Origin of the sequence: Streptomyces similanensis (assembly GCF_039543625.1) — a bacterium.
Lineage (GTDB): Bacteria > Actinomycetota > Actinomycetes > Streptomycetales > Streptomycetaceae > Streptomyces > Streptomyces similanensis.
In genome coordinates this window covers 56892-108058 of record NZ_BAABKC010000132.1, presented here as the reverse complement: position 1 = coordinate 108058, position 51167 = coordinate 56892, and the positions used below count along the sequence as shown (strand labels likewise).

Below are 51167 nucleotides of genomic sequence, written 5' to 3'. Positions count from 1 at the left end.
CCGACGACCACCCCGCCCGCCCCGCTGCGGACCCGAACCGCCCGCGCCCCCCGCACCCCGGGCGCCGCCCCGGGCGCCAACCCGCCCACCGTCACCGACGGCTGACGGAACAAGCAGAACAAGAACACCGAGAACGCCGAGAACGCCGAGAACGCCGAGAACGCCGACAACAAGGAGATCCGCCATGGCCAACACCGAGACCTGTCTGAAGGAAGCCCTCGCCTCCATCGAGGGCGCGACCGGAGTCGCCCTCGTCGACTACACCAGCGGCATGGCGCTGGGCACGATGGGCGGCAGCAAGACCTTCGACCTGAACGTCGCCGCCGCCGGCAACACCGATGTCGTACGGGCCAAGATGCGCACCATGGAGCACCTCGGCCTCAAGGCGGAGATCGAGGACATCCTGATCACCCTGTCCGACCAGTACCACCTGATCCGGCTGATCAGCGGGCGCGGCGGCAACGGCCTCTTCCTCTACCTGGTGCTGGACGCCAAACGGTCCAACCTGGCGATGGCCCGCCACCAGTTGCGGCGGATCGAACAGGACCTGGAGGTCTGACCCGACGCACCGCCACGGCGCGCCGGAAGGCGGCTAGACGAGTGCCGCGGTGCGGCGGCGTGCTCCGCCCGGGGCCGCGTCGCCGGCCGCCGGGCCCGTGTCGCGGTAGCCCTTGACCGCCGGGCCCGCGGGCCGTCCGCCGCGCTTGCCGAGCCAGTCCACCCGTACCCACAGCAGCGCGTCCGCGGTCTGTTCCAGCCGCCCCAGCCAGGCGGCCTTCAGCCGCAGTCCGCACCCGGCGCCGGCCAGCAGCAGTCCGCCGGCCGCGGGCAGCGCGAGGGAGCTGCCCAGCGCCGCGAGGAAGGCGAGCAGCAGCCACCAGCGGTGCCCGCGCCGCCAGCCGCGCAGGCTCACCGCCCGGTCCTGGAGCACGTCGTGCCGGCCGGCGCGGACGGCGTCCCGGGCGAGGCTCCGGTAGCGACGGCGCCCGGCAAGGGCCACGACGGCGGCGGTCACCAGGAACAGCGCCGCACCGGCCAGCACCCCGATCCGGCGCCCGGTCAGCCCCGGCACGAGCACGCCGATCCCCGCCGCGCACACCCCCAGCCACCACATCGGGGCCGCCCCGGCCCGTACGACGACGGCCACCCGGGCCAGTCCCCGACCTCCGCGATCCGCGCGACCTGTGCGACCTGTGCGACCTGTGCGACCTGCGTGTGCCACGTGCAGCCTCCCTCGTGCCCGGCACCCTTCTTCTCCGGGTCTCCTCCGGGTCTCCTCCGGGCGGGCAGGCTAGCGAGCGTTCCTGAGACGCGTCTGAGAACCGCGCCCGCCCGGCGAAGGGCCGCGCACCCGGTCCGCCGCCGGGCGCCGGAGGGTCAGTCCACGAACAGCCCCCGCGCCGCCGCGGCCGTGTCGAACTCCTCCAGGCGCGCCTGCGCGTCCGGCAGGTCGTCGCACATGGCCTCCAGCAGCACCCGGCCCAGCAGCATCGGCGCGCAGGCGGTGTCGAAGGCGAGCCCGGTGCCGACGGCCGCCGGCAGCAGCAGGTCGGAGTGCCGGGCGACCGGCGCGAAGGCGGAGTCCGCGACCGTGACGACGCGCAGCCCGGCCGCGCGGGCGTAGGCGAGGGTGTCCACGACCTCGCGCGGATGCCGGGGCAGTGCGAAGCACAGCAGCGCCGACGCGCCCGCCCGTACGGCGCCGTCGATGCGGTCCTCGATCATCGTGCCGCCCTCGTGGAGCAGCCGTACGTCGGGATGGACCTTGGCGGCGAAGTAGGCGAAGCCGTACGCCTGGGAGGCGGCGGCGCGCAGGCCCAGCACCGGCAGCGGCCGGGAGGCCGCGAGGAGGCGGCCCGCCTGCCGCACCGGCCGCGGGTCGGCGAGCGCCTGCGCCAGGTGCCGCAGGTTCTCGATCTCGGCCTCGACGGCCTGCTGGTACTCGTTGTACGACTCGGGCCGGTCGGCCGGTTCGGCGGGCGCGACCTCGCGCAGGTGGCGGCGGAGCGCCGGGTAGCCGTCGAAGCCGAGGGCGACGGCGAAGCGGGTCACCGACGGCTGGCTGACCCCGGCCAGCTCGGCCAGCTCCACGCTGGACAGGAAGGGCACGTCGGCGGCGCGGCGCACCATGCTGTGCGCGATGCGGCGCTGGGTCGGCGTGAGCCGGTGCCCTTCGAAGAGCTCCTGCAACCGTGCGGCAGGGCTGTCGGTCACGCTCATGCCGTGCCTCCCCCTCAGAAGTCGTCGACGACCCGGGAGAGTACTCCCCGACCAGTTCCTATTCAGACACCAAGAACTCTGCATGACGTCATACAGGGCGGGCAAGGCCGGGCAACGGATCCGCCAAGTGCCGCCGTCGGTGCGCGGTGTGCGCCGGCGCGCGTGCTAATCGTGGAGGGACGCGGTGCGCACCACCCCGGCGGACGGCGTCACGGCCCCGACCGAGGGGCCCCGGACGGCCACCGCCGTCGGCGCGCCCGACCCCGCAGCCAAGGCGCCCCGACGGCGGTGGCACCGTCCCCTGCGGTCCGCCCCCGGCCGATTGGGGGGATTTCCCCAGTGCGGCGGGCGGGCGGGGGTCCCTAGCCTGGGGCGCATGACCGGAATGGACGCGCGGGACACCGACCTCAAGAAGGAGCTCGACGCCACGTTGCGGGCGCGCGGGGAGCTGGGCGACGAGTACGAGTCCGCGCTGGTGGACTCGTTCCTGGAGAAGGTCGACCAGCGCATCGACGGCGCCGTGGAGCGCCGGGTGCGCCGGCAGCTGGCCGAGCAGCGGCTGACGGCGGCGCGCGGCGCCCGGTCGCCGCAGCCCACGGACTCCTGGGGGGAGCGCTTCGGCTTCGGCATCGTCTCGCTGGTGCTGGCGGTGCCGCTGTCCGCGATCGGCGCCGGCGCGGCCCATCTGCCCGGTCTCATCGTGACCTGGGCGGGCATCGTCGGCGTCAACGCGTTCCAGGCGGTCCGCGCCGACCCCGGCCTGTTCGGCCGTCGCCGCCGCGCCGACGCGAAGGACGGCGCCTGGGAGGACTGACCGCGCGCGGGCCCGCCACCTGTCCGGTGCCGGGCCCGCGCGGGGAAGAAGCGTGCGCGGGGACCGCCGCACCCCCATCGCTGGGGGGCGGGACGACGGCGGTCCCCGCGAGGGACGCGGGCCGGGTCAGGCCGGGCCTGCGCATCCAGGCGTCCATGGAGGTCCGGGAGCCGCTCCGGAGGTTCCTTGGCGCCGTCTCGCTCGCCGGCCGGGAAGGGGAGCCGCTCCCTTCCCGCCGACACCCACGACTCTGCCGGACGCGTGTTAAGCGGGTGCTGCGCGCACGTGACGTGCTCGTACCAGTTCCGCGACCGCTCCTCGACCGCAGGTCACCGAGAGTTCCGGCGGGCCGTGACGGGCCGGGGCGGGGCGGGGCGGGGCGGGCCGGGGGAACCCGCCGGGCCACGACACCGCTCCCCGGGACGGGACGCCGGGCCCCGGGGACGGGACCTACTGCTTGCCGCCCTTGGCCAGGAAGGCGAGCAGGTCCTGCCGGCTGACCACTCCGGTGGGCTTGCCCTCCACCAGGACGATCGCCGCGTCGGCGGTGCCGAGCACCGTCATCAGGTCGCCGACCGGCTCGCCGGAGCCGACCTGCGGCAGCGGCGCGGACATGTGCTTCTCCAGCGGGTCCTCCAGCGAGGCCCGCTTGGTGAACAGCGCGTCCAGCAGCTCCCGCTCGACGACGGAGCCGACGACCTCGGCCGCCATCACGTCCGGGTGGCCGGCGCCCGGCTTGACGATCGGCATCTGCGAGACGCCGTACTCGCGCAGCACCTCGATGGCCTGGCCGACGGTCTCGTCGGGGTGCATGTGGACCAGGGAGGGGATGCCGCCCTCCTTGTCGTTCAGCACGTCGCCGACGCGGGCGCTGGGGCCCTCGTCCTCCAGGAAGCCGTAGTCGGCCATCCACTCGTCGTTGAAGATCTTGCTGAGGTAGCCGCGTCCGCTGTCCGGCAGCAGCACCACCACGACCTCGTCGGGGCCGAGCCGCTCGGCCACCTCCAGCGCCGCCACGACCGCCATGCCGCAGGAGCCGCCGACCAGCAGGCCCTCCTCCTTGGCCAGGCGGCGGGTCATCTGGAAGGAGTCCTTGTCGGAGACGGCGACGATCTCGTCGGCGACGGTCCGGTCGTAGGCGGTGGGCCAGAAGTCCTCGCCGACGCCCTCGACGAGGTACGGCCGCCCGGAGCCGCCGGAGTACACCGAGCCCTCGGGGTCGGCGCCGACGACCTTGACCTTGCCGCCGCTGGCGTCCTTCAGGTAGCGGCCGGTGCCGGAGATGGTGCCGCCGGTGCCGACGCCCGCCACGAAGTGGGTGATCTTCCCGTCGGTCTGCTCCCACAGCTCGGGGCCGGTGGAGTGATAGTGCGACAGGGGGTTGTTCGGGTTGGAGTACTGGTCGGGCTTCCACGCGCCCGGCGTCTCACGGACCAGCCGGTCGGAGACGTTGTAGTACGAGTCCGGGTGCTCCGGGTCGACGGCCGTGGGACACACGACCACTTCGGCCCCGTAGGCGCGCAGCACGTTGATCTTGTCGGTGGAGACCTTGTCCGGGCACACGAAGATGCACTTGTAGCCCTTCTGCTGGGCCACGATGGCGAGGCCGACGCCCGTGTTGCCGCTGGTGGGCTCGACGATCGTGCCGCCGGGCTTCAGCTCCCCGCTCTTCTCCGCCGCCTCGATCATCCGCAGGGCGATGCGGTCCTTCACGGAGCCGCCGGGGTTGAAGTACTCGACCTTGGCCAGGACGGTCGCCTTGATGCCCTTGCTGACGTTGTTGAGCCGTACCAGCGGGGTGTTGCCGACGAGGCTGATCATCGAGTCGTGGAATCGCACCGTTGTCTCCGGTCGCTGCAAAAGATGTGGTCGTGGTGGTTCCGTCAGCCTACGGCCCCGGCCGGGACTCGGACGGGTGTTCACTCGCTGTCGCGATTGGACGACGGTCGGTACGGGGCAAGGAGTGGGTGTACGGCTTCGCGGGAGGTGGCAGCCAGTCATGACGAGCATGTCGAGGGCGAGGGTGGCCCGGCGGATCGCGGCCGGCGCCGCGTACGGGGGCGGGGGGATCGGGCTGGCCGGCGCGGCGGCCGTCGGACTGCTGCTGGCCGAGGTGCGGCTGGCCCGGCGCCATGTGGGCAACGGCGCCGACCACCGCGTACCGCAGGCCGACGGGCTGTACGGCCCCGCCTACGCCGTCCCCGGCGAGCCGCCGCTGCGGCTGGTCCTGCTCGGCGACTCCACGGCGGCCGGGCAGGGCGTGCACCGGGCCGGGCAGACGCCGGGCGCGCTGCTGGCGTCGGGCCTGGCGGCGGTGGCGGAGCGGCCGGTGCGGCTGCGCAACGTCGCGGTGACCGGCGCCCGCTCCGACGACCTGGACCGCCAGGTCTCCCTGGTGCTGGCCGATCCGGCGCAGCCGCCGGACATCTGCGTGATCATGGTCGGCGCCAACGACGTGACCCACCGGATGCCGCCGACCCGCTCGGTGCGCCACCTCTCGGCGGCGGTACGGCGGCTGCGCACCGCGGGCGCGGAGGTGGTCGTGGGGACCTGCCCCGACCTCGGGACCATCGAGCCGGTGCAGCAGCCGCTGCGCTGGCTGGCCCGGCGCACCTCGCGGCAGCTGGCGGCGGCGCAGACGATCGGGGTGGTGGGGCAGGGGGGCCGCACGGTGTCGCTGGGCGATCTGCTGGGGCCCGAGTTCGAGGCGAACCCGCGGGAGCTGTTCGGCCCGGACAACTACCACCCCTCCGCCGAGGGGTACGCCACGGCGGCGATGGCGGTGCTGCCGACGGTGTGCGCGGCGCTCGGGCTGTGGCCGGCGGAGGAGGAGCGGCCGGACGTGTCGCGGCGCGAGGGGTTCCTGCCGGTGGCGCGGGCGGCGGCGGAGGCGGCGTCGGAGGCCGGTACGGAGGTCGCCGCCGCCCTGCCCACCGGGCCGCGGGGGCCGTGGGCGCTGCTGAAGCGGCGGCGCAGGCGGCGGGTGTCGGCGACGGAGCCCGCACCGGTGCGGACGGTGACGTGATCGAGGGCGCCTTGCCCCCTCGGTCGCCGCCAGGGGGCTCCGCCCCCCGGACCCCCCGGTCGGCCTGAACGGCCTCGTCCTCAAACGCCGGACGGGCTGTGGAGGTGTGCGCCTCACTCGGCAAAGCCCCATGAGCCGCCGAAAAAGCAAGCGCTTAGAAAACTGCGGTCAGGGTCACACCGCCACCCCCGTGACCCGGACCATACGTACGGGTAACTTCCAGACCAGCCCTGCCCGTCACCGCACCCCCGTGGAGCCCTGATGCCCGAAGCCGTCATCGTCTCGACCGCCCGCTCCCCCATCGGCCGCGCCGTCAAGGGCTCCCTGAAGGACCTGCGCCCCGACGACCTCACCGCCACCATCGTGCAGGCGGCGCTCGCCAAGGTCCCCGAGCTGGACCCGAAGGACATCGACGACCTGATGCTCGGCTGCGGTCTGCCCGGCGGCGAGCAGGGCCACAACCTCGGCCGGATCGTCGCCGTGCAGATGGGCATGGACCACCTGCCCGGCTGCACGGTCACCCGTTACTGTTCCTCCTCGCTCCAGACCTCCCGGATGGCCCTGCACGCCATCAAGGCCGGCGAGGGCGACGTGTTCATCTCGGCCGGCGTCGAGACGGTCTCCCGCTTCGCCAAGGGCAGCTCCGACGGCCTGCCGGGCACGCACAACCCGCTGTTCGCCGAGGCCGAGGCCCGCACCGAGGCCGTCGCCCAGCAGGAGGGCACCACCTGGCACGACCCGCGCGAGGACGGCCTGATCCCCGACGCCTACATCGCGATGGGCCAGACCGCCGAGAACCTGGCCCGCTGGAAGGGCGTCAGCCGCCAGGAGATGGACGAGTTCGGCGTCCGCTCGCAGAACCTGGCCGAGGAAGCCCTCAAGAACGGCTTCTGGGAGCGCGAGATCACCCCCGTGACCCTGCCGGACGGCACGGTCGTCTCGAAGGACGACGGTCCCCGCGCCGGCGTCACCCTGGAGGGCGTCTCCGGCCTCAAGCCGGTCTTCCGCCCCGACGGCCTGGTCACCGCCGCCAACTGCTGCCCGCTCAACGACGGCGCCGCCGCGCTCGTCATCATGTCCGACACCAAGGCGCGCGAGCTGGGCCTGACCCCGCTGGCCCGGATCGTCTCCACCGGCGTCTCCGGCCTGTCCCCGGAGATCATGGGCCTCGGCCCGGTCGAGGCCAGCAAGCAGGCGCTGAAGCGGGCCGGCCTGGGCATCGGCGACATCGACCTGGTCGAGATCAACGAGGCGTTCGCCGCCCAGGTGATCCCCTCCTACCGCGACCTCGGCATCGACCTGGACAAGCTGAACGTCAACGGCGGCGCCATCGCGGTCGGCCACCCCTTCGGCATGACCGGCGCCCGGATCACCGGCACGCTGATCAACTCGCTCCAGTTCCACGACAAGCAGTTCGGCCTGGAGACCATGTGCGTCGGCGGCGGCCAGGGCATGGCCATGGTCATCGAGCGCCTGAGCTGACCCCACGCGGCGTGCGCGCCTGAGCCGACCCCGCGCGGCGGCGACATGAGGGACCGTCAGTGGCCGCCGGGGCACCCAGCGTGAACGAACGGCCCGGAATGCAGGAAACCCCTGGATTCCGGGCCGTTCTGTGATCCAATCTCCCCCAGAGTGTGACCTACTTCGCTTCAGGGGGAGATCTTCCCAGGTCAACAGCGTCACGCCAGGCGGCTCAAGCGTCCCACAAGCCCCATTCCTGTCCGTTTCGTGACGTTACGCACTGACAGCTGGATAGTCCGCCCTTCAAGCTGATGTAGGAAGTCGGGGGTCCACCTTGAACCCGGGAGTACGTCAGTGAGCGCCATGCCCATCGCCCTGCTGCTCACCACGGCCGCCACCGGCGCCGTGGGCGTCGCCGTCCTGCGCACCCTTTTCGCGCTGCGCCGGCAGGTCGCGGCGTTGCAGAACCAGCTCGCCGAGAACCACGCCGCGACGGCGCGGGCCCTGCTGCCCGCCGCCCGCGGCCAGGCGGACGCCGAGCACATACGCACCGCCGTGGTCCAGGCGCTCGCGGAGGAGCGGGAGCGTGAGCTCGCCGAGGCGCGGGCCTTCTGGGCCGCGCAGGAGGCGCGGGACGCCGCCGACGCGCCGTCCCTGCTCGGACTGCCCGACAGCGAGCTGTTCCTGCCCCGGCAGGCCGACTTCGTGGGGTTCGAGCACCTGGAGCCGGTGACCGAGACCGGCGCCGACGCCGACGAGGCGTCCGGCGCGAGCGCCGGTGAGTCCGCCGAGCTGGCCGCGGCCCGCCGCCGCCACCCCTCGCACCCCGACTTCACCCCGCACGCCTCCCCGGTCGTCGGCGATCACGAGCGCACCGTCGCCACCCTGGAGAAGCTGGCCGAGGACGCGGTGGAGCTGGCCGACGTCCGGCCCGGCCCGCTGGGCACCCTGGACGTCTACGTCTTCGCCGACGGCACGACCCTCTGCATGACGCCGGGCCACCGCGAGACCGCGGACCGGCTCGCCGCCGCGCTGCACGCCGGCGAGTGTCCCGTCCTGCTGGGCGGCTCGGGCATCTCCGGCGCCTACACCCTGACCTTCGCCTGCGGCGAGGAGAACGTGTACATCCTGGCGGACCGGGTCATCGCCTCCCTCTGACCCGCCCCGGCGCGCGGCCGCCGTCCGGCCCGCCGCCGCCCCATCCCGCGCCCGCCGCCCGCGCCCGCCGCGCCCGTCACGCGCCTACGCCGTCCGCCCCCGCGCGCCCGTCACACCCCGGCTCGTTTCTGGGCCTCCGTCACCAGGCGGACCGCCTCCTCGACCTCGGCCTCGTCCTTCAGCACGAGGGCCAGGTCGTGTCCGGCCACGGTGATCTGGTCGGCGACGGCGAACATGCCCGCGTCCGGCATCTCCCGCGGCTCCCGCTCCGGCGCCTCGGCGAGCTGGGCCCGCCGGGCGAACTCCCTGGCCAGCGCCAGCGCCTCCGCGGCCGCGCTGCGTTGCAGCCGGCTCTGCGGGGCCGCCCGCAGGCGGTCGGCGAAGTGATCCACTGCCCGGCTCAGCGATGTCGTGTCAACCACGTCGCGAGACTACGCGCCGCACCCGGACTGTTGCCAATGAGCGAACCCTCGGGCACGGTGACGTGAAGGACCGGCTTCGTCGAACGCGTCCGGAGGCGCCGATGTCCCAAGTCTTCTCCCAGGAGACCCACCGCAACCTGCTCGCCCGCATCCCCCAGTGCACCGGTCGTGAGGTCACCGACTGGCTGCGCACCGTCGAAGAGGGCCCGGCGCTCTGTTTCGAGGAGAAACTCAGCTGGCTCCGCCACGAACACAACCTCGCGTACGGCCACGCCAAGGCGATCATCCACGAGTACGACCTGAGGAGGGCCGCCCGCAAGCTGCTCTAGGCCGCGGACGTCGCTCCGGGCCCCGCACGCCGCTCCAGGCCGCGGACGTCGCTCCGGGCGGCGCGGGAACGGCGAAGGGCCCCGGCCGGAGCCGGGGCCCTTCCGCGAAGAACGCGGACGTCGGTCGTGCGCGGACGTCAGTCGTTCTGGTTGAGGATCGCGATGATCCGCAGGAACTCCATGTAGATCCACACCAGCGTCAGCGTCAGGCCGAAGGCGGCGAGCCAGGCCTCCTCGCGCGGCGCGCCGTAGTTCACGCCGTCCTCGACCTGCTTGAAGTCCAGGGCCAGGAAGCAGGCGCCCAGGATGACGCCGATGATGCCGAAGAGGATGCCGAGGCCGCCGCTGCGGAAGCCGAGGCCGTCCCCGCCGCCGAACGCGGCGAACAGCAGGTTCACCATCATCAGCAGCACGAAGCCGAGCGCGGCCGCCATCACGAAGCCGTAGAAGCGGCGGTTGACCCGGATCCAGCCCGCCTTGTAGGCGACGAGCACGGCGGCGAAGACCGCCATCGTGCCGAGCACGGCCTGCATGGCGGCGCCGCTGGCGATGCGGTTGTCGACCACGCTGGAGACGACGCCGAGGAACACGCCCTCGAACGCCGCGTAGGTCAGGATCAGCGCGGGCGAGGCCTTGCGCTTGAAGGACTGGACGAAGCCCAGCACCATCGCGATCAGCGCGGCGCCGATCCCGATGCCGTAGGAGCGGCCGATGTGCGCGTCGTCGACGGGCAGCAGCGCCCAGGCGAGCGCGGCGGTGACCACCAGCACGCCGAGCGTGGAGGCGGTGCGCACGACGACGTCGTCCATCGTCATGCGGCCGGCGGCGGCCGGGGCCTGCGGCGGCGCGCCGTACTGAAGGTCCTGCTGGGCGTAAGGGTTCTGCGCGTAGGGGTTGCCGCTCGGCTGGGCGTACGGACCGCCCTGCGCGTACGGGTTGCCCTGCGTGCCGACTGCGGGGCCCCCGGCCTGCGGCGCGGTGTTGAAGCCGGCGTAGCCGTTGTCGCGGCTGAACCCCCGTCGCGAGAAGACCGGGTTTCTGCTCCTCATCTCACTCCTCCATGGCCGCACGTCGCGGCCTTGGCTCAAGAGTAATGGAACGGCAAAGGATCGACCCTAGTACCTGGGAAGGATCTTTCCCCCGCCTTGCTGCGGAACACGCTACGCGGACGGGCGATTCCCGGCACGGTCCACGGGCGATCATGACCGACCCGGTACACGTCCGGAACCTGCCGGAGACAGGACGGCGGGGGCGGCGTCCGGAGGACGGCGGGGAGGGGGCCGCGGGGGAAGCGACGGCGGCGTCGGCCCGGGGTGGTCACCGGCACGACACCGCTTGGTGGAAGTCCCCGGAACCGGACTCGAACCGGTACGCCCGCGAGGGGCAGCGAGGTTTAAGCTCGCCGTGTCTGCATTCCACCATCCGGGGCCAGGCCGTGGGTTCCGCGCCGGGGTCCCGAGCCTATCGGGACGCACCATCCCGACCGTGGGCAGGTGACCTCATGTTGTCTTATTTTATTGGCGCTTGAGGGACCATCAGAAGACGAAAACCGCCGTTGGCACTTGCCTACAGCCTGACCGGCGGCAAGGGGCCGTGTACGCGGAATGACGGAATTTCACCGTACGAACAGGCTGCCTCCACCCCGTCCCGACGTTCCCCCTTCCGGGGACGGGCCCCGGCGGCCCTCAGGGGCGGCCGTCATACCTGGGGATGACGGGGGCCCTCCCCCCTCCGTCCCGAGTCGCCCCGACAACCGGAACAGCGGCTGACGCCACGGGCCTGAACCGCGGAGACGATGGAACCCGTCCCCGAGAACATCGTCGTCCCGTCAGGAGCACCCACCCGTGACCACCTCCTCCATCGCCGGCCGGTCCACCGCCGTGGCCGCGCGCGCCACGGATCTGTCGAAGATCTACGGACAGGGCGAGACCCAGGTGGTCGCGCTCGACCGGGTCTCCGTCGACTTCGCGCAGGCCGAGTTCACCGCGATCATGGGCCCCTCCGGCTCCGGCAAGTCCACGCTGATGCACTGCGTGGCCGGTCTCGACACCTTCTCCTCCGGCTCGGTGCGCATCGGCGACACCGAGCTGGGCTCGCTGAAGGACAAGCAGCTCACCAAGTTGCGCCGGGACAAGATCGGGTTCATCTTCCAGGCGTTCAACCTGCTGCCGACGCTGACGGCGCTGGAGAACATCACGCTCCCCATGGACATCGCCGGCCGCAAGCCCGACAAGCAGTGGCTGGACTCGGTGATCGAGATGATCGGCCTGTCCGGGCGGCTGGGACACCGGCCCTCGCAGCTCTCCGGCGGCCAGCAGCAGCGCGTCGCGGTCGCCCGCGCGCTGGCCTCCCGGCCGGAGATCATCTTCGGTGACGAGCCCACCGGCAACCTGGACTCCCGCTCCGGCGCCGAGGTGCTCGGCTTCCTGCGCAACTCGGTGCGGGAGCTGGGCCAGACCGTGGTGATGGTGACCCACGACCCGGTGGCGGCGGCCTACGCGGACCGGGTGGTCTTCCTCGCCGACGGCCGGATCGTGGACGAGGTGTACGGGCCGACGGCGGACGCGGTGCTGGACCGCATGAAGCAGTTCGACACCAAGGGCCGCACCAGCTGACGGACGGCGCCCGGACCGCCGCGGCGGCGCTCCCGCCCCGCCGGCCGCCGGCCGCCACGCCCAGCCCCCGTCGCCCTCGACGCCCCAGTCGCCCTCACCTGAACTGAGACACCCATGTTCCGCACCGCCTTGCGCAACGTCTTCGCGCACAAGGCCCGGCTCCTGATGACCGTGCTCGCCGTGATGCTCGGCGTGGCCTTCGTGTCGGGGACCCTGGTCTTCACCAACACCATCTCCGACGCCTTCCAGAAGAGCTCCGCCAAGGGCTTCGGCCACGTCGACGTGGCCGTCGAGGCCAAGTACCAGCAGAGCGAGGGCGACCGGGTCGGCACGACGCCCGAGCTGACCCAGGCGCTGCTGGAGCGCGGCGCCCGCGTCCCCGGCGCGCAGTCCGCCATCGGCGTCGTCCGCGGCTTCACCGCCCTGGCCGGCAAGGACGGCAAGCTGATCGGCAACGGCTTCCAGTCCGAGGGCGGCAACTACTGGGGTGCGAAGGATCCCCGGTACCCGCTGGTCTCCGGCGCCGCCCCGCACGGCGCGCACCAGGTCCTCATCGACTCCGACACCGCCCGCCGGGCCGGTTACAAGGTCGGCGACACCGTGCGCCTGTCCGTCGACGGCCCCGTCCTGACCCCCACCGTCAGCGGGATCTTCACCACCGACGACGGCAACGTCGCCGCCGGCGGCAGCCTCGCCCTGTTCGACACGGCCACCGCCCAGAAGCTGTTCGGCAAGCCGGGCACGTACGACGAGATCGACGTCGCGGCGAAGGCCGGCACCAGCCAGTCGGAGCTGAAGGCGCAGCTGGACCGGGCGCTGCCCAAGGGGAAGACCGAGACCACCACGGGACAGCAGCTCGCCGACGACCAGGCGCGGACGATCGCCTCGTCGATGAGCGGCATGAAGCAGGGCCTGCTGGTCTTCGCCGGGATCGCCCTGTTCGTCGGCACGTTCATCATCGCCAACACCTTCACCATGCTGGTCGCCCAGCGCACCAAGGAACTCGCGCTGCTGCGCGCGGTCGGCGCCTCGCGCCGGCAGGTCACCCGGTCGGTGCTGATCGAGGCGTTCGTGGTGGGCGCGGTGGCCGCCGTGACCGGTCTGCTGGCCGGCATCGGGATCGGCGCCGGACTGCGCTCCCTGCTCGGGTCGTTCGGCGCCACCGTCCCGGACGGGCCGCTGGTGATCACGCCCGGCACGGTCGTCGCCGCCCTCGCGGTCGGCGTCCTGGTGACCATGCTGGCCGCCTGGCTGCCGGGCCGGCGCGCCGCGAAGATCCCGCCGGTGGCGGCGATGAGCAGCCTGCACGCGCAGGCGACCGCCAAGTCGCTGGTGCTGCGCAACACCCTGGGCGCGCTGTTCGCGGCGGCCGGCGTCGCGGTGGTCCTCGCGGCCACCACGATGGACACCGACTCCGCCCAGGCCCCGATGGGACTCGGCGCCGTGCTGCTGATCATCGGCGTGTTCATCCTGACCCCGCTGCTGTCCCGGCCGCTGATCGCCGCCACCGCCCCCGTGATGCGCGCGTTCGGGGTGTCCGGCAAGCTGGCCCGGCAGAACTCGGTGCGCAACCCGCGCCGCACGGCGGCCACCGCGTCCGCGCTGATGATCGGACTGACCCTGATCACCGGCATGACGGTGATGGCCGGCAGCCTCCAGCACGCGATCGACAAGATGGCCTCCTCCGCGATCCGCGCCGACTACGTGGTGTCGATGGCCAACGGCAACGGCCTCTCCCCGGACGTCGAGAAGGAGCTGAAGGCCACCGGCGGCGTCACCGCCCTCAGCCCGCTGCGCACCGCGCCCTCCCGCATCGGCGGCGAGACCGAGTACCTGACCGGCGTCAACGGCGCCGCGATCGGCGAGCTGACGGACCTGAAGGTCAAGGACGGCTCGTTCACGGTCGGCGGCGCCAAGGTGATCGTCGACGACAGGACCGCCGAGGACCGCCACTGGACGGCCGGGTCCGCGTTCACCGTCGCCTACGAGGACGGCAAGAAGCAGCGGCTCACCGTCGCCGGGGTCTACCAGGGCAACGAGATGATCCGCGGGATCATGCTCGACAACGCCGTCCTCGCCCCGCACCAGAGCGACGCGACCGACATGCAGGTCATGGTCAAGACCGCCGACGGCGCGTCCGAGGCCACCAAGGACAAGCTGGTCAAGGCGCTCGGCGACAACCCGGCGATCAAGGTCCAGGACAAGAAGGACATCTCCAACGGCATCGCGCAGATGTTCACCCTGATGCTGAACATGCTCTACGGCCTGCTCGCCATGGCGGTGATCGTCGCGGTCCTGGGCGTCATCAACACCCTGGCCATGTCGGTCTTCGAGCGCTCCCAGGAGATCGGCATGCTGCGCGCCATCGGCCTGGACCGCCGGGGCATCAAGCGGATGGTCCGCCTGGAGTCCCTGGTGATCGCCCTGTTCGGCGGCGTCCTCGGCATCGGTCTTGGCGTGTTCTTCGGCTGGGCGGCCGGCGAACTGCTGGGCGCCAAGATGGCGACGTACGAACTGGTGCTGCCATGGGGGCGGATGGCCGTCTTCCTGCTGCTGGCGGCGGTGGTCGGCGTGCTGGCCGCGCTGTGGCCGGCCCGGCGGGCGGCCCGGCTGAACATGCTCCAGGCGATCAAGTCCGAGTAGCCGCGCCCCGATGACGCGAGGAGCCCGTTCCAGCGGCTGGAACGGGCTCCTCGCGCGTGTCGCGGACTACGCGTCCGGCGCGCCCCAGGTGCGGGCGCGCAGCGGCATCCCCGAGGCGCCGGAGCCGGGGGTCTTCACGGCGAGCACCTGGTTGACGCCGATGCGGTTGCGTTCGAAGGCGAGCGCGGAGGCCGCCATGTACAGCCGCCACACCCGGGCGCGGCCCGGGCTGGTGAGCCGTACCGCGCGGTCCCAGTCGGCCTCCAGGTTGGCGACCCAGCGGCGCAGGGTGAGCGCGTAGTGCTCGCGGATCGACTCCACGTCGCGCACCTCGAACCCGGCCCGCTCCAGCTGGGTGACGGTGGTGCCGACCGGGGCCAGCTCGCCGTCCGGGAAGACGTAGGCGTCGATGAACGCGTCGACGTGGTACTCCGCCTCCGCGCGCTGCGGGCGGCGGCCGATCTGGTGGTTCAGGAGCCGTCCGCCGTGCTTGAGCAGGGCGTGCAGGTCGCTGGCGTAGTCGAGGTAGCGGGCGGCGCCGACGTGCTCGGCCATGCCGATGGAGGAGATCGCGTCGTACGGCCCGTCGGTCACGTCGCGGTAGTCCTGGACGCGGATCTCGACCTTGTCGGTCAGACCCTCGTCGGCGACGCGCTTGTTGGCGTAGGCGGCCTGTTCCTGGGAGAGGGTGACGCCGACGACGCTCACGCCGTGCTCGCGGGCCGCGTGCATGGCCATGGAGCCCCAGCCGCAGCCGACGTCCAAGAGGCGCTGACCGGGCTTCAGGGCGAGTTTGCGGCTGATGAGTTCGAGCTTGTCGTACTGGGCCTGTTCGAGGGTGGCGTCCGGTCCGGGGGCCGGCCAGTAGGCGCAGGAGTACACCATGGACGGGCCGAGGACGAGTCCGTAGAAGTCGTTGCCGACGTCGTAGTGGTGGCTGATGGCGCGTCTGTCGGAGCGCCGGGTGTGGAGGTGGCCGGGGCGGCGGACCTCCTCGGGCGGCGGGGCGGGCGGCAGCGGCGGGCCGGCCAGCTTCACCAGGCCGCGCACCGCGGCCCGCGCGGCCGGGTCGCGCAGGATGTCGCCGAGACTGCGGGCGTCCTCGCCGCGTTCCCAGATCAGTCCGGACATCAGGGCGAGGGCGGTGTAGAGGTCGCCCTCGACGGTCAGGTCGCCGGCCACCCAGGCGCGGGCCAGGCCGAGTTCGCCGGGTTTGAACAGCAGCCGGCGCAGGGCGCGGCGGTTGCGTACGACGAGCGTCGGCGCCCCCGGCGGCCCGGCCTCCGACCCGTCCCAGGCGCGCACGCGCACCGGTAGCGGGGTCTCCAGCAGCTGTTCGAGCAGTGTCGTGAGCCGCGACGCGGCATCGGGCATGACGCACACACCTCCGTGACGACGTACGCCGGAATGTCCTGCACCACGTAAACACCGACGGGCCCCCGGCACAGTCCCGCAAGCGGGTTACGACTGGGCAAAGCAGATGCACCGGCCACTCATCTCGCGCCGCCGCGCGGGCGGAACGCCGGGGAACGCCGAAGGACCTCCCGCACCACGGATGGCGGGAGGTCCTTCGGTTCTGGATCAGGTGAAGCGGTGAAGCGGTGACCGACGGGAGGTCAGGAGGCCTTGGCCTTCTCCTCGGTCTTGCTCGCGGCGGCGACCGGCGCGGGCTTGGCGGCCTCGTAGAACTCCTCGCGGGGGTTCTCCATGGCGCCCAGGGAGACGACCTCGCGCTTGAGGAACATGCCGAGGGTCCAGTCGGCGAAGATGCGGATCTTGCGGTTCCAGGTCGGCATGGCCATGCCGTGGTAGCCACGGTGCATGTACCAGGCGAGACGGCCCTTGAGCTTGATCTTCATCTTGCCCATGACGATCATCGCGACGCCCTTGTGCAGGCCGAGGCCCGCGACCGCGCCCTTGTTGGCGTGGCTGTAGTCCTTCTGCGGGAAGCCCCGCATGCCGGACACCACGTTGTCGCCGAGGACCTTGGCCTGGCGCAGCGCGTGCTGGGCGTTCGGCGGGCACCAGGCGTTCTCGTTGCCCGCCTTGCGGCCGACGAGGTCGGGCACCTGGGCGTTGTCGCCGGCGGCCCAGATGTAGTCGGTGCCCTGGACCTGGAGGGTGGGCGCGCAGTCCACGTGACCGCGCGGGCCGAGCGGCAGACCGAAGCGGGCGAGGACCGGGTTGGGCTTGACGCCCGCGGTCCACACGATGGTGTTGGAGTCGACCTCCAGGCCGTTCTTCAGCACCACGTGGCCGTCGACGCAGGAGTCCATCGAGGTGGAGAGGTAGATCTCCACGCCGCGGCTCTCCAGGTGCTCCTTGCCGTACTGGCCGAGCTTGGGGCCGACCTCGGGAAGGATCTTGTCCGCGGCGTCGACGAGGACGAACCGCATGTCCTCGCGGGTGACGTTCTTGTAGTACTTGGCCGCGTCCCGGGCCATGTCCTCGACCTCGCCGATGGTCTCCGCGCCCGCGAAGCCGCCGCCGATGAAGACGAAGGTGAGCGCCTTGCGGCGGATCTCCTCGTCGGTCGTGGAGTCGGCCTTGTCCAGCTGCTCCAGCACGTGGTTGCGCAGGCCGATGGACTCCTCGATGCCCTTCATGCCGATGCCCTGCTCGGCGAGGCCGGGGATCGGGAAGGTGCGGGAGACCGCGCCCATCGCGATGACCAGGTAGTCGAAGGGCAGCTCGTACGCCTCGCCGACCAGCGGGGCGATCGTGGCGACCTTGCGGTCCTGGTCGATGGTGGTGACCCGGCCGGTGAGAACCTCCGCCTTGGGCAGCACGCGTCGCAGCGGGACGACGACGTGCCGCGGGGAGATGCTGCCGGCGGCGGCTTCGGGGAGGAAGGGCTGGTAGGTCATGTACGACCGGGGGTCGACGACCGTGACGGTCGCCTCGCCGTAGCGCATCTTCTTGAGGATGCGCCGAGCTGCGTACAGGCCTACGTACCCACCGCCTACTACGAGGATCCTGGGACGCTCCGTGGTGCTCATGGCATCGAGTATCCACCTGTCCGAGGGGGGCACCTCGTGCGCCCCTTCACAAGCTTCGGAAGGGCCTGTGCTAAACTCCGCGGCTTTTGTGACGGACGGCACGTGGCCGCCGGGGAACCGGCGTCCGCTTATGACCGTTGTCAAGGCCGCGTGAGCTGCCACTCCGGGTCCGCGGGGCCTTCCGGGAGGGGGCCGTACGGCCCTTGCGGAATCCGTCGCGCACGCTCCTTCGAGCACCGTCCGGGGCCCGTTGAGCCCCGGTACGGGCCGGTAGAAGGCCCCGCGCCGCCCCGCCGGAGGCATTTCCTTGTGAAGAACTTCACGAAGTTTTCCGCCGGGGCGTCCGCCAGTGGCGCGCGGGCCGCCCGCAGGCCCGCTCAAACGTCTCCGTGACTGCTCACGAGAGGTTACCGGCCGGTAGTCACGGGGCGGTAGCGCCGCCCCCGGAAAGAGACCGGCGTCACCGGCCCGCCCCGCGCTACAGCCGCCGGCCGCGGCCCGCGTCACCCCGGTCGTCCCTGCCGCGCCGGGAGCCCCTGTCGTCGCGGGAGCCGAGGTCGCCACGGCCGCCGATGTCACCGCGGTCGCCGATGTCACCGCGGGATCCGATGTCGTCGCGGGCCTCGTCGAAGCCCTCGGTCTCGCCCTTGATGTGCTCCTTGCGGACCCGGGCGCGCACCGTCTCCTCCGAGATGTGCTCCTCGGTGGTCAGCCGGACCCGCTCGACGGGCACGGTCTCCGTCTCCACCACCGGGCGCTCCTCGTGCAGGATCACCTCGTACTCGGCCTCGCCGATCTCCGGCCCGGTGAGGGCGGCGTCGCGGTTGGCGTCCGTGATCGGCTCGCGCTCGACGCGCACCTCGTCGTGGCGCAGCGGCACCGTCTGCTCCACCTCTTCGGTGACCACGTACTTGCGCAGCCGGGCGCGCCCCACCTCGCGGCTCTCGACGCCGACGTGCAGGCGCTCCTCCGAGCGCGTCATGGCGTCGTCGCGGCCCATGCCCGTGCGGGACCGCTCCCCGCTCCACCGGCCGGCGCGCTCGTCGGTCCGCTCCCCCGCGCGCTCGTCGGTCCACCCGCCGGCGCGCTCGTGGGCGCGTTCGTCGGTGCGCTCGCCCGCCCGCGCCCGGGCCGCCGCGTCGGCCCCGCCGACGCCGCCGGCCGCGGCGCCCCCGGCCGCCGTACGCCCGGTACCGGTACCGATCCCGGTTCCCGTCCCGGCCGCCGTACGCCCGGTGCCGGTGCCGGTGCCGGTGCCAGTACCGGTACCGGTACCGGTGCCAGTGCCGATCCCGGTTCCGGCCGCCGTCCGGCCACTCGTCCCCGCGGCACCCGCAGCACCCGCCGCACCCGCCGCACCCGCCGTGCCGGTCGTGGTGCCCGTGGGTCCCGGCGACATGCGGCCGCCGCGGCTGGCGTCCCACTCCAGGCCGTAGTAGTCGTACAGCCGGTGCTCCTCGGTCTCCGACAGGTGGCCGCCCGCGTCCACGTCGATGTGCGGAGCGCCCTTGACCTTGTCCTTGCGGTACGGCACCTGGATATGGTCGCGCACCACGGCGGCCTCGCGGGTGGGCACGAACGTCTCGTGCGTGCCGAACAGTCCCGTCCTGACGGTCACGAACTCCGGGAGCCCGGTCACGTCGTCCAGATAGACGTGCTTGGCGTCGCCGATCTTGTTGCCGTCGCCGTCGTGGACCGGGTGGTCCAGCACGCGTGCGATCTGTTCCCTGGTGATCATGTCTCGTCACCCTTCGTCCGGAGTTGCGTCATCCGGGTACACCGGGGCGAAAGGTGCGAAACAGCCTCAACGGGGAAAAGGGGCGCACTGGACTCCGGCGGTCGAACCCCGTGCACGTGTACACGGTCATGCGTACACTTCCTTCATGGCCGAGAACACCGTGACGGTAAGGGAAGCCCGCGCGCACCTGGCGGACCACATCAACCGCGCCGAGGAAGGCACGCCTACGGTGATCACCCGCAACGGCGAGCCCGTCGCGGCCGTGGTGCCGATCGCGGACTTCAACGCCCTGGAGGAAGCAGCCGACGTGCTGCTGGCCCGGGAGGCGGAGGCGATCCTGGCCAAGGGCGGCCCGACGGTGTCCATGGCCGAACTGCTGGCAGACCTGTTCACCGATCGCACCGACGAGGCGGCGTGAAGTACGCGTTCCGGTTCACCACGGCGGCACAGCGGCAGCTTCGGGCCATCGACCGGCCTGCCGCCATGCGCATCCTGGCCGCGCTGACCGCTCTGGGCGACGACCCGTACCGCGAGGACGCCGACATCAAGAAACTCACCGGCCCGTCCGGCCTCTATCGGCTCCGGGTCGGCAGCTACCGGGTCGCCTATCGGGTCGAAGACGGCGAGCTCGTCATCCTCGTCGTCAAGATCGGCGACCGGCGCGACGTCTACCGCGCCATCTGAGAGCAGGCGGTCCGGAGCCCTGAGACTCCGGACCGCCTCACAGCCGGAGGGTCACTCGTCGTCGAGTGCGGCATGCCAGGCGATGCCGTCGAGGATGTCGTGTTCGCTGACGACGACCTCCTCGGCGCCGGTTCGTTCCATGATCGCCAGCAGGACCAGGGCGCCCGCGCCGATCACGTCCACGCGGCCGGGGTGCAGGGAGGGGATCGCCGCGCGCTCGGCGTGCGTGGAGTGCAGCAGCCGCTCGGTGATCTCCCGGACGCGGTCGCGGGAGACCCGGGAGTGGTGGATGCGCGCGGAGTCGTACGCGGGCAGGTCCTGCGCGATCGCCGACACCGTCGTCACCGACCCGGCCAGCCCCACCAGCGTGTGCGCCGTGCGCAGCGGCACCGTCTCCTCGGCGAGGTCGAGGGCGGCCTCGACGTCGGCCCTTATCGCCGCGATCCGGTCCTCGGCGGGCGGGTCGCTCACCTCGCCGTCCCGTACCAGGTGGCGCTCCGTCATCCGGACGCAGCCCACGTCCACCGAGCGCGCCGCCCGCACCCGGTCGTCGCCGACGACGAACTCCGTGGAGCCGCCGCCGATGTCCACCACCAGGAACGGCGTGGCGAGGTCCGTGCGCCCCGTCAGTTCCCGCGTCGCGCCGGTGAAGGAGAACTCCGCCTCCTGGTCGCCGGAGATCACCTCGGGCTCGACGCCGAGGATGTCCACCACCCCGCGCACGAACTCGTCGCGGTTCTCCGCGTCCCGCGAGGCGGAGGTCGCGACGAACCGCACCCGCTCGGCGCCGTGCTCCTTGATGATCCCGGCGTACTCGCGGCAGGCCGCGAAGGTGCGCTCCAGCGCCTCGGGGGCGAGCCGGCCGGTGCGGTCGACGCCCTGGCCGAGCCGCACGACCGTCATCCGCCGGTCCAGGTCGGCGAGTTCGCCCGTCTCCGGGTGCACGTCCGCGACCAGCAGACGGATGGAGTTCGTACCGCAGTCGACGGCGGCGACCCTGGTCACTTTCCGTCCTCCCCGATCTGCCGGGCGGCGAAGTGGCCGCTGCCGTCCTCCGTCGTCTCCAGGTGCCAGCCCTCGCCGGTCGGCACCGTCACGCACGGCCCCTTGCGCCACCACTCCGGCAGCATCGCGAGCGCCTCGTCGCCCAGCGGGTTCACGCCCGGCCCGGCGGCCAGCGAGTGGGCGACCAGGACGTGCAGGCACTTGACCCGGTCCGGCATGCCGCCCGCGCTCGGGAAGCCGGTCAGCTCCTCGATCTCGTCCCGGCGCCGGATGTAGTCCTCGTGCGCGGCCCGGTACGCCGCCGCCAGCTCCGGATCGGCCGCCAGCCGCTCCGTCATCTCCTTCATCACGCCGTCGGCCTCCAGCGTGCCGATCGCCGAGTTGGCGCGCGGGCACGTCAGGTAGTACAGCGTCGGGAAGGGGGTGCCGTCGGGCAGCCGCGGGGCCGTCTCCACGACGTCCGGCTGCCCGCAGGGGCAGCGGTGCGCGATCGCGCGCAGCCCGCGCGGCGGCCGCCCGAGCTGCTGCCGGAACGCCTCGACGTCCGCTTCGGTGGGTTCGGTGCGCTCGGTGGGCGGCGGAGGGGTCTGCATGCCTGTCTTTCTCATCCGTTCACTGGCCGGGCGTCGGCCTTGTCGACTCCGTACCAGACATTGGTGTACCAGGGACGGCGAGCCGTCCCCTGCTCGGCGCGGGACTGCTTGGCCGGCCCCGGGTCGACCACGGTGAAGCCGGTCTCGCCGGGCATCACATAGTGCAGCCGCTGCCGGATCTGCTGCTCGGCGTACGCGTCGTCCTGCCAGCGCGCCTTGGCGTCGCGCAGCTGCTCGACCCGCTGCTGCGCCTGCTGCTTCTGCCGCTTCAGATCGGCGATGCCCTCGCGCTGGGAGACGTACTGCCGCATCGGGTACGCCAGCGCGACCACCATCGAGCAGACCACCAGCGCCAGCAGTGCGGCGCGCCCGGTCAGCCGGGAGCGGCGGGCCTGACGCCGGGTCTGGGAGCGGTAGACGCGGGCGGCGGTCTGCTCGCCGAGCAGCCTGAGCCTGGTCGCGGTGGAGAACCGGTCCCGGTCCCGCACGGCCATCGTCCCGCCTCCCGTTCCTGTCCACTCACACGCGCGTACGTCCCCGGACACGGTACGGGACCGAGTCCGGGGACGTACGGACGACTGGCTGAACCGTGATTCCTCACGGCCCGGCGGCGGGGCGGGTCAGACCTTGGAGACCCCGGCGTCGCCCCGGAAGCGGGGGAACGCGCTGCGGCCGGCGTACACCGCGGCGTCGTCGAGGATCTCCTCGATGCGCAGCAGCTGGTTGTACTTGGCGACGCGCTCGGAGCGGGCCGGGGCGCCGGTCTTGATCTGGCCGCAGTTGGTCGCGACGGCCAGGTCGGCGATGGTGACGTCCTCGGTCTCGCCGGAGCGGTGCGACATCATGCACTTGAAGCCGTTGCGCTGGGCCAGCTCGACGGCGTCCAGGGTCTCGGTGAGCGAGCCGATCTGGTTCACCTTCACCAGCAGGGCGTTGGCGGAGCCCTCCTCGATGCCGCGGGCCAGACGCTCGGGGTTGGTGACGAACAGGTCGTCGCCGACGATCTGGACCTTCTCGCCGAGGCGGTCGGTGAGGACCTTCCAGCCGTCCCAGTCGTCCTCGAACAGCGGGTCCTCGAGGGAGACCAGCGGGTAGGCCGCCACCAGCTCCTCGTAGTACTCCGTCATCTCGGCGGCGGAGCGCTCCTTGCCCTCGAAGAGGTACTTGCCGTCCTTGTAGAACTCGGAGGCGGCGACGTCGAGCGCGAGGGCGATCTGCTCGCCGGGGGTGTAGCCGGCTTCCTTGATCGCTTCCAGGATCAGGTCCAGGGCCTCGCGGTTGGAGCCGAGGTTCGGGGCGAAGCCGCCCTCGTCGCCGAGACCGGTGGCCAGACCCTTGGACTTCAGGACCTTCTTGAGGGTGTGGTAGACCTCGGCGCCCCAGCGCAGCGCCTCGGAGAAGGACTCCGCGCCGATCGGGGCGATCATGAACTCCTGGATGTCCACGTTGGAGTCGGCGTGCGAGCCGCCGTTCAGGATGTTCATCATCGGCACCGGCAGCAGGTGCGCGTTGGGGCCGCCCAGGTAGCGGAAGAGCGGCAGGTCGCTGGCCTCGGAGGCGGCGTGGGCGACGGCGAGGGAGACGCCGAGGATGGCGTTGGCGCCCAGCGAGCCCTTGTTGTCGGTGGCGTCCAGGTCGAACATGGCCTGGTCGATCAGGCGCTGCTCGGTGGCGTCGTAGCCGACCAGCTCCGGGCCGATCTGCTCGATCACGGCGAGGACGGCCTTCTCGACGCCCTTGCCCTGGTAGCGGCTCGGGTCACCGTCGCGCAGCTCGATGGCCTCGAAGGCGCCGGTGGAGGCGCCGGACGGGACGGCGGCACGACCCGTGCTGCCGTCGTCGAGGCCGACCTCGACCTCGACCGTGGGGTTGCCTCGGGAGTCCAGGATTTCCCGGGCTACGACGACGTCGATGGACGGCACGAGCATCTCCTTCGTGGATGTGACGCTTGAAGTGCGGGGCAGGTGTGCCTTGCGGCTAGAGCCTAACCGTCCCGGGACGCCGACCGGCTGACCGACCGTCCCGTGGACAGGGTGACGGTACACATTGTTCCAGCACGGAACAAAGGGGCCGGTGACGGGGCCGGGAACAGAAGGTGAAAAAGCCCCGCCCCGGTGCGTACGGGGGAGAACGCACCGGGGCGGGGAGCCCGTGGGGACGGGGGGTGTCGGCCCCACGTGAGCGCCATGGTGGCGCTCACGCCTGGGCGGGGCCGGTGGCGGGCCTGGCCGCCCGCTGTCACTTCAGGTGCAGCTGCTGGCCCGGGTAGATGAGGTTGGCGTCCTCGACGATGTCCTTGTTGAGCTGGAACAGCTTCTCCCAGCCGCCCTGGACGTGGTGCGCGGTGGCGATGGAGCTGAGGGTGTCGCCGGCGACCACCTTGTACTCGCCGTCGCCCTTCTTGACCTTCTTGCCGGTCGGGGTGGTGACGGTCTTCTTCGGGGCCGGGCGCGTCAGCGAGCGGTTGGCGCTCTGCTCCTCGGTGGAGCGGGTCGAGGTGCTGCTCTTGGAGCTGCTGCTCGACGAGGAAGAAGAACTCGACGACGAAGAAGAAGACGACGAGGAGGAGGACGAAGAAGAGGAGGAGGACGAGGACGAGCCGCTGCCGCCGCCGGAGGAGGACGAGGCGCCGGACAGGCCCTTGCCGCAGACCGGCCAGGCGCCCTTGCCCTGGCCCGCGAGGACCTTCTCGGCCACGGCGATCTGGGCCGACTTGCTCGCCAGGTCGGCGCGCGAGGCGTAGGCGGTACCGCCGAACGCGGCCCAGGTGGAGTTGGTGAACTGCAGGCCGCCGTAGAAGCCGTTGCCGGTGTTGATCGACCAGTTGCCGCCGGACTCGCACTGGGCGACCGCGTCCCACTCGGAGGTGGTGGCGGCGGAGGCGTTGCCCGCGGCCATCAGCGGGGCGGCCACGGCGGCGCCGGTGACTCCGGCGAGCGCGATGGCACGGGTGGCCTTGGAGGGACGACGGTGCTTGCCCTTGCTGGAAAACAGCATGGATGGATCCCCTCACCGACGCCTGCGAGGTGAGCTGTCGGGTTCGGGCCGGTTGAGTTGCCCGGCCGTGCCTTTGGGGAGGCACGGCTTCACCCCCAGCCGCTCCGGTTCGACTGCCCGGCGCGGCACTTACCTTGGGTCCCCCGCTCCTGCCTGCGGCGCATGACGCGACGACTGTTCCCGTACGGCCGCTGGCAGGATTCGGCGTTGCGGCAGCCGGGGCTCGCGGTGACGAGCGGTCATGACCGTAGACACGCGATCGACGGAATTTCAAAGACGATCAGGGCTTCTGAGACTCATCCCACACTTTCCCCGAAAGGGACATTCGGTGCGAAGCGTGACGTGAACTGCCCCTACTTTGCGGCGTTTTCGGCGGGGACATCCAGGCTCTGACCGGCGGCGATGCGGTCGGGGTCGGAACCGATGGCGCCCTTGTTCGCGGTGTACAGCGCGTGCCATCCGCCGTCCACGTCAAGGGAGTCGGCGATGGAGGCGAGGGAGTCGCCGGAGCGGACCGTGTAGGAGCCGCCGGCCGTGTCGGTGGTGAGGCCGTCGGCCCGGGAGGCGTGCCGGCCGGCCGTCGCGGCGGCGGAGCCGTCGGCCGGGTTCTCGGCGGCGCTGCCGCCGCGGTGCCGGCCGCCACTCAGCGCCCCGGTGTCCACGAGGGCCGAGGAGCCCACGACTTGGCGGGGATCGGCCGGGTAGGCCGCGTCTCCGTAGCCGCCGGTCCCCGTGCCCGTCGAGGGCGTCGCGTCGGGCGCGCCGGAGGGGTGGGACGTGCCGGAATCGGCCGCGTCGTCCTTCTTCGGGATGGAAGAGGAAGAAGAGGGGGAAGAAGGCGTATCGGTGTGCTTCGTGCCGGAGTCGGCCGGTCCGTTCGCCGAGTGGGACGTACCGGACTTACCGGGCGCATCGCCCGTCGCGTCGGTGTCGTCGGCCGAAGAACCGGACGAACCGGTGGAGTTGGCCGCATCCTGGGACGAGTCGGACGGGCCCGGGTCCTCGGATCCGGACGAACCGGAGGACTTGGAGGAACCGGACGAACCGGACGACGTGCCGGTGTCCGTGCCGCCCTTGCCCGGGGCGGTGGACGAGGAGCCGCCCACGCCCGTGTCGACGTCGGCCGCGCCGGTGCTCTTGGTGAGCCCGGCGAGCAGTCCGCAGGTGTGCCAGGCGCCGGGGCCCCGGTCGGCGAGTATCTTCTCGGCCACGGCTATCTGCTGGGACCGACTGGCCTGGTCGGCGCTCGCGGCGTAGGTGAGGCCGCCGTACTGCTCCCAGTCGTCCTGGGTCAGCAGCAGGCCGCCGTAGTAGCCGTTGCCGTTGTCGGCGCTCCAGGAGCCGCCGGTCTCGCACTGGGCCACCTTGTCCCAGGTGGTGCCGTCGGCCGCGCTCGCGCCGGAGGCGGCGACGAGCGGGATCGCGATGGCGGAGCCGGTGACCCCGGCGGCGACGAGGAGGGCCGGAGCCTGGCGGGGGCGACGGTGACGACCGTTCCCGGAGAGCATGCGGAGACCTTTCGGCGACAACGGTGACGGCGCGGCGGGCGGTGACCGCCGCCGCGCTGATGCGTGAAGGTAGCCGCTCCCGATCACTTGTCACAAGTTAATGCCGCGTAGATCACGTGGTGATCACATAGTTGAACGTGTGTCAGCTTCGGGTCGGCCGCGCGTCGGCCTCGCGCCGGTCTTGCGTCGGCCTCGCGTCGGCTTTGCGTTCGTCAAGGAGTCGCGGAGGTGGCGGTGAACCGTACCGGCAGGGTGCGCAGACCGCGCATGATGAGGCCGCCGCGCCAGCGCAACTCCTCCGGGTCCGCGTCCAGTCGGAGGTCGGGGAGCCGGGTGAGGAGGGTGGCCAGCGCGGTCTGTCCCTCCAGGCGGGCGAGCGGGGCGCCCAGGCAGTAGTGGATGCCGTGGCCGTAGCCCAGGTGCTGGTTGTCCCGGCGGGCGAGGTCCAGGGTGTCCGGGTCGGCGAACCGCTCCGGGTCGCGGTCGGCGGCGGCCAGCACCACGAGCACCGGATCGCCGGCCGCGATGTCCTGGCCGCCGAGGGTGAGCGGGCGGGTGGCGAAGCGCCAGGTGGCCATCTCCACCGGGCCGTCGTAGCGCAGCAGCTCCTCCACGCCGGTCGCCAGCAGGGCGTGCTCGCCCGCGGCGAGGGAACGTTGCAGCCGGGCGCGCTGCTCGGGGTGGGTGAGCAGAGCGTAGGTGCCGTTGCCGATGAGGTTGACGGTGGTCTCGAAGCCGGCGAACAGCAGGATGAAGGCCATGGCCGCGGCCTCGTTCTCGGTGAGGTGCTCACCGTGGTCGGAGGCGCGGATGAGACCGGAGATGAGGTCCTCGCCGGGGGCGGGGTCGGCGGGGAGCGCGAGGCGCTTGCGGTGGATGAGGTCGGCGAGGTAGCCGCGCATCTTCTTGACCGAGCGGGCGACTCCGCCGCGGGGGCCCTTGCCGTGACGCTGGGGGTCCGGGGGCTCGCCCCCGGGGAGATGCAGCATCATGCCGGCCCAGTCGCGGAAGTCGTCCTGGTCCTCGCGGGGGACGCCGAGCAGGTCGCAGATGGCGTAGATGGGGAGCGGGAAGGCGAACTCGTGGATGAGGTCGGCGCTGCCCCGCTCGGCGAAGCGGTCGATGAGGTCGTCGGCGAGTTCCTGGACGCGGGGGGCGAACTCGGCCACGCGGCGGGGGGTGAACGCCTTGCTGACCAGGCGGCGCAGGCGGGTGTGGTCCGGGGGGTCGATGTTGAGCAGGTGCGTCATCAGGGCGGCCTTGCGTTCGCCCGGGATGCCGGTCTTGCCCTTGGCGTGCGCGGGTTCGTCGTGATGCGCGGGGTTCTTGGACAGGCGGGGGTCGGCGAGGGCCTGCTTGGCGTCGGCGTAGCGGGTGACCAGCCAGGCCTCCACTCCGCTGGGGAGGCGGGTGCGGTGGGTGGGGGCGTGGTCTCTCAGCCAGGCGTAGGCGGGGTAGGGGTTGGTGGCGAAGTCCCAGGTGAAGAGGTCTGGGGCGGGGGTGGGTGGCTGGTCTTGCATGGGGTGACCCTAGTCCGGGGGGTCGGGAGGTCGCCCCCGCCGCCCCTTCCCGTCCCGAACCTGGGGGCTTCGCCCCCTGGCCCCCCATGGGTGTGTTGGTCGGTGCGGGTCGGTGGGGGCTGGGCGCGCAGTTCCCCGCGCCCCTATCGGCCCTACGGGCCTCAGGGCGCGCACGCGCGGCGGAGCCGCATGTCGGAACAGCCCCGCGCCCCTATCGGCCCTACGGGCCTCAGGGGGTCTGTTCTGCCTTTTTGATGGCGTCTCGGTAGGTTCTCGCCGCTGCTCTCAGGGCCGCTTCCGGGTCGGTGCCCTGGGATTCGGCCTCGGTGGCCAGGGCGAGGAGGGTGTAGCCGATGTCCTGGCGGTCGGGGAGGGGGACGGTCAGGCCGGCCGTGCGGGCTCGGAAGGCCAGTTTGGCGGCGAGGGCCAGGGCGGGCTGGCCGAGCGGGACGCCGTCGGTCACCGAGGCGCGCTGCTTCTCCACCGCCTTCATGCGCAGCCACTGCTCCCTGACCTCCTCCGGGGTCGTGGCGCTCGCGTCGCCGAAGACGTGCGGATGGCGGTGGATCAGCTTGGCGACGATGCCGCCGGCCACGTCGTCGACGGAGAACGGCTCCTCGTCGTCGTCCTCGGCGATCCGGGCGTGGAAGACCACCTGGAGCAGGACGTCCCCCAGCTCCTCGCGCAGTTCCCCGCGGTCGCCGGCCTCGATCGACTCGACCAGCTCGTACGCCTCCTCGATGGCGTACTTGGCCAGGCCCTCGTGGGTCTGCCGGGACGACCAGGGGCACTCGGCGCGGATGCGGTCCATGACCTGCACCAGGTCGAGCAGGCGGGCGCCGGGCAGGTCGTAGGAGGCGGGCAGCAGCTCCAGCTCCGGCATGCTCACCCTGCCGGAGCCGGCGAGGCGGGCGAGGCCGTCGGTGAGGGCCGGTTCGCCCTCGCCGGTGGCCACCACCACGACCGTGCGGCCGCCGGCGCAGGCATCGAGCAGTTCCTCGGCACTCGGCGCCGCCTCGGCCACCGCGACGCCCGCCTCACGCAGGTACGGCAGCTGCGGATGCGCGCCGTCCGCGCACAGCACCAGGTCGGCCGCGTGCAGCGCCTGCCAGGCGGGCCAGGACAGCAGCCCGGGGGCGACCCGGTGGCTGGTGGTGAGCAGGACGATGCGGCCGGGGGCGGCTTCGGCGCCGTGGTCGGTGGTGTGGTCGGTGGTGTTCACCCACCGAACGTAACCCACCGCGCCGACGCCTCCCGGTGCGTGCGGGACCCCTCCCGCCTCACGCGCCCGCCGACGTCACGTCGCGCAGCCACGGCGACTTCGCCTCGATGCCGCCCTTCTGGACGTCCCAGGCGCCGTAGCGCGGGTTGAGGTCGACGTGCAGGGCGCCGGAGGCGGTGGACAGGGCCTGCCAGAAGGCGGGCTGGGAGGTGTCGGTGTGCAGCTTCGCCGCCAGCTTCTGCGCCTCGACCTGGAGGCGCAGGTTGTCGTCGAGGCGCTCCGGGGCCACCCCGTACTGCTGGAGCCAGGCCGTCTCCAGGGCCTTGGCGCCGCCCGCCCGCTGCTCCAGGCCGGCCCGTAGCTGCTGGACCTCGTGACGGTTCACGGTGACGTCCGCGTCCCGGGCGGCGCGGTCCAGCACCCGGTCAAGGACCATCTGGTGCAGGGTGTCCCGGGAGAGCGTGCCGGTGCGGGCGACGGCCTGCTCGTACTGCGCCCGGTCGGGCACCGCGGCGCGCTGCGCCCGGCGCACCTCGTCCACCCGGCTCTGCAACTGCGCGACGGTGATCCGCTGTCCGCCGACCACGGCCGCCGCGCCCGGATGGGCGCCGTTGCCGCAGGCGGTCAGGAGCGGGGCCGCCGCGGCGATCGCGGCGGACAGGACGAGCGCGGTGCGACGGCGGCGGTGCAAGGAAACCTCCCGAGGAGAGTTTGTGCGGCGGTGCACAAAGTCTTGCGGTGATCGATGGTAGGCAGCGGCCGGGCTCCGGCCAAGCCATTGGACCAACGATTCACCGCGACTTCGGGCACCGCCGCCCGCTTCCCCGCCGCTTCTCCTCCGGGTGGCGGCCGTCAGCCGGTGATCGCGACCGGCGCGTCCCACCAGTCGCGGTCGACGGTGAGGGTGTAGCCGCCGCGGGTCTCCTTGCTGTTCACCTTGTACTGGTGGGCGCGGCTGTGGTCGGTGAACTGGGTGGCGCCCCAGGGCCAGTCGGAGGTGACGGTCTCCTTGCCGTCCCACAGGGCGTACCAGAGGTTGCCGGGCAGGTCGGTCTTGTTGCTCGCGGTGGCGATCGCCTTGGCGCTGGAGCTGGTGAAGCCGTAGTAGCCGGCGCGGTAGGTCTTGGCGCGCAGCTGCTTGTCGAAGGAGCGGACGTAGGCCAGCACGGCGTCGTTGCACGACTTGTTCGTCGTGTCGTACGGCTCCATGTCGAGGTAGAGCGCGCTGCCCGTCCTCATGCCGAGCGCGGCCGCCTTGGCCACCGCGTCGTTGGCGTCGGCGGTGCCCAGGGAGGTGGCGGTGGCGGCGCTGATCTTCTCCGGGCTGGAGCCGGTCTGGCACGGCGGCTGGGCGCCGACGTAGATCGGGACGAGCTTCCAGCCCTGCGCGCTGACGGACTTCACCCAGGAGGCGGTGAGGTTGGGCTGGGCGCAGCCGCGGTTCTTGCCGCCGACGTAGACGGCCGCCGCGCCGTAGTACTTGTCGGCGCGCCACGCCTTCATGGCGCTCAGCGAGGGCGCGGTGCAGGTGTCGAAGGCGCGGCCGGTGTACGTCTTCTGCGCCGGCCAGGTCGTCGCGGCCATCGAGGTCTGCGCCGCTATCCCGGCGCCCGCGAGGACGGCGGCCGCGGCCACCCCCCACGTGATGTATCTGCGCTTCTTGGAATGCCGGTGCTCGGCCATCCCCACCCCTTGTTGTTCTGTGCGTGCGCGCGCACGCGGCGAGACGCGTACGGGCGCACGTGCTGGAGCGGTGCGCGCCGGTGGTCGCCCGGCGCGCGTCCGCACGAAGACGTCGTGGATCCCCCTGCCCTGGCGCGCGTGGCCGCTGCGGCGCACTCCCCGGCGCGCGGAGCGGATCGCACCGTAACCGACGCCGCCCCCGACGACGGGAAACGGAGTCCCGGGCTCACCACATGATTCCCTCAAGCAACAGCAAAATCAGTCGGCCTGTCAACCGGCCGCGGCCACGCCGAAACATCGGCACGCCGATCTTGACCGAACCTTGATCATCCGCTGACCTGTGCGTGAGCTGTGCGTTCCCGTGGGCGTCGTATCGTCCGCTGGCCATCCCGGCTCGTTCGAAGGACTCCCATGCACCTCCCGTCCCGCGCCGCCCGTCTCCTGGCCGTGGCCGCGCTCCCGCTGGTCCTCGCGGCCTGCGGCTCCTCCGGCACCTCGGATTCCTCAGGTCCCTCAGGTCCCTCCGGTTCCTCCGGCTCCGGGGCGGGCCCGGCGGCTGCCGCCGGGAGCGCGCCGAAGGACCCGGACGCCGGGCTGCTCACCGGCGCCCGGCTGAAGCGGGCGCTCGCCCCGGCGTCGGCCTTCCCGGCCGGCTTCGCCGTCGACCCGGACGCGGCCAGGGACTCCGGCGACACGTTCGCGCCCGCGGCGCCGGCCACGGCGGCCGGGCACGACTGCGCCCGGCTCGACGGCACCGGCTGGATCGAGATCACCGGGATCGCCGGGGCGTCCTTCGCGCAGAACGACTACGCCGACCGGGGCGCCACCCAGGACGTCGCGCAGGAGATCGACGCCTACCGGGGCGACGGCGCGGCTTGGGTGCTGGCCGGCCTGGCCGAGGTGGTCGCGGCCTGCTCCGGCTTCCAGGACGCCGACACCCACTCGAAGGTGACGGTCACCGGCCGCGCCACCCCCGGCCTCGGCGACGGCGCCTACACGGTCACGCTGACCGACGACTCCTGGGAGAACGGCACCACCCTGGTCGCGGCGCGGGTCGGCCACCACGTCGTCAGCGTGCTGTCGACGGCCGGCCACGACAACGGCGCGGCCACGGCGCGCGCGCTCGCCGAGCGGCTCGTCGGCTCCGTGCGCGGCGCCCTGTGACCGGCCTCCGCGCGCACCGCCCGGTGGCTTAACCTTGCCCCCTGCACTGCCTTGGGGGGTAGAGATGGACAAGCGGCTGGAGGCCGGCTGGTTCCAGCGGATCGCCTGGTCGGTCCTGGCATGGGGCTCGATCGGCATGCTGGTGTGGGTGCCGTTCCTGTACGTGGCGATCCGCCGCGGCCGGGGCTCGGACTGGGGCGCGTTCGCCGCGTTCGCGCTGTTCGACTCCGTGATGGTGACCTGGATCGCGCTCATGCCGGAGGAGGGCGGCCCCGACGACACGATCCTCGGCCTGGTCTTCATCGTCGAGATGCTGGCCGCCGCGCTGATGCTGCTGTTCGCCGTGTTCGACCGCCGCACGGCCCGCCCGGCGGCTCCGGCGGCTCCGGCGGCCGCCTACGGAGCGCCGCCCCAGGGGCCGTACGGCTACCCGTACGGCCGCTAGGGCCTCTTGTCCGCGGCGGCGGGCTGGTGGGTCAGCCGCCGCACTGCTTCAGCATCATGCTCTTGTCCGCCGTCGTCACCGGCAGCTTGTACTTCAGCGAGACCTGGGCGAACCGCACGCTGTAGGCGCACCGGATGTCCTTGCTCGGCGGCAGCCAGGTCGCCGGGCCGGAGTCGCTCTTCGCGCCGTTGGCGGGGCCGTCCACCGGGATCAGGTTGAGCGGGTCGTTGGCGATCTGCTCGCGCTTGCCCTTGGACCAGTGCGCGGCGCCCATCTGCCAGTCGTAGGACAGCGGCATCACGTGGTCGATCTGGACGGTCGTCGCGTGCGTCTTGGTCCACTGGATCGTGCGGCCCGTGTACGGGTCGGCCAGGGTCATCGAGACGATCACGCAGTTGGAGCCCTTGCGGTAGGCGACCTTGCGGCCGTCGCGCTTGAGCAGGTCGTTGCGGGTGTCGCAGCCGTTGTGCGCGTACGGGACGCCGTCGACGTTGTCCATCCAGGCGTAGCCGAACTCGTCGCGGTCGTACCCCGTCTTGGGGCCGCGGCCCTTCGTCGCCACGGTCGCGATGAGCTTGCGGGCCGCGGCCCGGTCGGCGTCGCTCGTCAGGGCCGCCAGGCCCGGCTTGGTGCCGTCCGGGTTCTTCAGCGGGCTGACGGCGTGTCCGTCCGAGACCGGCGCCGACGCCGAGCCCCCGCCGCCGCGCACCCCGCCGCCCTTGGCGCCGTCGGTGTCGTCGATCCCGCCCTTGCACCCGGCGACCAGGACCACCGCGGCGCACACCGCGAGCCCGGTGCGGGCGAGGGGACGCCGCGCCCCGCCGCGCCTGTCGTGCCCCTCGCGACCATGGCACACCTCCGCGCCCATGAACCCTCCCTCGCCTCTGCCGCCCCGCCCCTGGTACGCGGGCCTGTCTTACCTGTGCCCACCGTAACCAGACGCAAGTACGGCCCACTTGGGGCGCAAAGAGGCATAAGGATCGGATGGGGCGTATCGCCGGTGTCGGGTACGACACCACCGGGCCGCGGACGACCCCGCGGACGGCGCCCCGCGGGCTTGGGCGGCCCGGTGTACGCCGCCCGGGGGTACGGGCGAACGGCCGCCCGCCCCCTCCGGCGCGCCACGACCCGCCGCCCGCACCCCTCCCGCGCTACGAGCCCAGCACCGACGCCAGGAACTCCCCCACCCAGCCCAGCAGTTCGCGGCCGACCAGCGGCTTGCCGCCGACCCTCGCCGTCTTCGGCCGGGGGACGAGGACCTGGCGGGCGGCCGGCTTGATGACCGTGCCGGGGTAGAGCCGCTTGAGGCGCAGTTCCTGCGACTCGCGCAACTCCACCGGCGCGAAGCGGATGTTGTTGCCCTGGAGGACGATCTCGCCGACCCCGCAGGCGCGGGCCAGCATCCGCAGCCCGGCCACCAGCAGCAGGTTCTCCACCGGCTCGGGCAACTTGCCGTAGCGGTCGGTCAGTTCCTCGCGTACGGCCTTGACGTCCTCCTCGGAGTCGGCCGCCGCGATCGACCGGTAGGCCTGGAGGCGCAGCCGCTCGCCGGGCGCGTAGTCGTGCGGGACGTGCGCGTCGACGGGCAGCTCGATCTTCACCTCCAGCGGCGGCTCCTCCTCGACGCCGCCCGACTCCAGCTGGCGCCGGTAGTCGGCGACCGCCTCGCCGACCATGCGGACGTACAGGTCGAAGCCGACGCCCGCGATGTGCCCGGACTGCTCGCCGCCCAGCAGGTTGCCGGCGCCGCGGATCTCCAGGTCCTTCATCGCCACGTACATGCCCGCGCCCATCTCGGTGTGCTGGGCGATGGTGGCCAGGCGCTCGTGGGCGGTCTCGGTGAGCGGCTTCTCCGGCGGGTACAGGAAGTAGGCGTAGCCGCGCTCACGGCCGCGGCCCACCCGGCCGCGCAGCTGGTGCAGCTGGGAGAGGCCGAAGTTGTCGCCGCGCTCCACGATCAGGGTGTTGGCGTTGGAGATGTCGATGCCGGACTCGACGATCGTGGTGGAGACCAGGACGTCGAACTTCTTCTCCCAGAAGTCCACCACCACCTGTTCCAGGGCCTGCTCGGACATCTGGCCGTGGGCGGTGGCGATCCGCGCCTCGGGGACGATCTCGCGCAGCCGGGCGGCGGCCCGGTCGATGGACTCCACCCGGTTGTGGATGTAGAACACCTGGCCCTCGCGCAGCAGTTCGCGCCGGACCGCCGCGCCGATCTGCTTCTCCTCGTACGGCCCGACGAAGGTGAGCACCGGGTGGCGCTCCTCGGGCGGGGTGGTGATCGTGGACATCTCGCGGATGCCGGTGACCGCCATCTCCAGGGTGCGCGGGATCGGGGTGGCGGACATGGTGAGCACGTCGACGTTGGCGCGCAGCTTCTTCAGCTGCTCCTTGTGCTCGACGCCGAAGCGCTGCTCCTCGTCCACGATGACCAGGCCCAGGTCCTTGAACTTGGTCTGCGAGGAGAACAGGCGGTGGGTGCCGATGACGACGTCCACCGAGCCCTCGCGCAGGCCCTCCAGGACGGCCTTGGCCTCGGTGTCGGTCTGGAAGCGGGACAGCGCCCGCACGTTCACCGGGAACTGGGCGTAGCGCTCGGAGAAGGTGCCGAAGTGCTGCTGCACCAGCAGGGTGGTGGGGACGAGGACGGCGACCTGCTTGCCGTCCTGGACGGCCTTGAAGGCGGCGCGCACCGCGATCTCGGTCTTGCCGTAGCCGACGTCGCCGCAGATCAGCCGGTCCATCGGAACCGACTTCTCCATGTCCTCCTTGACCTCGGCGATGGTGGTGAGCTGGTCGGGCGTCTCCGCGTACGGGAAGGCGTCCTCCAGCTCGCGCTGCCAGGGCGTGTCGGGGCCGAAAACATGGCCGGGGGCGGCCATCCGGGCGGAGTACAGCTTGATCAGGTCGGCGGCGATCTCCTTGACCGCCTTCTTGGCGCGCGCCTTGGTCTTGGTCCAGTCGGCGCCGCCGAGCCGGTGCAGGGTGGGCGCCTCGCCGCCGACGTACTTGGTGATCTGCTCCAGCTGGTCGGTGGGGATGTAGAGGCGGTCGCCGGGCTGGCCGCGCTTGGCGGGGGCGTACTCCACGACCAGGTACTCGCGGGTGGCGCCCTGCACGGTGCGCTGCGCCATCTCGATGTAGCGGCCCACGCCGTGCTGTTCGTGGACGATGTAGTCGCCCGACTCCAGGGTGAGCGGGTCGATGGTCTTGCGGCGGCGGGCCGGCATCCGGGCGCCGTCGCGGCTCGCGGTGCGCTGGCCGGACAGGTCGGTCTCGGTGAGCACGGCCAGTTTGAGCACCGGGTCGACGAAGCCGGTGTCGACGCAGCCGCACGCCACGTGCACCACCGACGGGGACAGCTCGCCGAGGTCGCCGGTGCGGCCGTCGGTGACGGCGAGGCGGGCCGCGATGCCCTCGGCGCCGAGCACCTCGACCGTACGGGCGGCCGGGCCGTGGCCCTCGGTGACGAAGACGGTGCGCCAGCCGTCGGCGAGCCAGCCCTTGGTGTCGGCGAGCGCCTTGGCGGTGTCGCCCCGGTAGGTGTCGGGCGCGTGCATGCCCAGCTTGAGGGTGTCGCCGTCGTCCGCGCTCTCCTCGGCGGCGAACGGGGAGACGGACCACCACATCATGCCCAGCTCGCGCGCCCGGTCGCGGACGTCGGCGATGGACCACAGGGAGGCGGCGCCGACATCGATGGGCGCCTCGCCGCCGCCGGCGGTCGCGGCCCAGGACGCCTGGAGGAACTCCTGCGAGGTGGCCACCAGGTCGGCGGCGCGGGTGCGCACCCGCTCGGGGTCGCACACGACGGCCAGGGCGCCCTCGGGCAGCACGTCGAGCAGCAGCTCCATGTCGTCGACGAGGACGGGGGCGAGGGACTCCATGCCCTCCACGGCGATGCCCTCGGCGATCTTCCCGAGCAGTTCGCCCAGTTCCGGGTGCTGTTCGGCCAGCGCGCGGGCCCGGGCGCGGACCTCGTCGGTGAGCAGCAGCTCGCGGCAGGGCGGCGCCCACAGGCCGTGTTCGGCGACTTCGAGGGAGCGCTGGTCGGCGACCTTGAAGTAGCGGATCTCCTCGACGTCGTCGCCCCAGAACTCGACGCGCAGCGGGTGTTCCTCGGTGGGCGGGAACACGTCGAGGATGCCGCCGCGCACGGCGAACTCGCCGCGCTTCTCCACCAGCTCCACGCGCGCGTACGCGGCGGCCGCGAGGGCTTCCACCACCTGGTTCAGATCGGCGCTGTGCCCGGTGCGCAGCGCCACCGGCTCCAGGTCGCCGAGGCCCTTGACCTGGGGCTGGAGCACGGAGCGGACGGGGGCGACGACGACGGAGACCGGGCCGGTCTCGGGGTCGTCGGCGCTCGGGTGCGCGAGGCGGCGCAGCACGGCGAGGCGGCGGCCCACGGTGTCGCTGCGCGGACTGAGCCGTTCGTGCGGCAGCGTCTCCCAGGAGGGGTACTCCGCGACGCCCTCCGGCGGCAGCAGCGAGCGCAGCGCGGCGGCCAGGTCCTCGGCCTCCCGGCCGGTCGCCGTGACGGCGAGCACGGGCCGGCCGGACTCGCGGGCGAGGGCGGCGACCGCGAAGGGCCGGGCGGCGGGCGGCCCCACCACGTCGACGTGCGTGCGGTTGCCGTCGGCCGCGGCGGCGATCGCTTCCGCGAGGGCGGTGTCCTTGACGACGGCGTCGAGCAGACCGTGCAGGCTCATGGGGGCTTCCATCCCGGGGAGGGCCAACGCAAACAGCCCGACACGTCTCACGGGCCGGGGCTGCCAGCCTACGACGCCGACGGCGAAGTCGCCGCACCCGCCCACACCCCGGACCGTCCCGGCCGGGCGGCCGGGCGGCGGCGGGAGGACGGCGGGGCGGGGTCGCCCGCAGGGGCGGCGGCGGGGGCGGGGGCGCGGGCCGCGGAGGCGGGGGCGGCGGTGCGGGTGGCTGCGGTGGCGGTGCCGGTCGCCGCGGTGGGGGTGCCGGTGGCCGCGGTGGCCACGGTGGGGGTGCCGGTGGCCACGGTGGCGGTGCCGGTCGCCGCGGTGGACTTCTCCGCGGCCGCGGCGAAGGTGACGGTCACCCCGCGGCCCGGCTCGACCGCGACGAGCAGGGCCGAGCCGAGAGCCTGGGCTATCCGTTCCAGCAGGGGCAGGGTCGGCATGCATCTGCCGTGCTCCAGCCGGGAAATCGCCGCCTGGGTGAGACCGGACAGTTCGGCGAGCCGGGTCTGCGTCATTCCGGTTTTCCGGCGCCCTTCGCGCACGGCCCGCCCGAGCGCCTCCTCCAGCTTTTCGCCGGGAATCGTCCCGCACCCGGCGCGCTTACCGGTCATCCCCCGTTGATGACGCATCCTGACTCCCGCATCGCTCGACAGCGACGAAATCCCCACACGGGGACGGACCTCCGGAGGCTAACCGGAAAGCGACGCCGGCGGCCGCCCGGTTGAGCAACATCTGAGCTTTCCACCGCCCTCGCCCGAAGCGGCCCGGAACATTTCGCCCACGGCATATAGCGAGACTGGTATAAAGCCGCCCGACCGATGCATACGGCGAGGCCGGACGGCATGGAGCGGGAAATTCCGTATTTCCGGAACGACATCCGCCGGACAAGTCAATTGCCCCCGAGGGGCGGACATGCCATCGTTGCGCCGCCATCTCCACGGGGAAAAGGAAAGCAGCCTTGACCAAGTTGCGCAGCACACTGTCCGGAATCGCCCTCTCGGGCGTTCTCCTCGGCGCCGGCGCGGCGCCCGCCCTCGCGGATTCCACGGCGTCGAGCGGACATTCCGCCGCCGTCGCGGCCGCCGCTCCGACCAAAGCGCAGAAGCTCTCCAAAATGAAGAGCCTCACCGAGGATTCGAACGCCTCCACCGGCCGGTGGCTGGACGCGATGAACCAGCACCTCGCCCACAAGCAGGCGATCGACAAGTACAAGTTCAGCTGGAAGACCGATTACTGCACCAGCTCACCGGACACGCTGCCCGGCGGCTACAACTTCAAGATGGCCTGCTGGCGTCACGACTTCGGCTACCGCAACTACAAGTCGCTGGTGGGCAACTACTACTTCAAGAAGGACCACAAGAAGCGCGTCGACAAGGCCCTCCTGCGGGACCTGTACAGCGCCTGCGACTACCGGCCCTGGGCCGACCCGTACCCGGCGTCGCAGCGCGCGCGGCTGAAGGCGGCCTGCCGCAAGACCGCCAGGACGTACTACGGCGCGGTCAGCGCCGCCGGCTGACCGGCCACCGCCCCCGGCCTTCCTCCCAGGGGGAACGCCGAACGCCCCGGGCGCGCCGAACGCGCCGAGCGGGCCGCACACACGGACGGCGGGGCGCGGAGACCGAGTCTCCGCGCCCCGCCGTCCACCGTTTCCCCCGGGTGGCCTAGTCCGTCGCGATCGCGTTCAGGACGTTCATCCGGGCCGCCCGGAACGCCGGCACCAGGGCCGCGAGCAGACCCACGAAGGCCGATCCGACGAAGACGCCGGTGATCGTCGGCCAGGGGACGTCCAGCACCTTCATGCCCTCCAGGGCGAGCAGCTTCTGCGCGGTCGCGCCCCAGCCCATGCCCAGGCCGAGCCCCAGCAGCGCGCCGAACAGGGCGATGACCACCGACTCCAGCCTGATCATGCGGCGCAGCTGGCGCCGGGAGAGGCCCAGGGCCCGCATCAGGCCGATCTCCCGGGTGCGCTCCACCACCGACAGCGCCAGGGTGTTGACCACGCCCAGGACCGCGACCACGATCGCCAGGGCGAGCAGGCCGTAGACCATGTTGAGCAGCTGTCCGATCTGTTCGCGCAGGTCCTTCTTGTAGTCGGCGCGGTCCATGACCGACACCGACGGGTCCGCCGCCACCGCCTTCCTGAGCGCGGCGTAGACCTGCTGTTCGTCGCCGCCGTTGCCGGCGAGCACCCCGAGGTCCAGCGGCATCCGGTCCGCCGGGATGTACCGGCCGGCGGTGGTGATGGCCGTGTACATCTTCCCCTTGTCGATCGCGGTGTCGTCCGAGGTCACCGCGACCACCCGCAGCCGCGCCGCGCGCCCGTCCTCGAAGGCGACCTTGAGCGTGTCGCCGACCTTGACGCCGTACTTGCCGGCGAAGTCCGACCCGACCGACATCGCGTCGCGCCCGTAGACGTCGGACTGGCGGCCCGAGAGGGTCGTGCGCCGTACGTCCTTCGGGTAGGCCGGGTCGGTGGCGTACAGGCTCTGCTTGTGGACGCCGCCGTCGGGCAGGGTCAGCTCGGCGGGCACCTCCTTGAGGCGGGAGACGTTCGTGAGGCCGGGCGTGTCCCGGATCGCCTTCACCATGGCCGGGGTCAGGGGCTTGGCGCCGTCGCCGGCCTGCACGATGAAGTCGGCGCCGACCGACCTGTCCAGCTCGTCGGTGGCCGAGGCCACCATCGAGGAGCCCACCACCGACAGGCAGGCCACCAGGGCGAGGCCGATCATCAGCGCCGCGCCGGTGGCGCCGGTGCGGCGCGGGTTGCGCAGCGCGTTGCGCTCGGCCATCCGGCCGACCGGACCGAAGACCCGCAGCAGGAGCGCGCCGAGGACGCGCACCAGACCGGCGGCGAGCAGGGGTCCGACGGCGATCAGGCCGACCAGGGTCAGCACCACGCCGAGTCCGAGCCACGCCGAGCCGTCCTTGGCCTGGTCGGCGGTGGCGGCCAGGCGCAGGCTCCAGCCGCCGGCGCCGCTCAGCACCAGACCGATCAGGGCCCGTACGGCGCCGGCCCGGGCGTCGGCCGGGGCGCCCGCCTCGCGCAGCGCGGCCATCGGCGAGATCTTCCCGGCGCGCCGGGCGGGCAGGTAGGCCGCCAGGACGGTGACCACCACGCCGAGGAGCAGACCGAGGGCCGGGGTGGTCCAGGCGACCGTCAGATCGGCGGTGGACAGGTGCATGCCCATGGCGCCCATGAGCTTCATCAGGCCGACCGCGATCCCGACCCCGGCGCCGACCCCGAGGGCGGACCCGACGACGCCGAGGAGCAGCGCCTCGACGAGGACGGAGCGGTTGACCTGCTTGCGGGAGGAGCCGATGGCCCGCATCAGGCCGATCTCGCGGGTGCGCTGGGCGACCAGCATGGAGAAGGTGTTGACGATCAGGAAGATGCCGACGAGGAAGGCGATCCCGGCGAAGCCGAGCATGGCGTACTTCATCACGTCCAGGAAGCCGCCCAGTTCCTTGCGGTTGGCGTCGGCGACCTCCTTGGCGGTCTGCACCTGGTAGCCGGCGCCGAGCGCGGCCGTCACGTTCTGCTTCAGCCGGTCGTCGCCGACGCCCGGGGCGGCGGTGACGTTGACGCCGGTGTAGACGCCGGTCCGGCCGACCAGGATCTGCTGGGCGGTGCGGGTGTCCAGGTAGAAGACCGCGGCGCCGGGGTTGGTGACGGTGAAGGCGGCGACGCCCGAGACGCGGGCGTGGTGCGTGCCGACGGCGGTGATGACGCCGATCTCGTCGCCGAGCTTCAGGTGGTGCTTGTCGACGGTGTCCGCGTCCACCATGACCTGGTCCGGACCCTTGGGCGCGGTACCGGAGACGATCTTCATGGTGCGGGCGTCGTTGCCGTTCCAGTTGCCGACGATGGTCGGCGCGCCGCTGCTGGGCGAGAGCTTGTCCAGGTCGTGGTCGACGACGGTGACGGAGGTGGAGAACACCGTTCCCTCGGCCTCGGCGACGCCCTTCGTCCCGCGCACCGCGTCGACCACGGAGGCCGGCAGGACCGGCGGCTTGCCGGTGCGGGAGGTCGTCTCGCCGGTGTCGGAGGCGCCCTTCGCGCTGACCGTCACATCGGAGGCGGTGGCGTTGAACAGCTTGTCGAACGTGGTGTTCATCGTGTCGGTGAACACCAGGGTGCCGCAGACGAAGGCCACCGAGAGCAGCACCGCCACCGCCGAGAGCGCCATGCGCCCCTTGTGCGCGAAGAAGTTGCGCAGCGAGGTTCTCAGCACGGTCATGACGTACGCCCCCGCGCGTCGAAGTCCTTCATCCGGTCCAGGACGGCCTCGGCGGTCGGCCGGTGCATCTCGTCGACGATGCGGCCGTCGGCGAGGTAGAGGACGCGGTCGGCGTAGGAGGCGGCGACCGGGTCGTGGGTGACCATCACGATGGTCTGCCCCAGCTCGTCCACGGACCTGCGCAGGAAGCCGAGGACCTCGGCGCCGGCCCGCGAGTCGAGGTTGCCGGTCGGCTCGTCGCCGAAGATGATCTCGGGCCGGGCGGCCAGCGCCCGGGCCACGGCCACGCGCTGCTGCTGGCCGCCGGAGAGCTGGTTCGGCCGGTGCTTGAGGCGGCCGGCCAGGCCGACGGTCTCCACCACCCGCTCCAGCCACTGCCGGTCCGGCTTGCGGCCGGCTATGTCCATGGGGAGGGTGATGTTCTCGATCGCGCTCAGGGTGGGCAGCAGGTTGAACGCCTGGAAGATGAAGCCGATCCGGTCCCGGCGCAGCCGCGTGAGCTTCTTGTCCTTCAGACCGGTGATCTCGGTGTCGGCCAGATGTATGTGACCGCTCGTCACGGTGTCCAGTCCGGCCAGGCAGTGCATCAGGGTGGACTTGCCGGACCCGGAGGGGCCCATGATCGCGGTGAACCGGCCGCGGGCGATGTCCACGTCGACGTGGTCGAGGGCGACGACGCGGGTCTCCCCGGCCCCGTACGCCTTCACGACCTGCCGCGCCCGTGCGGCGACGGCCGTAGCCCCTCCAGTACCCCCGTGCCTGGGAATGGTCACAGCCGTTGTCACGGTAAGTCTCCTATGTCGGTCTGGTGGCGAGCGCGGACTCGCGGCGGATGCGGGTGGGTGCGGGTGAATACCGCCGAGGCGGGCGGATGCGGACCGCCGGTCCTGTCCGGTGCGTCTTCGGTACGCCTGCGGTGCGTCTGCGGTGCGTCTGCGGTACGTCTGCGGTACGTCGAAGAGTCTGGCCGGTGCGGGGCCGCTGCGCGCTGGTGCCCGGCACCCTGTTCGGCGGGGGAAAACCCCACCCCCCTCGGTGCGGCTGGCCGCCCCCCACGGCGTAAAACCAGGTTAAGGACGCGCCGTCGACCCTCTCGTCCTCCGGCGGGACGAACCCGCCCCCGACCCGCCTACGGAGCAACCCCTAGGGGCTGTCCGGCGGCGGGTGAGCAGGTCACTGCGGGACCCGGGCCGCCCGTCCGGTCAGGGCCGTGATGCTGTCCTGGACGGTGTCCATCTGGGCGCGCATGCCGTCCCACACCTCGCCGTGCACGCGCAGCACCCGCTCGGTCTCCCGGGCGGTCCGCTCCGCCTGCCGCCGCGCCTCGGCCACCACCTCCGACGCCCGCGCCCGCGCCTGCTCCGGACCGCGCCGCGCCGCCTCCCGCGCGTCGGCGAGCGACTGCTCCGCCTCGCGCAGCGTCGCCTCGACGGCGGCCAGCCGAGCGGCCTGCTCGGCCTCCGCGGCGGCCTGCCGGCCGGCCAGTTCCCGTTCCGCCGCGACCAGCCGCTCGGCATGGTCGCGGTCCTGGTCGGCGAGGATCCGGTCGGTGGCGCGGCGCGCCTCGCGCAGCACCTTCAACGCCTCGCTCCGGCAGTCCCGCACGTCGTGCCGCACCGCGATCCGCAGCCCCTCGGCCACCGCCTGGGCCGCGCGCTGCCTGCGCCTGGCCCACTCCTCGGCCTGCGCCCGCACCGCGTCGGCGTACGCCCGCGCGTCCTGGAGCACGGCCTCGGCGCCCGTGCGCGCCGCCTCCGTCGTGCGCCGGGCCTCGCGCCGCGCCCGGTCCCGTACGGCGTCGGCCTCCTGCCGCCCCAGCTCGTACAGCCGCCGGGCGCCCTGCCCCAGCGACTCGTAGTCCTGCTCGGCCAGTTGGGCGACCGTCTCGCGCAGTTCCTCGACCTCCTCCTCCATGTGCCTGGCAAGGACCGTCAGCCGGGCGGCCCGCTCCCAGGCCGCGTCCCGGTCCGCGGAGAGGGCGTCCGCGTACGCGTCCACCTGGTCGGGCCGGTAGCCGCGCCCCCGTCCGACGACGAAGCCGTGGACCGGGTCCGCCGCCGGCGTCACCGGTGCAGGCGGCGCCGGTGACGCCTGTGACGCCGATGCCGCGCACGACGTCGATGACCTGGAGGCGCTGCTCATCCCGAACCCTCTCCGCCGAATCCGACCAGTTGGACACGTCCGGACCCGCCCGGCCACGTCTGGGCACGTCCGGACAGGGGGGAACGCGTCACGGTGATTGCGCGGACATCTTGATGTATAGGACGGAAATGTACATAACGCGACACTCCGGACGAGTGACCGGCGGTCGGACGCCCGGACATGCCGAAGGGCCGGGCCCGGTCGTCCGACCGGGCCCGGCCTCGCGCTCCGTCAGGCGTTCACCCGCTCAGAGCAGTCCGTCCCACATCTGCTCCAGCAGCACCGACCACCAGCTCTCCGGCGAGCCGAGCGCCGCCGGGTCGAGGGCGGCGAGCTGGGCCTGGAAGTCGACGGTCCAGCGGCCCGCCTGCTCCTGGTTCAGGCCGTAGCGCAGCCGCCACATCCGTCCGAGCAGCGCCAGGCAGCGCGCGAACTCCGGCAGTCCGGTGTTCACGAACTGCGGCGGCACGGACGTACCGCCCGGCCCCGCCTCCACCGGCACCGCCACGATGTTGGCCGTGCCGTACTGCACGCAGATCGCCTTGCCGAAGTCGCTGCCCATCACCAGGTACGAGCCCGCGTCCGGCGCCGGCCGCACACCGCGCTCGGCGGCCAGTTCCGCCAGCGTCGGCACCGGCCGGCCCGGCTGGGCCTGCGCCCAGAAGAACGGGCCCATGTCCAGCGGCAGACCCGCCACCACCAGCGTGTGCGCGACGACCGGCGGCACGCCCTGCCGGGAGACCGCCGCCTGCTCGAACCGGAAGACACCCGGCCCGAAGGCCGCGCCCAGCTCCTGCGCGACGCCCTCCGGCGGGATCGGCGGCACGGGCTGGACCGGCGGCAGCGGCGCGCGCACCGGGGCCGGCCGGGCCGGACCGTCGGCCACCTGGTGCAACTCGCCCTGGTGCGCCAGGAGTTGACCCATGCCCTGCTGACGGCTCGCGTGGTCGGTACCGTACGGCGCGATCGAGGTGATCCGGGCCTGCGGCCACTGCTCGGCGATCATCCGCGCGCAGTACGCGCCCGGCAGCCGGCACGACTCCAGCTCGGTGTGCAGCTCCAGCACCTGGTCCGGCGGCACGTTCATGGCGCGCAGCTCGTGGAAGATCTGCCACTCCGGGTGCGGGGTGCCCGGCGCGGAGCGCCGGATCAGCTGCTGTTCGGAGCCGTCCTGCGCGCGGTAGCGCAGCACCGCCTGATAGCCGGGCCCGACCGTCGGCTGCCCCTGCGGCGGGTAGCCGTACGCCGGAGGCGGCCCGGCCGCGGGCGGGCCCGCGACGGGCGGTCCGACCGGCGGCTGCCCGCCGCCCGGCGGCATGGGCCGCGGGCCGCCGGAGGGCACGCCGGGACCGCCCGGCGGGGGCGGCGGCATGCCGGGACCACCCTGCGGGGGCGGAGGCGGCATGCCTGGTCCGCCCTGCGGGGGCGGCGGCGGGGGCAGGTTCGGGCCGCCGGGGGCGCCAGGACCGCCGGGGGCGCCCTGTGGCGGGCCGGCCAGCATGGTCGCCGCGTGGTGCACGCCGCCCGGTCCGGCCCCGGGGACGCCCGGCGTGCCGGGGGCTCCGGGAGCGCCGGGAGTACCGGGGGTGCCGGGTGGTTGCGGGGCGCCGGGCTGGTGGGGGTCGGCCAGCATCGTGGCGGCGTGGTGGACGCCGCCCGGAGGCGCGCCGCCGGGTGCGCCGGGCGCACCCGGGGCCTGCGGGCCGGTCTGGCCGGTCGGGCCGGTCGGCGCTGCCGCGCCCTCGGGTCCGTCGGGGCCGAGCGACGAGACGAACTGGGTGCGCACGTACCCACCGGGCGCCTCCGGCGCACCGGGCGGGGGCGTCGCGGGGACACCGGGCTGCCGCCCGCCCGGCACACCGGGAGCGCCGGGCGGCGGGGGCGTGTTCGCACCGCCCCGGCCGCGGCGCGGCGGCGGGGCCGCCTTGCTGGTCGCGGCGTCGGCGATGTCACCGGCGTTCGGCGGCAGCGGCCGCCCGCCGGGCGGCGGGGTCGCCGACGCGCCCGGCCCCTGCGGGTACCCGTACGGCGCGCCGCCGGGCGCCGGAGCACCGGGACCACCCGGCGGCGGAGGCGGCGCGGTACCAGGACCGCCCGAGGGCGGAGGCGGCGGAGTACCAGGACCCGCCGGAGGCGGGACACCGGGACCGCCGGAAGGCGGAGGCGGCGGAGTACCGGGACCGCCCGGGACCGACGCGGGCGGAGCGGACGGCCCGGACGGCGGAGTGCCGGGACGCGCCGGAGGCGGAGGCGGCGGAGTGCCGGGCGCCGCCGGGGGGTCCTGCGCGCCGGTCCCCTGCGGGGCGCCGTACGACGGGCCGCCCGGCGGCGGGGGCGGCACGTTGCCCCGAGGGGCGCCGGGCGTGCCCGGGGCGTGCGAAGCACCCTGCGCGCTCGGCGCGTCAGCGTCGCCGAGGGCCGGCGCCACGGCCGTGCGCGGGAGTTGGCTGCCGCCGGCGATCAACGCCGTCTTGGCGTCCGGGGTGGCGCCGGACGACGGGGCCCCGCCGTCCGCCTCGCTCAGCGGCGGCGCGAACACGGTCGCGGGCAGCGGGACGGAACGGTCCTCCCCCGCGTCGGCGTTGGTGTCCGTACCGGCCCACGGGGTCGCCCCGGCCGGCACCTCGGGAGCGCCCGGCGCCCCAGCGGCCGCGCCCGCCGGCACCCCCGCCTGAGTCTCGGCCGGCACCCGACCGGCACCGGCACCCAAACCGGCACCGGCACCGGCACCGGCACCCAAACCGGCACCAGCACCAGTCCCCGCACCGCCGCCCCCGGGACCGCTCCCAGTACCGGCTCCCGTACCGCCCCCGTCACCGCCCTCCGTACCGCCCCCCGAGTCCCGTCGGTCCGGGATGCCCATCCGGTCGGCGGCCTCCTGCAGCCACTCCGGAGGAGTCAGCAGGAAGGACGTCTGGTTGAGGTCCACCCGGGCCGCGGGCGCCGGCACGGCGTCCTCGACGGTGTCCGTGCGGCCGTACTCCTCCTCGTAGCGGCGGATCACCTCGCCGACCGGCAGCGCGGGCCACAGCGTGGCCTCGCCGCTGTCCCGGGCGAGCACCAGCCGCTGCGCGCCGCCGTCCGACCGCGGCCCCTCCGCGCGGTCCTCGGCCCACACCACGAAACCGAGCTCGAACTCCCGTACCCGCACCTCGCGGTGCTGGTACGCCGGCACGTCGCCGTTGATCCACTCCTCGGCGCGCTCCTGCGCCTGCGCGAACGTCACCATCGCTTCAGCTCACTCCCCCACCGACGACTCGGAAGAGACGGGGACGACGTGCGCGAACCCGCCGTCCACCATCAGGTTCGCCACCGTCTCCAGCTCCGGCGGCGAACCCGCGAGGCGGGACAGGAACGCGTCGAAGTCCGCGCCGCACGGCAGCAGCAGCCGCTCCACGCGCTCCGCCTGCGGCCACGCCGGGTCCACGTCCCGTACGTCGTCGTACGCGCAGAACCACACCGAACCGGCCCGCTCGCCCTTCACCTTCACGGCGAGCAGTCCGCCCTGCACGAACGCCACTCCCAGGTAGTCCTTGGTGAGGTGGTCGCGCAGGCACTTGTTGACGTACACCAGGTCGTTGACGGCCGCCTCGTCGCGCACCGTGAAGAACGGCTGGTCGATCAGCAGGCCCAGCTCCGCGTCGAGCGCGGTGCCGACCGGCGCGCAGCCGCCCGCCGCCTTCAGGAAGGACCGGTAGGGGCCCGGCAGCCGGTAGCCGAGGTCCTCCTCGACGCCCTGCACCTGCTCCTCCAGGACCGCGACGCCCGACTTCGGCAGCCCGAAGTGGGCCGGCCGCGTCTCCTGCAACGGCCGGGTGCCGCGCTTGGCCTGGTCGACGTTCGCGGTCGCGATGCCGCCGTGGTGGCGCAGCAGCGCCTTCACCTCGACCGGGACCAGCTCCAGGCGCCGGCCGCCGGCCACGTGGTGCCAGGTCCAGCCGTGCGGGGTGGCCACGCTCGGCACCGTGTCCCACAGTTCGTGCCCGGAGGCGGCCAGCGCCGCGTTGGCCGAGACGTAGTCCGTCAGCCGCAACTCGTCGACGCCGAAGCCCTCCGGCGGCTCGGCGATCTCCACCGCGGCCCGCGCGTACGGCGAGAAGTCGGGGAAGCCGTGCTCGTCCACCCGCACCCCCCTGGGGTGGCGGGCGGCCCGGACGGGGTCCGGGAAGTGCACGTTCTGCCCGGCGTAGGCCGCGTTCGGCGGCGCGGCCTGTCCTGCGGCCTGGCGGCCGGGTGGCACGCCCAGCCCGAGCCGACCTGTCGTCATGGCGGTTGCCCCCTGCGGCGCTCTGTACGGCCCGCGGCGACCGGCCGGTTCCGCACCGGCGCCGCCGAGACCCGTATCGACTACTTCCCTGCCACGCGCGCTTCCTCGCCACGCGTGGGCCGCACGCACCGCGGCGCGCCGGCGTGCCGACAGCCTATGCGGTACGACGACCCCGGTCACCGGGCCACCGCCCACCGGCCCGCGACCCGCCGGTCCCCCGCGCCCCGCCCCCGCGGGCGCGGACGGCCGCCGCCGTGACCAGCCGTCACCCCGCCGTGACGCACCGCCCCGAACAGGGCGTGTCGCGCCGCCCCAGCTTCCACAGCGGCCACGCGATTTGGCACTCTGTGTCCTTCGGGGGGATGCTCCGGAGGGGAATGATGATCATGAAAGCGACGCAGACGGGGCCGCGGACCGGCGCCTTGGGCGACCCGCGGATCGGCTGGAGCAGCACCGGGACGCCGCACGCCCCCGCCCTCCGGCACCGCCGCGACGGGATACTGCCCGCCGTCGCCGCCGCCCTCTCCGTGCGCGGCGCCACCCTCACCGGCACCGCCGCCCGCGGCGAGGAGCCGCCCGCGCTGCACCCGCTCGTGCAGGACTTCCTCGACACCCTCACCAGCGCCCAGCGCGACCGGTTCACGGGCCGCTGCGCGGAGACCATCCTCATCTCCCGGCACATCAGCGCCGCCGACGGCGCCCGCAGCAAACGCGCCGCGCGCAAACCGATGACCAACGGCGAGGCCCGCAAGGCGCTCAAGCAGGCCAAGCTGACGGCCCGCCGGATCCGGGAGGACGGCGACCCGCTGCACGGCGGTTTCGCCCCGCCCTGCCGGGCGTGCACCGCGCTCAGCGCCCACTTCGGCGTCCGTGTCGTCGACCCCTCGGGCGGCGACGGCTGACGCACCGGCCCGCAGGGCGGGCCCGTACGACAGGCCGGCCCGACGGGGCCGCACCACCGCCGCGACGAACGAAGAGCAGATGCACGCCGACCACCACCCCTCGCCCGAGATCCCGGCCCCGCGCGGACAGGCGGGGAACTCGACCCGCTTCGCCGTGCCCGTGGACGCCGCGCTGCGCGCCGCCGGCTGGCAGCCGGGGCGCTGGGACATAAAGCAGGCCGAGATCTGGGCCGACGCGCTGCGCGAGCACGCCTCGCCGGCCGGCCACCGGCACTGCGTCTTCCCGGCCGCGGTGGAGGCGTGGGCGGAGTTCGGCGGCCTGCGCCTCTCGCCGACCGGGCCCGGCCGCCAGATCGCCCCCGTGGACCTGCACGTCGACCCGATGCACGGCCTGCACATGGCCCGCACCCTCGGCGACCTCGGCCGCGCCCTCGGCACCGAGGTCTGCCCGCTGGGCGCCGAGACCGACAGCCAGGCGCTGCTGGCCATCGACGCCGAGGGCCGCGTCTACGCCCTCGACCACACCGGCGACTGGTACCTCGGCCCCGACGTCGACCAGGCCCTGACCACCCTGATCTCCGGCACGACCCCCGCCCGCCTGACCCCAGGCTGACCGGGGTCGGGCGCCGTCCGTGCCCGCGCCCCCGCCTACGCCGTGGCCGGGATCACCGCCGACACCCGGAAGCCACCCGTGTCCGTCGGGCCCGAGACGAAGACGCCGCCCAGGGCGTGGACCCGTTCCCGCATGCCGAGCAGGCCGTTGCCGCCGGACGGCAGGCGGACCGGCGGGGCCGACGCCTGCTCGGGCGGCGGCTCGTTCTCCACCTGCATCGCGATCTCCGCCGACCGGTGCGCGAGCCGTACGTACGTCTTCGCGCCCCCGGCGTGCTTGTGGACGTTGGTCAGCGCCTCCTGCACCACCCGGTACGCGGTCTGCTCGATCTCCGCGCCGTACTCCCGCGCCTCGCCCTGCACGGTGAGGTCCACGACCATCCCGGCCGCCGCCGACTGCCCGACCAGCTCCGCCAGCTCGGCCAGGCTCGGCCCCTCCGCGCCGCCCGGCTCGTCGGCGGCCCGGGAGGCGGCGGCAGCGGCAGCCGCGGCGACGCCGACCGCGACCAGCGGCACCGAGGCCGCCGCGACCCGCTCCCGGCGTTCACGCCCCTGCTCCTCGCCGCCGCTGCGCAGCACCCCGAGCATCTCGCGCAGCTCGGTCAGCGCCTGCCGGCCCATGTCGCCCACCAGCGCGGCGTTCTTCACCGCCTTCTCGGGGTCCTTGCGCGCCACCGCCTGAAGGGCGGCGGCGTGCACGACCATCAGACTCACCCGGTGCGCGACCACGTCGTGCATCTCCCGGGCGATCCGGGTCCGTTCCTCGCTGCGGGCCCACTCGGCCCGTTCCTCCGCCCGCTCCGCGAGCAGTTGCAGCTCCCGCTCCAGGCTGTCCGCCCGCTCGCGCAGGGACTCCATGAGCCGCCGCCGGGCGCCGACGTACAGGCCGAGCAGCAGCGGCGGCGCGGTGAGGCCGAGCGAGGTGGTGACGGCGGCGAACGGGACGAACCAGTCGCCCAGCGTGAAGTCCCCCCGCGCCATGTCCTGCCGCACCCGCACGAACGTCACGATCATCGTGCCGAACAGCGACATCCCGGCCAGGGCCCCGATGACGCGGCGCGGCAGCTCGCAGGTGGCGAGGGTGTAGAGGCCGACGATGCCCATCAGGAAGCCCATCTGGGCCGGTGTGACGGCGATCGCCACCAGCACCACGGCTATCGGCCAGCGCCGCCGGATCAGCAGCACCGAACCGGCCAGCAGTCCGAACACCAGCCCGGCGGTCAGCGGGATCCCCGCGTCCCGCGCGAACGGCACGCCCTCCGCCGCGCACTCGGCGGCCGACGCCAGCGCCAGGCTCCCGTCGAACAGCGCGCTGCGCCACCGCGTCCACCACCACGGCCCGGTCAGGGCCGTGGCGTGCTCTTCCCCCGTCGTGGTCATGCGTCCAGCCTACGGGCGGCCGCACCGGCTTTTCCGGCGAGTTTCGCGTACCGCCCAGCAGGTACGCGCGACGCCGCGGCCCCCGCCGCGGCCCGGCGCCCCCGGCGTCCCGGGACCGTCGTCGCGGGCGGACACCGTCGCGGTGAAGGCGCCGGGTACGGCATAGTGGTGTCCGGACGCGGAGCCGATCACCGGGACCGATCAGCGCATCGGATTCCCGCGGGCGTCGCGCGGCCGCCGATCCCGGATCGTCTAAGGGCAGGACAAACGGTTTTGGTCCGTTGAATGAGGGTTCGAATCCTTCTCCGGGAGCCACAGCGCGCGAGACCGCACCACGGGTCCCGGCCCCCTCGGGCCGGGACCCGCTCTCGTACCCCCGCCCGACCGCCCCGGTATCCTGCGGATGTCCACCCCACCCAAAAGCCGAAGGGCATCCCGTGAGCGCCATTCGCCCGGCAGCCGTCGTCGTTCTCGCAGCGGGTGAGGGCACCCGTATGAAGTCGGCCACACCCAAGGTCCTGCACGAGATCTGCGGCCGTTCCCTGGTCGGCCATGTCCTGGCCGCCGCGCGTGAGTTGAACCCGGAGAACCTGGTCGTCGTGGTCGGGCACGCGCGGGAGAAGGTGACCGCGCACCTCGCGGAGATCGACGCCGAGGCCCGCACCGCCG

General features: G+C 73.1%; 43 protein-coding genes, 1 tRNA gene and 1 riboswitch (1 of these 45 only partly in view). Of the genes, 17 read left to right on the top strand and 27 right to left on the bottom strand.

Going from position 1 to position 51167, the window contains the following annotated elements:
* The first annotated feature begins 184 nt into the window (after nucleotides 1–184).
* Entirely contained in the window at nucleotides 185–559 is a 375-nt protein-coding gene (locus ABEB07_RS36150) for a roadblock/LC7 domain-containing protein (RefSeq protein ID WP_164588709.1), read from the top strand.
* Between the two features lie 33 nt (nucleotides 560–592).
* Here the strand turns inward: ABEB07_RS36150 and ABEB07_RS36145 are convergent, their stop codons facing one another.
* A complete protein-coding gene (locus ABEB07_RS36145; protein ID WP_425589141.1) occupies nucleotides 593–1147 on the bottom strand; it encodes a hypothetical protein in 555 nt (184 codons plus the stop codon).
* A 230-nt stretch (nucleotides 1148–1377) separates the two neighbouring features.
* Nucleotides 1378–2220 carry a MurR/RpiR family transcriptional regulator gene (locus ABEB07_RS36140; RefSeq protein ID WP_164583712.1) on the bottom strand — a complete coding sequence of 281 codons (843 nt, stop codon included), beginning with the start codon at nucleotides 2218–2220 and terminating at the stop codon, nucleotides 1378–1380.
* A gap of 376 nt (nucleotides 2221–2596) precedes the next feature.
* On the opposite strand from ABEB07_RS36140, the gene ABEB07_RS36135 reads away from it, so the two are divergent.
* Complete coding sequence (locus ABEB07_RS36135) at nucleotides 2597–3034, top strand: hypothetical protein (protein ID WP_176149275.1); 438 nt, start codon at nucleotides 2597–2599, stop codon at nucleotides 3032–3034.
* A gap of 450 nt (nucleotides 3035–3484) precedes the next feature.
* Here ABEB07_RS36135 and ABEB07_RS36130 read toward each other — a convergent pair whose 3' ends face one another.
* On the bottom strand, nucleotides 3485–4873 hold the full coding sequence (locus tag ABEB07_RS36130) for a cystathionine beta-synthase (protein ID WP_345672284.1): 1389 nt from the start codon (nucleotides 4871–4873) through the stop codon (nucleotides 3485–3487).
* Nucleotides 4874–5033: 160 nt separating this feature from the next.
* Here ABEB07_RS36130 and ABEB07_RS36125 point away from each other — a divergent pair, with 160 nt between their 5' ends.
* The 3 genes from ABEB07_RS36125 to ABEB07_RS36115 all read left to right on the top strand — a co-directional run bounded on the left by ABEB07_RS36125 (nucleotide 5034) and on the right by ABEB07_RS36115 (nucleotide 8678).
* Nucleotides 5034–6059, top strand: coding sequence for an SGNH/GDSL hydrolase family protein (locus tag ABEB07_RS36125; RefSeq protein ID WP_176149277.1), 1026 nt, complete (start codon nucleotides 5034–5036; stop codon nucleotides 6057–6059).
* A gap of 261 nt (nucleotides 6060–6320) precedes the next feature.
* Nucleotides 6321–7541 carry an acetyl-CoA C-acetyltransferase gene (locus ABEB07_RS36120; protein WP_345672283.1) on the top strand — a complete coding sequence of 407 codons (1221 nt, stop codon included), beginning with the start codon at nucleotides 6321–6323 and terminating at the stop codon, nucleotides 7539–7541.
* A 333-nt stretch (nucleotides 7542–7874) separates the two neighbouring features.
* The gene (locus ABEB07_RS36115; protein ID WP_164582167.1) at nucleotides 7875–8678 is read left to right on the top strand and encodes a hypothetical protein; all 804 of its coding nucleotides are present in this window, start codon (nucleotides 7875–7877) and stop codon (nucleotides 8676–8678) included.
* Nucleotides 8679–8788: 110 nt separating this feature from the next.
* On the opposite strand, the gene ABEB07_RS36110 is transcribed toward ABEB07_RS36115, so the two are convergent.
* Nucleotides 8789–9100 carry a hypothetical protein gene (locus tag ABEB07_RS36110; protein ID WP_176149279.1) on the bottom strand — a complete coding sequence of 104 codons (312 nt, stop codon included), beginning with the start codon at nucleotides 9098–9100 and terminating at the stop codon, nucleotides 8789–8791.
* A 101-nt stretch (nucleotides 9101–9201) separates the two neighbouring features.
* Here ABEB07_RS36110 and ABEB07_RS36105 point away from each other — a divergent pair, with 101 nt between their 5' ends.
* On the top strand, nucleotides 9202–9429 hold the full coding sequence (locus ABEB07_RS36105; RefSeq protein WP_176149280.1) for a DUF4287 domain-containing protein: 228 nt from the start codon (nucleotides 9202–9204) through the stop codon (nucleotides 9427–9429).
* 137 nt (nucleotides 9430–9566) lie between these two features.
* On the opposite strand, the gene ABEB07_RS36100 is transcribed toward ABEB07_RS36105, so the two are convergent.
* Nucleotides 9567–10478, bottom strand: coding sequence for a Bax inhibitor-1/YccA family protein (locus ABEB07_RS36100; protein ID WP_164583686.1), 912 nt, complete (start codon nucleotides 10476–10478; stop codon nucleotides 9567–9569).
* Between the two features lie 795 nt (nucleotides 10479–11273).
* On the opposite strand from ABEB07_RS36100, the gene ABEB07_RS36095 reads away from it, so the two are divergent.
* Both ABEB07_RS36095 and ABEB07_RS36090 read left to right on the top strand, forming a co-directional pair.
* Nucleotides 11274–12044, top strand: coding sequence for an ABC transporter ATP-binding protein (locus ABEB07_RS36095; protein ID WP_176149281.1), 771 nt, complete (start codon nucleotides 11274–11276; stop codon nucleotides 12042–12044).
* Nucleotides 12045–12158: 114 nt separating this feature from the next.
* Nucleotides 12159–14687 carry an ABC transporter permease gene (locus tag ABEB07_RS36090; RefSeq protein WP_345672281.1) on the top strand — a complete coding sequence of 843 codons (2529 nt, stop codon included), beginning with the start codon at nucleotides 12159–12161 and terminating at the stop codon, nucleotides 14685–14687.
* Nucleotides 14688–14753: 66 nt separating this feature from the next.
* Here ABEB07_RS36090 and ABEB07_RS36085 read toward each other — a convergent pair whose 3' ends face one another.
* From ABEB07_RS36085 to ABEB07_RS36075, 3 genes are all read right to left on the bottom strand, one after another.
* A complete protein-coding gene (locus tag ABEB07_RS36085) occupies nucleotides 14754–16061 on the bottom strand; it encodes a cyclopropane-fatty-acyl-phospholipid synthase family protein (RefSeq protein WP_345672280.1) in 1308 nt (435 codons plus the stop codon).
* Between the two features lie 242 nt (nucleotides 16062–16303).
* Complete coding sequence (locus tag ABEB07_RS36080; RefSeq protein WP_176149284.1) at nucleotides 16304–17686, bottom strand: NAD(P)/FAD-dependent oxidoreductase; 1383 nt, start codon at nucleotides 17684–17686, stop codon at nucleotides 16304–16306.
* A gap of 478 nt (nucleotides 17687–18164) precedes the next feature.
* On the bottom strand, nucleotides 18165–19424 hold the full coding sequence (locus ABEB07_RS36075; protein WP_345672279.1) for a PRC and DUF2382 domain-containing protein: 1260 nt from the start codon (nucleotides 19422–19424) through the stop codon (nucleotides 18165–18167).
* Nucleotides 19425–19569: 145 nt separating this feature from the next.
* On the opposite strand from ABEB07_RS36075, the gene ABEB07_RS36070 reads away from it, so the two are divergent.
* Both ABEB07_RS36070 and ABEB07_RS36065 read left to right on the top strand, forming a co-directional pair.
* On the top strand, nucleotides 19570–19842 hold the full coding sequence (locus ABEB07_RS36070; protein WP_176149286.1) for a type II toxin-antitoxin system Phd/YefM family antitoxin: 273 nt from the start codon (nucleotides 19570–19572) through the stop codon (nucleotides 19840–19842).
* Entirely contained in the window at nucleotides 19839–20108 is a 270-nt protein-coding gene (locus ABEB07_RS36065) for a type II toxin-antitoxin system RelE family toxin (protein WP_176149287.1), read from the top strand. Before ABEB07_RS36070 ends, ABEB07_RS36065 begins: the two co-directional genes overlap by 4 nt.
* Nucleotides 20109–20159: 51 nt before the next feature.
* Here the strand turns inward: ABEB07_RS36065 and ABEB07_RS36060 are convergent, their stop codons facing one another.
* The 10 genes from ABEB07_RS36060 to ABEB07_RS36015 all read right to left on the bottom strand — a co-directional run bounded on the left by ABEB07_RS36060 (nucleotide 20160) and on the right by ABEB07_RS36015 (nucleotide 30636).
* Nucleotides 20160–21113: a Ppx/GppA phosphatase family protein gene (locus ABEB07_RS36060; protein ID WP_345672278.1), complete on the bottom strand. Its 954-nt coding sequence runs from the start codon at nucleotides 21111–21113 to the stop codon at nucleotides 20160–20162.
* Nucleotides 21110–21706, bottom strand: coding sequence for a DUF501 domain-containing protein (locus ABEB07_RS36055; protein ID WP_176149289.1), 597 nt, complete (start codon nucleotides 21704–21706; stop codon nucleotides 21110–21112). The genes ABEB07_RS36060 and ABEB07_RS36055 overlap by 4 nt, the downstream gene beginning before the upstream one ends.
* Before the next feature lie 11 nt (nucleotides 21707–21717).
* Nucleotides 21718–22200, bottom strand: coding sequence for an FtsB family cell division protein (locus ABEB07_RS36050; protein ID WP_164585017.1), 483 nt, complete (start codon nucleotides 22198–22200; stop codon nucleotides 21718–21720).
* 126 nt (nucleotides 22201–22326) lie between these two features.
* The gene (eno, locus tag ABEB07_RS36045; RefSeq protein WP_176149291.1) at nucleotides 22327–23628 is read right to left on the bottom strand and encodes a phosphopyruvate hydratase; all 1302 of its coding nucleotides are present in this window, start codon (nucleotides 23626–23628) and stop codon (nucleotides 22327–22329) included.
* Between the two features lie 316 nt (nucleotides 23629–23944).
* A complete protein-coding gene (locus tag ABEB07_RS36040; protein WP_345672277.1) occupies nucleotides 23945–24703 on the bottom strand; it encodes a transglycosylase family protein in 759 nt (252 codons plus the stop codon).
* 4 nt (nucleotides 24704–24707) lie between these two features.
* A riboswitch (cyclic di-AMP (ydaO/yuaA leader) is annotated at nucleotides 24708–24874 on the bottom strand.
* A 182-nt stretch (nucleotides 24875–25056) separates the two neighbouring features.
* Nucleotides 25057–26211 (bottom strand): transglycosylase family protein, encoded by a 1155-nt coding sequence (locus ABEB07_RS36035; protein WP_345672276.1) that lies wholly within the window; start codon nucleotides 26209–26211, stop codon nucleotides 25057–25059.
* Between the two features lie 212 nt (nucleotides 26212–26423).
* A complete protein-coding gene (locus ABEB07_RS36030; protein ID WP_345672275.1) occupies nucleotides 26424–27731 on the bottom strand; it encodes a cytochrome P450 family protein in 1308 nt (435 codons plus the stop codon).
* A 229-nt stretch (nucleotides 27732–27960) separates the two neighbouring features.
* Nucleotides 27961–28971, bottom strand: a complete 1011-nt coding sequence (locus ABEB07_RS36025; protein WP_425589140.1) for a nucleoside triphosphate pyrophosphohydrolase — start codon at nucleotides 28969–28971, stop codon at nucleotides 27961–27963.
* A 40-nt stretch (nucleotides 28972–29011) separates the two neighbouring features.
* Entirely contained in the window at nucleotides 29012–29644 is a 633-nt protein-coding gene (locus ABEB07_RS36020) for a SurA N-terminal domain-containing protein (protein WP_176149296.1), read from the bottom strand.
* A 161-nt stretch (nucleotides 29645–29805) separates the two neighbouring features.
* Complete coding sequence (locus tag ABEB07_RS36015) at nucleotides 29806–30636, bottom strand: glycoside hydrolase domain-containing protein (RefSeq protein ID WP_345672271.1); 831 nt, start codon at nucleotides 30634–30636, stop codon at nucleotides 29806–29808.
* Nucleotides 30637–31047: 411 nt separating this feature from the next.
* On the opposite strand from ABEB07_RS36015, the gene ABEB07_RS36010 reads away from it, so the two are divergent.
* Both ABEB07_RS36010 and ABEB07_RS36005 read left to right on the top strand, forming a co-directional pair.
* Entirely contained in the window at nucleotides 31048–31800 is a 753-nt protein-coding gene (locus tag ABEB07_RS36010; RefSeq protein ID WP_345672269.1) for a hypothetical protein, read from the top strand.
* 64 nt (nucleotides 31801–31864) lie between these two features.
* Nucleotides 31865–32245 carry a hypothetical protein gene (locus ABEB07_RS36005; RefSeq protein ID WP_176149299.1) on the top strand — a complete coding sequence of 127 codons (381 nt, stop codon included), beginning with the start codon at nucleotides 31865–31867 and terminating at the stop codon, nucleotides 32243–32245.
* 31 nt (nucleotides 32246–32276) lie between these two features.
* Here ABEB07_RS36005 and ABEB07_RS36000 read toward each other — a convergent pair whose 3' ends face one another.
* From ABEB07_RS36000 to ABEB07_RS35990, 3 genes are all read right to left on the bottom strand, one after another.
* The gene (locus tag ABEB07_RS36000) at nucleotides 32277–33113 is read right to left on the bottom strand and encodes an HNH endonuclease family protein (protein ID WP_345672268.1); all 837 of its coding nucleotides are present in this window, start codon (nucleotides 33111–33113) and stop codon (nucleotides 32277–32279) included.
* 283 nt (nucleotides 33114–33396) lie between these two features.
* Nucleotides 33397–36951 (bottom strand): transcription-repair coupling factor, encoded by a 3555-nt coding sequence (gene mfd / locus ABEB07_RS35995; protein ID WP_345672267.1) that lies wholly within the window; start codon nucleotides 36949–36951, stop codon nucleotides 33397–33399.
* A gap of 68 nt (nucleotides 36952–37019) precedes the next feature.
* Complete coding sequence (locus tag ABEB07_RS35990; RefSeq protein WP_345672266.1) at nucleotides 37020–37568, bottom strand: helix-turn-helix domain-containing protein; 549 nt, start codon at nucleotides 37566–37568, stop codon at nucleotides 37020–37022.
* 347 nt (nucleotides 37569–37915) lie between these two features.
* On the opposite strand from ABEB07_RS35990, the gene ABEB07_RS35985 reads away from it, so the two are divergent.
* Nucleotides 37916–38473: a phospholipase A2 gene (locus tag ABEB07_RS35985; RefSeq protein ID WP_345672265.1), complete on the top strand. Its 558-nt coding sequence runs from the start codon at nucleotides 37916–37918 to the stop codon at nucleotides 38471–38473.
* Between the two features lie 145 nt (nucleotides 38474–38618).
* On the opposite strand, the gene ABEB07_RS35980 is transcribed toward ABEB07_RS35985, so the two are convergent.
* The 5 genes from ABEB07_RS35980 to ABEB07_RS35960 all read right to left on the bottom strand — a co-directional run bounded on the left by ABEB07_RS35980 (nucleotide 38619) and on the right by ABEB07_RS35960 (nucleotide 47604).
* Nucleotides 38619–41195, bottom strand: a complete 2577-nt coding sequence (locus tag ABEB07_RS35980; RefSeq protein WP_345672263.1) for an ABC transporter permease — start codon at nucleotides 41193–41195, stop codon at nucleotides 38619–38621.
* Nucleotides 41192–41980: an ABC transporter ATP-binding protein gene (locus tag ABEB07_RS35975; RefSeq protein ID WP_164585642.1), complete on the bottom strand. Its 789-nt coding sequence runs from the start codon at nucleotides 41978–41980 to the stop codon at nucleotides 41192–41194. Before ABEB07_RS35975 ends, ABEB07_RS35980 begins: the two co-directional genes overlap by 4 nt.
* 388 nt (nucleotides 41981–42368) lie before the next feature.
* Nucleotides 42369–43262, bottom strand: a complete 894-nt coding sequence (locus ABEB07_RS35970; protein ID WP_345672261.1) for a cellulose-binding protein — start codon at nucleotides 43260–43262, stop codon at nucleotides 42369–42371.
* Between the two features lie 322 nt (nucleotides 43263–43584).
* On the bottom strand, nucleotides 43585–46566 hold the full coding sequence (locus tag ABEB07_RS35965) for an SUKH-4 family immunity protein (protein ID WP_345672260.1): 2982 nt from the start codon (nucleotides 46564–46566) through the stop codon (nucleotides 43585–43587).
* Between the two features lie 9 nt (nucleotides 46567–46575).
* Entirely contained in the window at nucleotides 46576–47604 is a 1029-nt protein-coding gene (locus tag ABEB07_RS35960) for an SMI1/KNR4 family protein (RefSeq protein ID WP_164589681.1), read from the bottom strand.
* A 377-nt stretch (nucleotides 47605–47981) separates the two neighbouring features.
* Here ABEB07_RS35960 and ABEB07_RS35955 point away from each other — a divergent pair, with 377 nt between their 5' ends.
* Both ABEB07_RS35955 and ABEB07_RS35950 read left to right on the top strand, forming a co-directional pair.
* Entirely contained in the window at nucleotides 47982–48506 is a 525-nt protein-coding gene (locus tag ABEB07_RS35955) for a YwqJ-related putative deaminase (RefSeq protein WP_176149305.1), read from the top strand.
* A 79-nt stretch (nucleotides 48507–48585) separates the two neighbouring features.
* On the top strand, nucleotides 48586–49119 hold the full coding sequence (locus tag ABEB07_RS35950; RefSeq protein WP_176149306.1) for an SUKH-3 domain-containing protein: 534 nt from the start codon (nucleotides 48586–48588) through the stop codon (nucleotides 49117–49119).
* A 35-nt stretch (nucleotides 49120–49154) separates the two neighbouring features.
* Here the strand turns inward: ABEB07_RS35950 and ABEB07_RS35945 are convergent, their stop codons facing one another.
* Nucleotides 49155–50498, bottom strand: a complete 1344-nt coding sequence (locus ABEB07_RS35945) for a sensor histidine kinase (protein WP_345672258.1) — start codon at nucleotides 50496–50498, stop codon at nucleotides 49155–49157.
* 241 nt (nucleotides 50499–50739) lie between these two features.
* Here ABEB07_RS35945 and ABEB07_RS35940 point away from each other — a divergent pair.
* Both ABEB07_RS35940 and glmU read left to right on the top strand, forming a co-directional pair.
* Nucleotides 50740–50813 (top strand) — tRNA-Gln (locus ABEB07_RS35940).
* 122 nt (nucleotides 50814–50935) lie between these two features.
* Nucleotides 50936–51167: the 5' portion of a bifunctional UDP-N-acetylglucosamine diphosphorylase/glucosamine-1-phosphate N-acetyltransferase GlmU gene (glmU, locus tag ABEB07_RS35935; protein WP_176149308.1), read on the top strand. Its footprint extends 1217 nt past the window's final position; 232 of the gene's 1449 nt are visible here — the first part of the coding sequence; its start codon is at nucleotides 50936–50938; its stop codon lies off the right edge, out of view.

Excerpts from the sequence above, each read along its gene's own strand:
- ABEB07_RS36150 (WP_164588709.1), top strand. The coding sequence starts at position 185 with ATGGCCAACACCGAGACCTGTCTGAAGGAAGCCCTCGCCTCCATCGAG.
- ABEB07_RS36140 (WP_164583712.1), bottom strand. The coding sequence starts at position 2,220 with ATGAGCGTGACCGACAGCCCTGCCGCACGGTTGCAGGAGCTCTTCGAA.
- ABEB07_RS36135 (WP_176149275.1), top strand. The coding sequence starts at position 2,597 with ATGACCGGAATGGACGCGCGGGACACCGACCTCAAGAAGGAGCTCGAC.
- ABEB07_RS36125 (WP_176149277.1), top strand. The coding sequence starts at position 5,034 with ATGACGAGCATGTCGAGGGCGAGGGTGGCCCGGCGGATCGCGGCCGGC.
- ABEB07_RS36120 (WP_345672283.1), top strand. The coding sequence starts at position 6,321 with ATGCCCGAAGCCGTCATCGTCTCGACCGCCCGCTCCCCCATCGGCCGC.
- ABEB07_RS36105 (WP_176149280.1), top strand. The coding sequence starts at position 9,202 with ATGTCCCAAGTCTTCTCCCAGGAGACCCACCGCAACCTGCTCGCCCGC.
- ABEB07_RS36100 (WP_164583686.1), bottom strand. The coding sequence starts at position 10,478 with ATGAGGAGCAGAAACCCGGTCTTCTCGCGACGGGGGTTCAGCCGCGAC.
- ABEB07_RS36090 (WP_345672281.1), top strand. The coding sequence starts at position 12,159 with ATGTTCCGCACCGCCTTGCGCAACGTCTTCGCGCACAAGGCCCGGCTC.
- ABEB07_RS36085 (WP_345672280.1), bottom strand. The coding sequence starts at position 16,061 with ATGCCCGATGCCGCGTCGCGGCTCACGACACTGCTCGAACAGCTGCTG.
- ABEB07_RS36080 (WP_176149284.1), bottom strand. The coding sequence starts at position 17,686 with ATGAGCACCACGGAGCGTCCCAGGATCCTCGTAGTAGGCGGTGGGTAC.
- ABEB07_RS36075 (WP_345672279.1), bottom strand. The coding sequence starts at position 19,424 with ATGATCACCAGGGAACAGATCGCACGCGTGCTGGACCACCCGGTCCAC.
- ABEB07_RS36070 (WP_176149286.1), top strand. The coding sequence starts at position 19,570 with ATGGCCGAGAACACCGTGACGGTAAGGGAAGCCCGCGCGCACCTGGCG.
- ABEB07_RS36055 (WP_176149289.1), bottom strand. The coding sequence starts at position 21,706 with ATGCAGACCCCTCCGCCGCCCACCGAGCGCACCGAACCCACCGAAGCG.
- ABEB07_RS36050 (WP_164585017.1), bottom strand. The coding sequence starts at position 22,200 with ATGGCCGTGCGGGACCGGGACCGGTTCTCCACCGCGACCAGGCTCAGG.
- ABEB07_RS36040 (WP_345672277.1), bottom strand. The coding sequence starts at position 24,703 with ATGCTGTTTTCCAGCAAGGGCAAGCACCGTCGTCCCTCCAAGGCCACC.
- ABEB07_RS36035 (WP_345672276.1), bottom strand. The coding sequence starts at position 26,211 with ATGCTCTCCGGGAACGGTCGTCACCGTCGCCCCCGCCAGGCTCCGGCC.
- ABEB07_RS36030 (WP_345672275.1), bottom strand. The coding sequence starts at position 27,731 with ATGCAAGACCAGCCACCCACCCCCGCCCCAGACCTCTTCACCTGGGAC.
- ABEB07_RS36015 (WP_345672271.1), bottom strand. The coding sequence starts at position 30,636 with ATGGCCGAGCACCGGCATTCCAAGAAGCGCAGATACATCACGTGGGGG.
- ABEB07_RS36010 (WP_345672269.1), top strand. The coding sequence starts at position 31,048 with ATGCACCTCCCGTCCCGCGCCGCCCGTCTCCTGGCCGTGGCCGCGCTC.
- ABEB07_RS36005 (WP_176149299.1), top strand. The coding sequence starts at position 31,865 with ATGGACAAGCGGCTGGAGGCCGGCTGGTTCCAGCGGATCGCCTGGTCG.
- ABEB07_RS36000 (WP_345672268.1), bottom strand. The coding sequence starts at position 33,113 with ATGGGCGCGGAGGTGTGCCATGGTCGCGAGGGGCACGACAGGCGCGGC.
- mfd (WP_345672267.1), bottom strand. The coding sequence starts at position 36,951 with ATGAGCCTGCACGGTCTGCTCGACGCCGTCGTCAAGGACACCGCCCTC.
- ABEB07_RS35990 (WP_345672266.1), bottom strand. The coding sequence starts at position 37,568 with ATGACCGGTAAGCGCGCCGGGTGCGGGACGATTCCCGGCGAAAAGCTG.
- ABEB07_RS35980 (WP_345672263.1), bottom strand. The coding sequence starts at position 41,195 with ATGACCGTGCTGAGAACCTCGCTGCGCAACTTCTTCGCGCACAAGGGG.
- ABEB07_RS35965 (WP_345672260.1), bottom strand. The coding sequence starts at position 46,566 with ATGGTGACGTTCGCGCAGGCGCAGGAGCGCGCCGAGGAGTGGATCAAC.
- ABEB07_RS35960 (WP_164589681.1), bottom strand. The coding sequence starts at position 47,604 with ATGACGACAGGTCGGCTCGGGCTGGGCGTGCCACCCGGCCGCCAGGCC.
- ABEB07_RS35955 (WP_176149305.1), top strand. The coding sequence starts at position 47,982 with ATGATGATCATGAAAGCGACGCAGACGGGGCCGCGGACCGGCGCCTTG.
- ABEB07_RS35950 (WP_176149306.1), top strand. The coding sequence starts at position 48,586 with ATGCACGCCGACCACCACCCCTCGCCCGAGATCCCGGCCCCGCGCGGA.
- ABEB07_RS35945 (WP_345672258.1), bottom strand. The coding sequence starts at position 50,498 with ATGACCACGACGGGGGAAGAGCACGCCACGGCCCTGACCGGGCCGTGG.